At 64.2% G+C, this 55815-nt stretch carries 54 protein-coding genes and 1 pseudogene (2 of these 55 cut by a window edge); 31 read left to right on the top strand and 24 right to left on the bottom strand.

What is annotated here, in order from left to right; all coding sequences use genetic code 11:
• Positions 1–355 carry the 5' portion of an NAD(P)H-dependent flavin oxidoreductase gene (locus JQ603_RS00565; protein ID WP_212335861.1) on the bottom strand. 722 nt of this gene lie to the left of the window's left edge, so the window shows 355 of its 1077 coding nt (coding positions 1–355); its start codon is at positions 353–355; its stop codon lies off the left edge, out of view.
• 189 nt (positions 356–544) lie between these two features.
• Positions 545–1522: an NAD(P)H-dependent flavin oxidoreductase gene (locus JQ603_RS00560; protein ID WP_212335860.1), complete on the bottom strand. Its 978-nt coding sequence runs from the start codon at positions 1520–1522 to the stop codon at positions 545–547.
• 100 nt (positions 1523–1622) lie between these two features.
• On the opposite strand from JQ603_RS00560, the gene JQ603_RS00555 reads away from it, so the two are divergent.
• Entirely contained in the window at positions 1623–2513 is an 891-nt protein-coding gene (locus tag JQ603_RS00555; protein WP_212335859.1) for a LysR family transcriptional regulator, read from the top strand.
• A 194-nt stretch (positions 2514–2707) separates the two neighbouring features.
• Positions 2708–3643, top strand: coding sequence for a cyclase family protein (locus JQ603_RS00550; RefSeq protein ID WP_212335858.1), 936 nt, complete (start codon positions 2708–2710; stop codon positions 3641–3643).
• Positions 3644–3721: 78 nt separating this feature from the next.
• Here the strand turns inward: JQ603_RS00550 and JQ603_RS00545 are convergent, their stop codons facing one another.
• Positions 3722–3937, bottom strand: coding sequence for a hypothetical protein (locus tag JQ603_RS00545; protein ID WP_212335857.1), 216 nt, complete (start codon positions 3935–3937; stop codon positions 3722–3724).
• A gap of 46 nt (positions 3938–3983) precedes the next feature.
• On the opposite strand from JQ603_RS00545, the gene ruvX reads away from it, so the two are divergent.
• Positions 3984–4463: a Holliday junction resolvase RuvX gene (ruvX, locus tag JQ603_RS00540; RefSeq protein ID WP_212335856.1), complete on the top strand. Its 480-nt coding sequence runs from the start codon at positions 3984–3986 to the stop codon at positions 4461–4463.
• A 4-nt stretch (positions 4464–4467) separates the two neighbouring features.
• Positions 4468–5391, top strand: a complete 924-nt coding sequence (locus JQ603_RS00535) for an AEC family transporter (RefSeq protein WP_212335855.1) — start codon at positions 4468–4470, stop codon at positions 5389–5391.
• Here JQ603_RS00535 and JQ603_RS00530 read toward each other — a convergent pair.
• The 3 genes from JQ603_RS00530 to JQ603_RS00520 are packed head-to-tail and all read right to left on the bottom strand — an operon-like array spanning position 5388 to position 8562.
• Positions 5388–6152 carry a CPBP family intramembrane glutamic endopeptidase gene (locus JQ603_RS00530; protein WP_212338090.1) on the bottom strand — a complete coding sequence of 255 codons (765 nt, stop codon included), beginning with the start codon at positions 6150–6152 and terminating at the stop codon, positions 5388–5390. The two genes, JQ603_RS00535 and JQ603_RS00530, sit on opposite strands and share 4 nt — an antisense overlap.
• 23 nt (positions 6153–6175) lie before the next feature.
• Positions 6176–7819: an acyl-CoA dehydrogenase family protein gene (locus JQ603_RS00525; protein ID WP_212335854.1), complete on the bottom strand. Its 1644-nt coding sequence runs from the start codon at positions 7817–7819 to the stop codon at positions 6176–6178.
• A 20-nt stretch (positions 7820–7839) separates the two neighbouring features.
• The gene (locus JQ603_RS00520; protein ID WP_245003337.1) at positions 7840–8562 is read right to left on the bottom strand and encodes a M15 family metallopeptidase; all 723 of its coding nucleotides are present in this window, start codon (positions 8560–8562) and stop codon (positions 7840–7842) included.
• A 216-nt stretch (positions 8563–8778) separates the two neighbouring features.
• Here JQ603_RS00520 and JQ603_RS00515 point away from each other — a divergent pair, with 216 nt between their 5' ends.
• From JQ603_RS00515 to JQ603_RS00500, 4 genes are all read left to right on the top strand, one after another.
• Positions 8779–9726 (top strand): aspartate carbamoyltransferase catalytic subunit, encoded by a 948-nt coding sequence (locus tag JQ603_RS00515; RefSeq protein ID WP_080137055.1) that lies wholly within the window; start codon positions 8779–8781, stop codon positions 9724–9726.
• A gap of 5 nt (positions 9727–9731) precedes the next feature.
• Positions 9732–11033, top strand: a complete 1302-nt coding sequence (locus JQ603_RS00510) for a dihydroorotase (protein WP_212338088.1) — start codon at positions 9732–9734, stop codon at positions 11031–11033.
• A 62-nt stretch (positions 11034–11095) separates the two neighbouring features.
• On the top strand, positions 11096–11692 hold the full coding sequence (gene plsY, locus JQ603_RS00505; RefSeq protein ID WP_212335852.1) for a glycerol-3-phosphate 1-O-acyltransferase PlsY: 597 nt from the start codon (positions 11096–11098) through the stop codon (positions 11690–11692).
• A 211-nt stretch (positions 11693–11903) separates the two neighbouring features.
• Positions 11904–13112: a patatin-like phospholipase family protein gene (locus JQ603_RS00500; protein ID WP_212335851.1), complete on the top strand. Its 1209-nt coding sequence runs from the start codon at positions 11904–11906 to the stop codon at positions 13110–13112.
• Here the strand turns inward: JQ603_RS00500 and JQ603_RS00495 are convergent.
• Positions 13104–14348, bottom strand: a complete 1245-nt coding sequence (locus JQ603_RS00495; RefSeq protein ID WP_212335850.1) for an amidase — start codon at positions 14346–14348, stop codon at positions 13104–13106. The two genes, JQ603_RS00500 and JQ603_RS00495, sit on opposite strands and share 9 nt — an antisense overlap.
• 90 nt (positions 14349–14438) lie before the next feature.
• Here JQ603_RS00495 and dprA point away from each other — a divergent pair, with 90 nt between their 5' ends.
• Entirely contained in the window at positions 14439–15581 is a 1143-nt protein-coding gene (dprA, locus tag JQ603_RS00490) for a DNA-processing protein DprA (protein ID WP_212335849.1), read from the top strand.
• Here dprA and JQ603_RS00485 read toward each other — a convergent pair.
• Positions 15578–16012 (bottom strand): winged helix-turn-helix transcriptional regulator, encoded by a 435-nt coding sequence (locus JQ603_RS00485; protein ID WP_212335848.1) that lies wholly within the window; start codon positions 16010–16012, stop codon positions 15578–15580. The two genes, dprA and JQ603_RS00485, sit on opposite strands and share 4 nt — an antisense overlap.
• Before the next feature lie 83 nt (positions 16013–16095).
• Here JQ603_RS00485 and JQ603_RS00480 point away from each other — a divergent pair, with 83 nt between their 5' ends.
• Positions 16096–16701, top strand: a complete 606-nt coding sequence (locus tag JQ603_RS00480) for an FMN-dependent NADH-azoreductase (RefSeq protein WP_212335847.1) — start codon at positions 16096–16098, stop codon at positions 16699–16701.
• Positions 16702–16750: 49 nt separating this feature from the next.
• Here the strand turns inward: JQ603_RS00480 and JQ603_RS00475 are convergent, their stop codons facing one another.
• Both JQ603_RS00475 and JQ603_RS00470 read right to left on the bottom strand, forming a co-directional pair.
• Positions 16751–16933: a hypothetical protein gene (locus tag JQ603_RS00475; RefSeq protein ID WP_212335846.1), complete on the bottom strand. Its 183-nt coding sequence runs from the start codon at positions 16931–16933 to the stop codon at positions 16751–16753.
• Between the two features lie 177 nt (positions 16934–17110).
• Positions 17111–17884, bottom strand: a complete 774-nt coding sequence (locus JQ603_RS00470; protein ID WP_212335845.1) for an SDR family oxidoreductase — start codon at positions 17882–17884, stop codon at positions 17111–17113.
• A gap of 121 nt (positions 17885–18005) precedes the next feature.
• Here JQ603_RS00470 and JQ603_RS00465 point away from each other — a divergent pair, with 121 nt between their 5' ends.
• Positions 18006–18476: a winged helix-turn-helix transcriptional regulator gene (locus JQ603_RS00465; protein WP_212335844.1), complete on the top strand. Its 471-nt coding sequence runs from the start codon at positions 18006–18008 to the stop codon at positions 18474–18476.
• 227 nt (positions 18477–18703) lie between these two features.
• On the opposite strand, the gene JQ603_RS00460 is transcribed toward JQ603_RS00465, so the two are convergent.
• Positions 18704–18943 (bottom strand): hypothetical protein, encoded by a 240-nt coding sequence (locus JQ603_RS00460; protein WP_212335843.1) that lies wholly within the window; start codon positions 18941–18943, stop codon positions 18704–18706.
• Between the two features lie 228 nt (positions 18944–19171).
• On the opposite strand from JQ603_RS00460, the gene topA reads away from it, so the two are divergent.
• The 4 genes from topA to JQ603_RS00440 are packed head-to-tail and all read left to right on the top strand — an operon-like array spanning position 19172 to position 25490.
• On the top strand, positions 19172–21919 hold the full coding sequence (gene topA / locus JQ603_RS00455; protein WP_212335842.1) for a type I DNA topoisomerase: 2748 nt from the start codon (positions 19172–19174) through the stop codon (positions 21917–21919).
• 7 nt (positions 21920–21926) lie between these two features.
• Positions 21927–24275 (top strand): ribonuclease R, encoded by a 2349-nt coding sequence (gene rnr, locus JQ603_RS00450; protein WP_212335841.1) that lies wholly within the window; start codon positions 21927–21929, stop codon positions 24273–24275.
• Complete coding sequence (locus JQ603_RS00445) at positions 24269–24709, top strand: DUF983 domain-containing protein (RefSeq protein WP_212335840.1); 441 nt, start codon at positions 24269–24271, stop codon at positions 24707–24709. The genes rnr and JQ603_RS00445 overlap by 7 nt, the downstream gene beginning before the upstream one ends.
• A 31-nt stretch (positions 24710–24740) precedes the next feature.
• Positions 24741–25490 (top strand): NUDIX hydrolase, encoded by a 750-nt coding sequence (locus JQ603_RS00440; protein WP_212335839.1) that lies wholly within the window; start codon positions 24741–24743, stop codon positions 25488–25490.
• Positions 25491–25737: 247 nt separating this feature from the next.
• Here JQ603_RS00440 and JQ603_RS00435 read toward each other — a convergent pair whose 3' ends face one another.
• Entirely contained in the window at positions 25738–26280 is a 543-nt protein-coding gene (locus JQ603_RS00435) for a hypothetical protein (RefSeq protein WP_212335838.1), read from the bottom strand.
• Positions 26281–26347: 67 nt separating this feature from the next.
• Between JQ603_RS00435 and JQ603_RS37905 the strand changes: the two are divergent.
• The 4 genes and pseudogenes from JQ603_RS37905 to rpmG form a co-directional block, all read left to right on the top strand.
• Positions 26348–26455, top strand: a pseudogene (locus tag JQ603_RS37905) (NUDIX hydrolase); the annotation flags it as partial.
• Between the two features lie 16 nt (positions 26456–26471).
• The gene (locus tag JQ603_RS00430) at positions 26472–27809 is read left to right on the top strand and encodes an amidohydrolase (protein ID WP_212335837.1); all 1338 of its coding nucleotides are present in this window, start codon (positions 26472–26474) and stop codon (positions 27807–27809) included.
• Positions 27810–27937: 128 nt separating this feature from the next.
• Positions 27938–29263: an LLM class flavin-dependent oxidoreductase gene (locus JQ603_RS00425; RefSeq protein ID WP_212335836.1), complete on the top strand. Its 1326-nt coding sequence runs from the start codon at positions 27938–27940 to the stop codon at positions 29261–29263.
• 207 nt (positions 29264–29470) lie between these two features.
• Positions 29471–29638 carry a 50S ribosomal protein L33 gene (gene rpmG / locus JQ603_RS00420; RefSeq protein ID WP_007603295.1) on the top strand — a complete coding sequence of 56 codons (168 nt, stop codon included), beginning with the start codon at positions 29471–29473 and terminating at the stop codon, positions 29636–29638.
• Between the two features lie 169 nt (positions 29639–29807).
• On the opposite strand, the gene JQ603_RS00415 is transcribed toward rpmG, so the two are convergent.
• The gene (locus JQ603_RS00415) at positions 29808–34130 is read right to left on the bottom strand and encodes a LuxR C-terminal-related transcriptional regulator (RefSeq protein WP_212335835.1); all 4323 of its coding nucleotides are present in this window, start codon (positions 34128–34130) and stop codon (positions 29808–29810) included.
• Positions 34131–34295: 165 nt separating this feature from the next.
• On the opposite strand from JQ603_RS00415, the gene JQ603_RS00410 reads away from it, so the two are divergent.
• The gene (locus JQ603_RS00410) at positions 34296–34625 is read left to right on the top strand and encodes a nuclear transport factor 2 family protein (RefSeq protein WP_212335834.1); all 330 of its coding nucleotides are present in this window, start codon (positions 34296–34298) and stop codon (positions 34623–34625) included.
• Positions 34626–34748: 123 nt separating this feature from the next.
• On the opposite strand, the gene JQ603_RS00405 is transcribed toward JQ603_RS00410, so the two are convergent.
• A complete protein-coding gene (locus tag JQ603_RS00405) occupies positions 34749–35384 on the bottom strand; it encodes a helix-turn-helix domain-containing protein (protein ID WP_245003427.1) in 636 nt (211 codons plus the stop codon).
• A gap of 440 nt (positions 35385–35824) precedes the next feature.
• Between JQ603_RS00405 and JQ603_RS00400 the strand changes: the two genes are divergently transcribed.
• Positions 35825–36388, top strand: a complete 564-nt coding sequence (locus tag JQ603_RS00400; RefSeq protein WP_212335833.1) for a hypothetical protein — start codon at positions 35825–35827, stop codon at positions 36386–36388.
• Between the two features lie 609 nt (positions 36389–36997).
• Here the strand turns inward: JQ603_RS00400 and JQ603_RS00395 are convergent.
• Positions 36998–38005, bottom strand: a complete 1008-nt coding sequence (locus tag JQ603_RS00395; RefSeq protein WP_212335832.1) for an ABC transporter substrate-binding protein — start codon at positions 38003–38005, stop codon at positions 36998–37000.
• 914 nt (positions 38006–38919) lie between these two features.
• Between JQ603_RS00395 and JQ603_RS00390 the strand changes: the two genes are divergently transcribed.
• Both JQ603_RS00390 and JQ603_RS00385 read left to right on the top strand, forming a co-directional pair.
• Positions 38920–39105, top strand: coding sequence for a hypothetical protein (locus JQ603_RS00390; RefSeq protein ID WP_212335831.1), 186 nt, complete (start codon positions 38920–38922; stop codon positions 39103–39105).
• Positions 39106–40024: 919 nt separating this feature from the next.
• Complete coding sequence (locus JQ603_RS00385) at positions 40025–40879, top strand: arylamine N-acetyltransferase family protein (protein ID WP_212335830.1); 855 nt, start codon at positions 40025–40027, stop codon at positions 40877–40879.
• Positions 40880–41035: 156 nt separating this feature from the next.
• Here JQ603_RS00385 and JQ603_RS00380 read toward each other — a convergent pair whose 3' ends face one another.
• Together JQ603_RS00380 and JQ603_RS00375 are read right to left on the bottom strand one after the other, a co-directional pair.
• A complete protein-coding gene (locus tag JQ603_RS00380; RefSeq protein ID WP_212335829.1) occupies positions 41036–42730 on the bottom strand; it encodes a winged helix-turn-helix domain-containing tetratricopeptide repeat protein in 1695 nt (564 codons plus the stop codon).
• A gap of 604 nt (positions 42731–43334) precedes the next feature.
• Entirely contained in the window at positions 43335–44000 is a 666-nt protein-coding gene (locus JQ603_RS00375; RefSeq protein WP_212335828.1) for a pyridoxamine 5'-phosphate oxidase family protein, read from the bottom strand.
• A 529-nt stretch (positions 44001–44529) separates the two neighbouring features.
• On the opposite strand from JQ603_RS00375, the gene JQ603_RS00370 reads away from it, so the two are divergent.
• Entirely contained in the window at positions 44530–44829 is a 300-nt protein-coding gene (locus tag JQ603_RS00370) for a hypothetical protein (protein ID WP_212335827.1), read from the top strand.
• Positions 44830–45015: 186 nt separating this feature from the next.
• Here JQ603_RS00370 and JQ603_RS00365 read toward each other — a convergent pair whose 3' ends face one another.
• Positions 45016–46254 (bottom strand): MFS transporter, encoded by a 1239-nt coding sequence (locus tag JQ603_RS00365; RefSeq protein ID WP_212335826.1) that lies wholly within the window; start codon positions 46252–46254, stop codon positions 45016–45018.
• Between the two features lie 130 nt (positions 46255–46384).
• Here JQ603_RS00365 and JQ603_RS00360 point away from each other — a divergent pair, with 130 nt between their 5' ends.
• Positions 46385–46981: a TetR/AcrR family transcriptional regulator gene (locus tag JQ603_RS00360; RefSeq protein WP_212335825.1), complete on the top strand. Its 597-nt coding sequence runs from the start codon at positions 46385–46387 to the stop codon at positions 46979–46981.
• Between the two features lie 298 nt (positions 46982–47279).
• Here JQ603_RS00360 and JQ603_RS00355 read toward each other — a convergent pair whose 3' ends face one another.
• Positions 47280–48653: a PleD family two-component system response regulator gene (locus JQ603_RS00355; RefSeq protein ID WP_212335824.1), complete on the bottom strand. Its 1374-nt coding sequence runs from the start codon at positions 48651–48653 to the stop codon at positions 47280–47282.
• Between the two features lie 14 nt (positions 48654–48667).
• Positions 48668–49033, bottom strand: coding sequence for a response regulator (locus tag JQ603_RS00350; protein WP_008566616.1), 366 nt, complete (start codon positions 49031–49033; stop codon positions 48668–48670).
• Between the two features lie 238 nt (positions 49034–49271).
• On the opposite strand from JQ603_RS00350, the gene JQ603_RS00345 reads away from it, so the two are divergent.
• Both JQ603_RS00345 and JQ603_RS00340 read left to right on the top strand, forming a co-directional pair.
• Complete coding sequence (locus tag JQ603_RS00345; RefSeq protein ID WP_212335823.1) at positions 49272–49583, top strand: DUF3572 domain-containing protein; 312 nt, start codon at positions 49272–49274, stop codon at positions 49581–49583.
• Positions 49580–50869 carry a DNA polymerase IV gene (locus tag JQ603_RS00340; protein WP_212335822.1) on the top strand — a complete coding sequence of 430 codons (1290 nt, stop codon included), beginning with the start codon at positions 49580–49582 and terminating at the stop codon, positions 50867–50869. The genes JQ603_RS00345 and JQ603_RS00340 overlap by 4 nt, the downstream gene beginning before the upstream one ends.
• A gap of 16 nt (positions 50870–50885) precedes the next feature.
• On the opposite strand, the gene JQ603_RS00335 is transcribed toward JQ603_RS00340, so the two are convergent.
• A complete protein-coding gene (locus JQ603_RS00335) occupies positions 50886–51041 on the bottom strand; it encodes a hypothetical protein (protein ID WP_212335821.1) in 156 nt (51 codons plus the stop codon).
• A gap of 199 nt (positions 51042–51240) precedes the next feature.
• On the opposite strand from JQ603_RS00335, the gene JQ603_RS00330 reads away from it, so the two are divergent.
• Positions 51241–51639: an ACT domain-containing protein gene (locus JQ603_RS00330; protein WP_212335820.1), complete on the top strand. Its 399-nt coding sequence runs from the start codon at positions 51241–51243 to the stop codon at positions 51637–51639.
• Between the two features lie 91 nt (positions 51640–51730).
• On the opposite strand, the gene JQ603_RS00325 is transcribed toward JQ603_RS00330, so the two are convergent.
• The 3 genes from JQ603_RS00325 to JQ603_RS00315 form a co-directional block, all read right to left on the bottom strand.
• A complete protein-coding gene (locus JQ603_RS00325; protein WP_433996615.1) occupies positions 51731–52090 on the bottom strand; it encodes an NUDIX hydrolase in 360 nt (119 codons plus the stop codon).
• A gap of 51 nt (positions 52091–52141) precedes the next feature.
• Positions 52142–52543 (bottom strand): RidA family protein, encoded by a 402-nt coding sequence (locus JQ603_RS00320; RefSeq protein WP_028143958.1) that lies wholly within the window; start codon positions 52541–52543, stop codon positions 52142–52144.
• 218 nt (positions 52544–52761) lie between these two features.
• Positions 52762–53607 carry a cell envelope integrity EipB family protein gene (locus JQ603_RS00315; RefSeq protein ID WP_212335818.1) on the bottom strand — a complete coding sequence of 282 codons (846 nt, stop codon included), beginning with the start codon at positions 53605–53607 and terminating at the stop codon, positions 52762–52764.
• Between the two features lie 231 nt (positions 53608–53838).
• Here JQ603_RS00315 and JQ603_RS00310 point away from each other — a divergent pair, with 231 nt between their 5' ends.
• The 3 genes from JQ603_RS00310 to JQ603_RS00300 all read left to right on the top strand — a co-directional run.
• Entirely contained in the window at positions 53839–54306 is a 468-nt protein-coding gene (locus JQ603_RS00310) for a RidA family protein (RefSeq protein WP_014494672.1), read from the top strand.
• Between the two features lie 5 nt (positions 54307–54311).
• On the top strand, positions 54312–55058 hold the full coding sequence (locus tag JQ603_RS00305; RefSeq protein WP_212335817.1) for a glycerophosphodiester phosphodiesterase: 747 nt from the start codon (positions 54312–54314) through the stop codon (positions 55056–55058).
• A gap of 195 nt (positions 55059–55253) precedes the next feature.
• On the top strand, positions 55254–55815 hold the 5' end (the start) of the coding sequence (locus JQ603_RS00300; RefSeq protein ID WP_212335816.1) for a GNAT family N-acetyltransferase. 710 nt of this gene lie beyond the right edge of the window; only the first 562 of its 1272 coding nucleotides appear in the window; it begins with the start codon at positions 55254–55256; its stop codon lies beyond the right edge, outside the window.

Raw genomic sequence — 55815 nt, 5'->3', positions numbered from 1 at the left:
AGGCCGCATCGAACGGCGCGCGGTTGGCCGCAGCGATCGGCGCCGCCGGATCGAGACCATGCTCGGTGTAGTAGCCCGTCAGCCGCTGCTTCCAGCGCGCGTCGGCCTCGCTCGTGAGCTCGACCGGTGTGTGGCAGAAGAAGTTCATGTTGACCGGCGCCTTCACCCGCTGGCGGATGAGGCCGACCTGCTCGCGCGCCTTCTCCGCCGAGATCATCGCACACGGCAGCGACCCCAGCGCGCCGCCCTGCGCGGCCGCAATCACCAGCTCCGCATCTATCGCACCGGCCATCGGCGCCAGCACGATCGGGAATTCGGTCTTGAAGAGATCGATCAGTCGACGGTCAGGCCACATGGTTGTTCTCTCTCGTTGGTCCTTACCCTCCCCTGGAGGGGGAGGGTCGATCGCGCGAAGCGCGAGCGGGGTGGGGTGACAGTCTCTCCATTGAGACGCTGCCCGAATGAAGAGATCACCCCACCCCGCTTCGCATTTCGCTTCGCTACATGCGTAGCGCCCTCCCCCTCCAGGAGAGGGTGAAGAATTCTATGCCGCGATTACCGAGTTGCTCCGCCCAGTGATCAGCTGCTCCGCTTCAATCACGATGCGCTCGACGATCTCCGCCGCCGGTGGAATATCATGGATCAGCCCGACCGCCTCGCCGGCGATCACGGCCGCAACATCAAAATTGCCCGCCGCCTTTGCCGCCGCATACTCCGCCGCGACTGCGGCAACATTCTGCATCAGCTCGACCTCGCGCCCGATCCAGCGCCGGGCGTGGTCGTTGACCAGACACCGTCCCGTGAACGGCGCCGGCCAGACATTGTTGCGGGAGAGATCGAAGATGATGCCGCGCACGGTCGAGCCGCTGTTCGCTGCACAGATGCGCCGCTTGGCCTCCTCCACGCCGTCGGCCTCCCGGCTGGCATAGAAGCGCGTGCCGAGCAGGACGCCGCTTGCACCCAGCATCATCATCGCGGCGAGCCCGCGCCCGTCGGCGATGCCGCCGGCCGCAACGACAGGCACGCGGCCTGCTGCGAGATCGACAATGGCAGGCACGAGATCGACGGTGGTACGTGAAGCACCGTGACCGCCCGCCTCCGTCCCCTGCGCGATCAGGATGTCGGCGCCGGCAGCGAGCGCCTGCCGCGCCATCGCCTCGTCCTGCACCTGGCAGATCAGGCGCGCGCCGGCCGACTTGATCTTCGGTGCGAACGGCGCGGGATCGCCGAACGACAACATGATCGCAGACGGCTTTGCAGCAAGCGCGACATCGAGCAGCTCGGGCTTTCGGGCGAGGCTCCATGTGATGAAGCCGATGCCGAATGGCGCACGCAGTTCGGCGAGCTTCGCCGTCTCCTGCTCCAGCCAAGCCCGCTCGCCATAGCCGCCGCCGAGAATGCCGAACCCGCCGGCGCGGCTCACCGCCGTCACCAAGCGACTGCCGGCGATGACATCCATCGGCGCCAGCAGGATCGGATGCCTGATCTGGAGCAGTGTGGTCAGCGACGTCGCAAGCGGCATGGTCTCTCTCCGATCTGGACAGCGAGACTAGGCGCGACTAGCATTCTCGAAAAATGAATTGTTGCGAACGCTGCCATCTCAAAAGCGAAACGACCACGCCATGGAACTCAGCGACATCCAGACCTTTGCCGCGGTCGCCCGCACCGGCGGCATCACCCGCGCCGCTGAAGAGCTCAACACGGTGCAATCGAACGTCACCCAGCGCGTGAAGGCGCTCGAGGCCGAGATCGGCACGCCGCTGTTCGAGCGCCACAGTCGCGGCATGACGCTGACCGGCGCCGGCAAACGTCTCCTCCCCTACGCGCAGCGGATGGCCGCGCTGTCGCGCGAGGCGGTGCTCGCCGCACGCGACGATGGCGAGCCGAAGGGGCCGCTGGCGATCGGCTCGATGGAGACGACCGCCGCCGTTCGCTTGCCGCCGCTGCTCGCCGATTTCCACCGCCGTTTCCCGGCCGTGCGCCTCTCCTTGCGCACCGCGACCACGGCCGATCTCGTCGCCGGCGTGCTCGAAGGCGCGCTCGACGGCGCCTTCGTCGCAGGTCCCATCGCGCATGCCGACCTTACCGCGACCAGCGCCTTCCGCGAGGAGCTGGTGCTGGTCAGCGCGCGGCGCTGGACTTCGCTTGCGGAGTTGCGGGCCGGCACGCCGGAGTCCGGTCCGACCGCGCTGGTGTTCCGCACCGGCTGCACCTATCGCCAGCGGCTCGAGCAGGTGTTCGTCGAATTCGGCTGGCCGTCGGCCACACGCTTCGAGCTTGGCACGCTCGACGGCATGATCGGCTGCGTCGCCGCCGACATGGGCGTGACGCTGCTGCCGCGCGCGGTCGTCGAACGCAGCTCGATGAACGGCAGCGTGTCGATCCACACGCTGAGCACCTCGCACGCACGCGCGGAAACGCTCTTCATCCAGCGCAGCGCCGGACATCAATACAGCGCGCTTCAGGGTTTCATCTCCTGCCTGAAGAAGGATGATGACGTCATCGCGGCCTGACGCGACGCGAACGTTCCATCGCACGAAATTCACTGTCACAAATCTGTCGTACTTGAATCTGTCCTCGATGCTGCGTTCAGCCGTCGCATCGGCGCACGTCGAAAAGTTTTGAAGCCTGTGAGTTTTCTACGTTAGGATGCGCGACTAGCCAGCGCGAAACCAAAAACGAAGCCATAACATCGGGAGGACTATCGATGCGCAATACGCTCGTGTTGTGCTGTGTCGCCGCGTTGTCGGCGATCTCAGGTACTGCAATCGCACAGGACTGGACCAAATCGAAATGGGGGCCGAACGACGAGATCGGCGCCGCCAACTACATGACGCCCGAGCTCGTGGTGAAGGCGGCATCGCTGGTGAAGACCGGCAAGACCTACGCCCTCGGCATTCCCGTCACGTCGCAGACACCCGCCTATCCGCCGCGCAGCTTCAAGATCACCGTGGTGCAGCCGGGGCAGGCCGGCAGCCCGGGCCTTGGTCCCAACAAGGCAACCTATAACGACGACATCCTCGACACCTGGGTCGGCATCGGCAGCCAGCTCGACGGGCTCGGCCATCTCGGCGTCGAACACGTCTATTACAACGGCAACAAGCTCGCCGACTTCGCCGATCCCACCGGGCTGAAGAAGCTCGGCATCGAGAAGGTGCCGCCGATGGTCACCCGCGGCGTCCTGCTCGACATGGCCGCCTATTTCAAGACCGACGTGGTGAAGGAAGGCACCGCCTTCAACGTCAAGGAGATCGAGGAAGCCGCCAAGCAGCAGAGCGTCGAGATCCGCCAGGGCGACGTCGTCATCTTCCACACCGGCTGGCTCAGCCTGATCGGCAAGGATGACAAGCGTTACTCGGCGGGCGAGCCCGGTCTCGGCGTCGAAGGCGCAAAGTACCTGACCGGCAAGGGCGTCGTCGCTGTTGGCGCCGACACCTGGGCGCTCGAGGTGCTGCCGTTCGAGTCCAAGAACGTGTTTGAGGTGCACCAGATTTTGCTCGCGATGAACGGGACCTACATCCTCGAGAACATGGACACCGCCGCACTCGCCCGGGACAAGGGTTATGAATTCCTGTTCGTGCTGGGACAGCCGCGCTGGACCGGCGGCGTGCAGGCGATGATCAACCCGATCGCGATCCGCTGATCTCGATCGCGACCCGCTGATCTGAGACCGGGCGAGGAGCCGTTTGCTGTCCTGCAGGCCCCCTCGCCCGCCCCTCCGTCACTGCGGCCTCAGATGCCACCGCCGCAACGCGACCAAGGCCCAGATCGCCTCGACGAGGCCGAACGGCCAGGCGCCCTGCAGGAAGCCGTAAGCCGAGCCGAGCGCGCACGACACCGCGAACAGCAGCACGAACCAGCGGCTGCGATCTTCCAGGGCATAGCAGACCAGCATCGCCGTCACGGCAAACAAGCCGAATAGTGTCAGCGCATCCATGTTCCGGGTTCACTCCGCAGCGCGACGCATGATATGCGCTACATCCATGCCGGCTCTTATCCTGCCTCTCGTCGATGCTGCAACCCACTGGCCCGAACGCGGCGCGCTGGTCGGGCTCGACCTCGGCACAAAAACGATTGGCGTCGCCGTGTCCGACCCGGACCGGCGGCTGGCGACCGGCGTCGAGACGATCCAGCGCAAGCAGTTCAAGCAGGATGCCGCCCGGCTGCTTGCCATCGCGGCCGAACGCAAGGCGGCCGGCTTCGTGCTCGGCCTGCCCATCAACATGGACGGCAGCGAGGGCCCGCGCGCGCAATCCACCCGCGCCTTCGCCCGCAACCTCGCCGGCCTCACCGCCCTCCCCATCGGCCTCTGGGACGAGCGCCTGTCGACCGCGGCCGTCGAGCGCGAGCTGATCGGCATGGACGTCAGCCGTGCCAAGCGGGCCGAGGTGATCGACGAGCACGCCGCGATCTTCATCCTGCAAGGTGCGCTCGACCGCCTGACCAATCTGCGCACCGGCTGATCCCATGACTGTGGTGATCGCGGCGCTGCTGCCGGTCTTCATCCTCATCGTGCTCGGCGTCGTGCTCCGGCACAGCCTGATGCGGCTGGACACGCAATGGCACGGGCTGGAGCGGCTGACCTATTTCGTGCTGTTCCCGATGTTGCTGATCCAGACGCTGGTGAAGGCGGACCTGACAAAGGTGCCGGTCGCCGGGGTCGCCGGCGCACTGCTGCTGTCGGCACTGGCGATGTCGCTGCTCTGCCTCGCACTGCGCCCGGCGCTGTCGCGGCTCGACATCGACGGCCCCGCCTTCACCTCGATCTTCCAGGGCGCGACGCGCTGGCAGACCTATGTCGCGCTCTCCGTCTCCGCCAACATGTTCGGCGATGTCGGGCTGGCACTCGCTTCCGTGGCCATGGTCGCAATCATCCCGCTGGTCAACGTCTTCAGCGTCGCCGTGCTTGCGCACTATGCTTCGCCGGAGAAGCAGTCCGTGCGCGCGATCGTCATGACGGTGATCCGCAATCCCCTGATCTGGGCCTGCGCCATCGGGCTTCTCGTCAATGTCGTCCATCTGCCGCTGCCAAAGATCTGGCACGAGGTGGCGGACGCGCTCGGCCGCTCCTCGCTCGCCATCGGCCTGCTCGTGACCGGCGCCGGCCTCCAGCTCAAGGGCCTGCTCCGCCCCAGCGTGGGCGTGACGATCGGGGTGGCATTCAAGCTGGCGCTGATGCCGATACTTGCGCTGGCACTCGCCGCCTGGTTCGGGCTGTCAGGCACCAACCTTGCGATCGTCGCGATCTGCGCGGCGGTGCCGACCTCGCCAAGCGCCTATGTGCTGGCTCGCCAGATGGGCGGCGATGCGCCGCTGCTCGCGCAGATCATCACGCTGCAGACGATCTTGGCCGCGATCACCATGCCGGTCGCGATCGCGCTGGTGGCCTAGCTCCCCAACCACATCGTCAGCACCACCGCCGTCATGTTGTTGAGCGCGTGCAATATGATCGTCAGCCAGAGCGAACCCGCGCGATGGCGCATGTAGCCGAACCACAGGCCGATGGTGAAGACCTCGGCGAGAAAGTAGATGTCGTATTGCAGGTGCACGACCGTCCACACCAGCGACGACAGCAGAATCGCGCCGGGCACGCGCAGAAAGCTCGCCGACCAGCCCCGTAACAGGAATCCGCGCGCCAAAACCTCTTCCGACATCGGAGCGGCCACGCTGAAGGCGATCAGCAGCAGGAGCGCGGCGCCCTTGTCGCGGCCGGTTTTCAACAGATCGGTCATGAAGCCCGGCGTCGCCTCGCGGCCGAGCGATCGCGACGCCACCTCCCAGGCCAGGACGATGAGGACGAGACCGACGGCGCCGAACAGCAGCTGCTTCCAGGACGGCCAATAGAGCGCAAGATAGTCGACGAAGGCCGCCTTCTTGATGCGGATGGCAAGCCACACCGCCGCCAGCGTCGCCGGCAGGCCCATAATCACCGACAGCGCCAGCGCCTGGGGCTCGTGACCGATCGACTGGAACGAGGCCATGTCGATCGGGACGCCGCGAAGCACGACCAGCAGCACGATGGCACTGAGCTGCCCGACGAACATCGCGAAGAAGATGAAGAGGCCCCAGAGCGCGGTGCCCCAGAACTTCCAGACGCGCGGCGGCGCAGGCGTCATGACGAGCGGCGGATGATCGGGATTGAGGGAGTCCATCAGGAGGCTTTCGTTGGGAAGGCTCACGGCAGCGCCCGCTCCAGCAGCGCGCGAACGTCGTTGCTCTCGAGCTCCACCGCGCCATACATGCTGGCATGGGTCGTTGCGAGGCGCGTGGCGGCGAACAGCTCGGCCTGACGTGGCGAGACGCCATTGAGCGCGGCGGCCGCCGCCAGCAGCGCCAGCCTCTCGACCGCGAGGCGCGCGACGCGTTCGCCATCGGCGCGGCGAAAGGTCTTGCCGATGAACGCAGCCGCCTCGCCTGCGCCCGGCAGGCCGTTGGTCTCGGCCGCGAGCGATTGCAGCACCGCCGTCGCCGCATCCGGCTCGCGCGCGAGCGCGCGCAGCACGTCGAGGCACATCACGTTGCCCGAGCCCTCCCAGATCGCGTTGACCGGCGACTCCCGGTAGTGGCGCGCCAAAATGCCGTCCTCGACATAGCCGTTGCCGCCGAGGCACTCCATCGCCTCGTAAAGAAATGCCGGCGCACTCTTGCAGGTCCAGTATTTGATCGCGGGCGTCAGCAGCCGCATGTAGGCGGCCTCGGACGCATCGTGCGGGGTGCGGTCGAAGGCGCGGCAGAGCCGCATCACCAGCGCCGTGCTCGCTTCCACATGCAGCGCCATGTCCGACAGCACGGCCTGCATCAGGGGCTGATCGGCCAGATGCTTCTGGAACACGCTGCGGTGACGGGCGTGATGCAGCGCATGGGCGAGGCCCGAACGCATCAGGCCGACCGAGGCGATGGCGCAATCCTGCCGCGTCAGCTGCACCATCTGGATGATGGTGCGGATGCCCTTGCCCTCCTCGCCGACGGCTTCCGCATAGGCGCCGACGAACTCGACCTCGGAGGACGCATTGGAACGGTTGCCGAGCTTGTCCTTCAGCCGCTGGAACTGGATCGCATTGACCGAGCCGTCCGGCGCAAAGCGCGGCATGAAGAAACAGGTCAGACCTTGCTCGGCCTGCGCCAGCACCAGAAACGCGTCGCACATCGGCGCCGACATGAACCATTTGTGCCCGGTGATGCGATAGGCATCGCCGTCACGCACCGCGCGCGTCATGTTGGCGCGGACGTCGGTGCCGCCCTGCTTCTCGGTCATGCCCATGCCGAGCGTCATGCCGCGCTTGTCCCACCACGGCGCGAAGCCGGGATCGTAGCTCTTGGTCGACAGCACCGGCATCACGCGCGCGAGCAGATCCGGCTGCATCGCCAGCGCCGCCACGGAGGCGCGCGTCATCGTGATCGGGCAGAGATGGCCGGTCTCGACTTGCGCAGCGATGTAGAACCTTGCGGCCCGGATGACCTCGGCGGCATCGCCCGCAGGCCGACCGTCCGTCGTCCAGGTCGAATTGTGCACGCCGGCATGCGCGCTGTGCGCCATCAGCTCGTGATACGAGGGGTGAAACTCGACCTGGTCGCGGCGATTGCCTTTCGCATCGAAGGTCCGCAGCTTCGGCGTGTTCTCGTTCGCCACGCGCCCGCGATCCGCCATCGCGGCCGAGCCCCAATGCCTGCCGAACTCCGACAGCTCGCGTTCCGCCGCCGCGCCGCCATTGGCCTTGACCGCATCGACCAGCGGCCGATCCACCGCGAACAGGTCGACGTCCTCGAATGGCGGCGACTGGTTGAAGACCTCGTGGGTCGCGAAACTGGGCTGGGTCATCTTGCGTCCTCGGCGCGGAATCAGTTCCGGCGCGGCTGGATCGGGAAATCATAGGCCGCCCCGCCCGCCCCCGGCAGGGAAAAGTGCCACCACTCCTTCGAATAGTTCACAAAGCCTTGCCTGGCCATCGCAGCCACCAGCCGCCTGCGCCAGGCGCGCTGCTCCTGTGTGATCGACGGTGCCGCGGTATGGCCCCTGGCGTCGGTACAGTCGTAGCCGGTGCCCATGTCGACGCTGCCTTCCGGCGCCCGCGCCTCGACCGGTGCCGTGCAATCGGCATAGGTCCTTGTCGGGTCATATTTGCCGGAATTGTCGGCCTTGAGATCGACCAGCGTGAGGTCGAGTGCGGCACCGGTGGAATGCTGCGAGCGGCTCGCGATGTAGCCGAGGCGAAACAGCTCGGTCTTCGGGATCTTCGGATTGTAGCGCCGCTCGGCGGCGGTCTCGTGGCCATTCTGCGACCACTTGACCATGTCGAGCGAGGCCCGCGCCGGGCGGTAGCAGTCGAACATTTTCAGCGACAGATTTTGCGCCGCCAGCTCCGTTTGCACCGCCTTGAGCCGCTCCCCCACCTCCCGTTTCACCACGCACTCGCCGGCGCTGTAGCCGGCAAGCGGACGGCCGACGAAATTGTTCGACGTGGCGTAGCGGATGTCCTGGATGATGCTGGGATCGATCTCGCGCAGATAGACGAAGCCGCCGGGGAGCGACTGGGCGGCCGCGGATGAGATGGAAGCGATCATGAAAAATGAAATTGAAATAGATCTGACCAAGCTCATTCACCTTCCCCTGTCATTCCGGGGCGATGCGAAGCATCGAGCCCGGAATCCCGAGATTCCGGGTCTGGCGCTGGCGCGCCATCCCGGAATGACTGTGCGGGAGACAGATCAGGGGATAACTCCGGTCCCGCTCTTTGCCCCTTGCCCCACCCCCGGTCCGCGCCTATAGCTCTGCTTTTAATGACATCGAAATCGACCTTCGTCCTCGGCCACCGGCATTTGCTGGGCATCGAGGGCCTTTCCGCGGCCGACATCACCGGCCTCCTCGACCTGTCTGAAGAATATGTCGAGCTCAACCGCCAGGTTGACAAGAAGCGCACCGTCCTGCGTGGACGGACGCAGGTGAACCTCTTCTTCGAGGCCTCCACCCGGACCCAATCCTCGTTCGAGCTCGCGGGAAAGCGGCTCGGCGCCGACGTCATGAACATGTCGGTCGCCTCCTCGTCCATCAAGAAGGGCGAGACGCTGATCGACACCGCGATGACGCTCAACGCGATGCATCCGGACATCCTGGTGATGCGCCATCACGCCTCCGGCGCCGTGGAACTCCTGGCCCGCAAGGTTGACGGGTCCGTGATCAATGCCGGCGACGGCGCGCACGAGCATCCGACCCAGGCGCTGCTCGACGCCCTGACCATTCGCCGCAACAAGGGCCGCATCGAGGGGCTCGTGGTCGCGATCTGCGGCGACGTGCTGCATTCGCGCGTCGCCCGTTCCAACATCATCCTGCTCAACACCATGGGCGCCCGCGTCCGCGTCGTCGGCCCCTCCACGCTGCTGCCGCCCGGCATCGAGCGGATGGGCGTCGAGGTCGCGCGCGACATGCGCGAGGGCCTCAACGGCGCCGACATCGTCATGATGCTGCGGCTGCAACGCGAGCGCATGAACGGCTCCTTCGTGCCGTCGACCTCCGAGTACTTCAACTATTTCGGGCTCGACCAGAAGAAGCTCGCTTACGCCAAGCCGGACGCCCTCGTCATGCATCCCGGCCCGATGAACCGCGGCGTCGAGATCGACACGGCGGTCGCCGACGGCGCGCAGTCCCTGATCCGCGAACAGGTCGAGATGGGCGTCGCCGTCCGTATGGCGGTGCTGGAAGCACTCGCCCGTAACCTGCCGAACGCGTGATGCCCATGCTGACCGACCGCCGACCCATCCTGCTCGCCAACGCCCGCGTCGTCGATCCCTCCAGGGATTTCGACGGCGTCGGCGACGTCCTGATTGCCGACGGCACCATTCGCGAGACCCGCCGCGGCATCGGCGCGGCCGGCGTCCCTGAGGGCACCGACGTCGTCAACTGTGCCGGCAAGATCGTGGCGCCCGGCCTGATCGACATGCGCGCCTTCGTCGGCGAGCCCGGCTTCAGCCATCGCGAGACCTTTGCCACCGCGAGCCAGGCGGCTGCGACCGGCGGCATCACCACCATCATCTGCCAGCCCGACACCCTGCCCGTGGTCGACAATTCGGCGACCGTCGACTTCGTGATGCGGCGCGCCCGCGACACCGCGATCGTCAACATCCAGCCGATGGCAGCGCTCACCAAGGGCATGCACGGCCAGGAGATGACCGAGTTCGGCCTGCTGAAAGCCGCGGGCGCCGTGGCTTTCAGCGATGGCGACAAAAGCGTGACCAATGCGCAGGTAATGCGCCGCGCGCTGACCTACGCGCGCGATTTCGACGCGCTGATCGTGCACTACACGGAGGACCCCGATCTCGTCGGAGAAGGCGTGATGAACGAGGGCGAGTTCGCATCGCGACTGGGCCTGATGGGCATCCCGAGTGCCGCCGAGGCGGTGATCCTCGAGCGCGACATGCGCCTCGTTGCGCTGACCGGCGGCCGCTATCACGCGGCATCGCTGTCCTGCATCGATTCCCTCGACGTGCTGAAACGCGCCCGCGACGCCGGGCTCGCCGTCAGCGCCTCGGTCTCGATCAACCACCTCGCGCTGAACGAGAACGACATCGGCCCCTACCGGACGTTCCTGAAACTGTCGCCGCCGCTGCGCACCGAGGACGACCGCCGCGCGCTGGTCGCCGCCGTCGCCTCCGGCCTCGTCGACGTCATCATGTCCGATCACAATCCGCAGGACGTCGAGGTCAAGCGCCTGCCGTTCGCGGAAGCCGCGCCCGGCGCCATCGGCCTGGAGACCATGCTGCCCGCCGGCCTGCGGCTTGTGCACAATGGCGAGCTGGAGCTGAAGACGCTGATCCGGGCGATGTCGACCCGGCCGGCGGAGCTGCTCGGCCTGCCGGGCGGAACCCTGCGCGCGGGTGCGCCTGCGGACGTGATCGTGATCGACCCCGATGTGCCCTGGGTGGTCGATCCCGCCGACCTCAAATCGCCCTGCAAGAACACCCCGTTCGACGAGGCCCGCTTTACAGGCCGCGTGGTGCGCACCATTGTCGGCGGACGGACGGTCTACGAGCATGTCTGACGTGCGAGTTCTTGCGCGGCGTCCGGGTTCGACATGCAGATGCGGCCTTTGGAGATCCAGCCATGGGGCTTGAAGCCTTCCTGCCGGTGGCCTTCGTCATCGGCTACCTGCTCGGCTCGATTCCGTTCGGGCTGGTCCTCACCAAACTTGCCGGCACGCAGGATATCCGCTCGATCGGCTCCGGCAGCATCGGCGCCACCAATGTGCTGCGCACGGGACGCAAGAGCCTTGCCGCGGGCACCCTGCTGTTCGATGCACTGAAGGGTACCGTGGCCGTGGTGATCGCCGGCTACGTCGCCGGCCCCAATGCCGCGATGGTGGCCGGGCTCGGCGCTTTCCTCGGGCACCTCTTTCCGGTCTGGCTCAAGTTCAAGGGCGGAAAAGGTGTCGCCGTCTATATCGGCATCCTGCTCGGACTGTTCTGGCCGGCCGCGGTGGTGTTCTGCCTGCTCTGGCTGGCGACCGCCTTCACCACCCGCTACTCCTCGCTCTCGGCGCTGGTGGCGTCCTTCATCACGCCGATGTTCCTGTGGTGGTTCGGCCATCTCGCCTTGTCTGCGCTGTTCGCAGTGCTGACGCTGCTGCTGTTCTACGCGCATCGCGAGAACATCAAGCGGCTGCAATCGGGCAAGGAAAGCCGGATCGGCGAGAAGGCCTAGAGCGTTTTCGAGCGAAGTGGATACCGGTTCGCGTCAAGAAAACGCGTCAAACAAAATCCAAGGCTGAAAAAAGTACGGATACTGCCGCACCCTTTCCGCATTATATGCCAAATCCTGTTCGCAACTTCCGCACCACTCGCGGCAGGCTGTAGCGGACGGGTTCCATGCCTGTCATCCTGACGTGGAAGATGGCGTTACGCGGTTGCTCAGGATGAGCGAGAAGATTGTTGGCGCGCAGATTGACGGTGGTTCGCAAGGTGCGGCACGCACCGCGGCAAGCCGGCTGCTCTTTGCAACGGACATCTGGTCCGGTGCTCCCTCGCCACCTCCCGCTCCTGAGCCTGCCTCCGTTGCACCGCCCGCGCCGCCGCCTGTTTCGGCAGCGCAACCTCCCCGTCCTGTCCAGGCGATCACCACGACCGCCCCTGTTGCGCCGGCTCGATCAAGGCAATGGCCGCCGCAAAAACTCTCGTTGGCCCTCCAGGGCGGCGGCACCTTCGCGGCCTTCACCTGGGGCGTGCTGGAGCGGCTGCTGGAAGAGCCTGATATCGAAATCGACACCATCAGCGGCGCCAGCGCCGGTGCCGTCAATGCGCTCCTGCTCGCCTCCGGCCTCGCCGAGGGCGGCCGTGAAGCCGCCCGCAGCCGGCTGAACCGGTTCTGGGTCCGCCTGATGCATGAGGCCTCGTTCCGCTCATTGATGCTGGTCGGCGGCTTCTCGCCGGCGGGAAGCTCGGTCGCATTCGGGCCGACGCTGCGCTCCGGCCAGTTCGATCCGTTCGATCTCGATCCGCTCAGGCAGGCGCTGTCGCGCGACATCGATTTCGCGGCGCTGCGCGAAGTGAAATCGCCAAGACTCCTGATCGCGGCGACGCGGATTCGCGACGGGCAGCAACAAATCTTCCGCAACGATGCCATCACCGCCGACGTCGCGCTGGCCTCGACCTGCCCGCCGCTTGTTCACTGCGCCGTCGAGATCGACGGCGAGGCCTATTGGGACGGCGGCTTCGGCGGCAATCCGCCGCTGGTGAGACTGGTGCAGGAAACGTCGGCGACGGACGTGCTGCTGGTCCAGGTCACGCCGTCGCGCGACAGCTACGTGCCGATCACGCTCGCCGCGATCGACCGCAGGCTCGACCAGATCGCTGCGAACGCCGCGCTCAATGCCGAGATCGCCGCGATCGAATGGGCGCGGCCGCAGACGGCACCTTCGCTGCGGCTCTCGAGGATCGCGGCGGAAGACTCCGTTGACGGGCTGGCGCAGCGCTCATCGACCGATCTCGGCCGCGGCTTCATCCGCCTGTTGCACCGGAGCGGCCGCGAAGCCGCCGAGCGCTGGTTCCGTCAGGGCGCAATCGCCGGCGCAGCCCCACCTGCATCCGGCCAAAGCATCGCCGCCACCGAACCCGCGCTAGCCTGACTTCGCCAGCGCATTCTCCAGGAACCACGCCGTGGCCAGCGCATGCGCGTCATTGCCGAAGCGCGCGATCACCTGCACGCCGATCGGCAGGCCGTTGACCTTCAGCACGGGAACGTTGACGCAAGGATTGCCCATCAGTGTCCAGAGCCGGTTGTAGCGAGGATCGCCTGTCGTCGCGAGCGCCTTGGTCGGCGCGGTGCCGGGCGCGGAATAAGTGAGCAGCACGTCGACCCCTTCGAACAGCTCGCCGAGCTCGCGACGGCCGCGGCGGGCGATCCGGCGTGCATCGTCGTATTCTTTCGGCGTCAGTCCGACGGTCTCATCGAGGCTGGCGCGCAGCATCGGCGCGATCTCGTCGTGACGCGCGTCAAACTCCCAGGCGAGCGCGCGATGCGCCTCAAAGTTCTGGATGATGGGATGGATGCGCCAGGATTCCCTGACCGCCTCGGGCAGATCGATGGTCTGCACACTGGCGCCGGCCTTCTCGGCCGCCTTGATCGCCGCCTGCAAGCCCTCCTCTGCCGCCGGCTCCACGGCCTTGGCAAACTCCTGCCTGACCACGCCGATGCGCGGCGCTTTCGCCGGCGTAATACCGGAGAATTCGGTGCGGCCGGTCATCGCCAAAAGCCCGCGCGCGAGATCTTCTGCGCGTGATCCGAACAGGCCGACCGTATCGAGCGCCCACGAATAGCACTTCACGCCGACCGTCGGCAGCATGCGGAACGACGGCTTGATCGCGGCAGCGCCGCAATAGGCGGCGGGCCGGATCACCGAGCCGCCGGTCTGGGTGCCCAGCGCCAGCGGAATCATGCCAGCGCCGACGGCTGCGGCCGACCCGGCGGACGAGCCGCCCGGCGTATGGCCGAGATTGTGCGGATTGAGCGTCGGGGTCGGATCACTCGAGGCGAACGCTGTGGTCGTGGTCTTGCCGATGATGGTCGCGCCTGCCCGCTTCAGCATCATCACGACCGGCGCATCCGAGCGCGGCTGCCAGCCGCGATAGATCTCCGAGCCCATCTCGGTCGGCATGTTGGCGGTGTCGATGATGTCCTTGATGCCGACCGCGATGCCCCGCAGCGGCCCGGAGGCTTGCGCCTTCGCGGATTTGTCGTGCCGGACGAAGGCGCGGACGTCCTTCTCCTTGGCCTCGATCGCCGCGTGCGACTGGGCGATGGCGGCCTCGGGCGAAAGCTCGCCCGCTTCAATGCGGCGCTGGAGGTCGGCAAGTGAGATCATGGCAAAACCCTTCTTATTGCCATCGCTTTTAGCATCGCGAAGGGGCCACGCAAGCGCACGCCGCTGTTGCCCACGCCCTCAGGTTGTTCCATGCTGCCCCTGCAAGGAGACGCCGTGGACGCCATCAACCCAAGCGTGGAGCTGACCGAGGCTGAGCGGATCGACCGCCTGCGGCTGATCCGCTCCGACAATGTCGGCCCGCGCACCTTCCGCTCGCTGGTCGATCATTTCGGCACGGCGCGCGCGGCGCTGGAGCGGCTGCCGGATCTGGCGCGCCGCGGCGGCGCGCAGCGATCGGGGCGCATCTGCGGCGCGGATGAGGCGAAGGCCGAGCTCGCCGCGAGCCGCAAGCTCGGCATCGCCTGGCTCGCGCCCGGCGAGGACGGCTATCCGGCGCGGCTCGCGATGATCGACGATGCGCCGCCGCTGCTCGCCGTGCGCGGCGACACCAAAACCCTGATGCGACCGATGATCGCGATCGTCGGCTCGCGCAACGCCTCCGGCGCCGGACTGAAATTTGCCGGCCAGCTCGCGCGCGAGCTCGGCGAGGCCGGCTTCGTCATCATCTCGGGGCTGGCGCGCGGCGTCGACCAGGCGGCGCATCGCACCAGCGTGGAGAGCGGCACGATCGCGGTGCTCGCCGGCGGCCATGACTGCATCTATCCGCCCGAGCATGGCGACCTGCTCGCCGCGATCCTCGATCGCGCGGGCGCGGCGATCTCCGAGATGCCGCTCGGCCATGAGCCGCGCGCCCGCGACTTTCCCCGCCGCAACCGGCTGATCTCGGGCGCCTCGCTCGGTGTCATCGTGGTGGAGGCGGCACACCGCTCCGGCTCGCTGATCACCGCACGCATGGCGGCCGAACAGGGCCGCGAGGTGTTCGCCGTGCCGGGCTCGCCGCTCGATCCGCGCGCCGCCGGCACCAACGATCTGATCAAGCAGGGCGCAACGCTCGTCACCGAAGCCGCCGACATCGTCAACGCGGTGCAGCCGATCATGGAGCGGCCGCTGATGCACCCCGTTGGCGAACCCGACAGCGAGCCGTTTGAAAGCGATCCGCAAGGGCATGACCGCGACCAGATCACCGGCCTGCTCGGCCCTGCGCCAATCTCGATCGACGACCTCGTGCGGATGTCCGGCGCCTCGCCTGCGATCGTGCGCACCGTGCTGCTGGAGCTCGAGCTCGCCGGCCGGCTCGAACGCCACGGCGGCGGATTGGTGTCGCTGCTTTAGCCCTCGTTGCGCTGGTCGAACCGGGTGCGTGCGGCCTCGATCTGATCGAGATGGTCCTTCGCCCATTTGCCGAGCGCCTCGACGGGCCGCGACAGGCCGCGGCCGAGATCGGTCAGCTCATAGTCCACGCGCGGCGGAATGGTCGGGAAGATGGTGCGCGTGACGAGGCCGTCGCGCTCGAGGCCGCGCAGCGTCAGGGTCAGCATCCGCTGCGAGATGCCGTTGATCATGCGCTTCAGCTCATTGAAGCGCCGTGGCCCGTCGCTCAGCATCATGATCACGAACACGCTCCATTTGTCGCCGACGCGGGACAGCACGGAGGCGACCCCGCGGCAGTCCGCGTGGTTCGGATCTGGCCGTTGATCCAGACCCTGATCTGGCCTTGGCGAGGCAGGCAAATCGGTGTGTGCCGGTTTCAAATATGTGTCCATGGCTCAAAAAAGTGCGTTCTTGCGGGGATTTCGACAGTCACTCATGTAGTCCGGGTTACAAATCTATACCAGGGTGACCCCAAATGAAACTCCTCCATATCGACTCCAGCGTGCTCGGCCCCCACTCCGTCAGCCGGCAGGTTTCCGCCGCCATCGTCGACCGCCTCAAGCAGGCGACGCCCTCGCTTCAGGTGGCCTATCGCGACCTGAGCCAGACCCCGCTCGCCCACCTCTCCGGCTCGCATCTGGCGGCCGCGCAAGGCGCGCCCGCGCCGGCGGAACTCGCACCTGACCTTGCCGCGAGCGCGGCCGCGCTGGACGAGTTCCTGGCCGCCGACATCGTCGTGATCGGCGCCCCCATGTACAACTTCACCATTCCCAGCCAGCTCAAGGCGTGGATCGACCGCATCGTCGTCGCGGGCAAGACGTTCAGCTACGGGGCAAATGGGCCGCAGGGTCTTGCCGGCGGCAAGCGTGTGATCCTGGCGATCTCACGTGGCGGCTATTACGGCGCAGGCTCGCCGGCCGCGGCGCTCGAGCATCTCGAAACCTATCTGCGCGGCGTGTTCGGCTTCATCGGCATCAATCCCGAATTCATCAGCGCCGATGGCATCCAGGTCGGACCGGAGCACCGCGAAAAGGCGATTGCAGGCGCGCTCCAGGCCGCCACCAATTTGCGCGCTGCGTAAAGCACCGACAATACCAGCCGCTGCCGGACTCCGGCGGCGGCTGACCTCGCTAAAACCAGACGCCCTGCATGCCGAGGATGACGGCCACGAGCGAAATGAACAGGCCGATGCCGGAGAAGAGAGCCACGCCGATGAACTCGGAGGTGTCGGAGCGCTTGGCGGGAATGGCGGAACGTTCGGTGAAAATACGCGGTGCTGAAATCGACGAAAAAATGCGAGCTGCCTTCGGCATCACGGGCTCCCATGAAATCGGGTCTTGTGACCCCCTGCCCGTAAAAATGTCTTTGCAGCGCAAGTGAAGGTTCAACGCCTCACGCAAAGGTTTAGAAATCAGGTCGCACAACGCGAAGGAACCGGCCGACGCAACCAACGTCGTGGCGCCGACCGATTCAATTTTCGTTTTACTTGATCAGCCGCGATAGATCGGCGCGCCGCTCGGCGATGCCACCGCGCCACCGTCGACGAAGATCTCCTGACCCTGCACGTGCGCGGCATCGTCGGAGGCGAGGAACAGCACCGTCTTCGAGATGTGATCGGGTTCACCGAGGCGTCCGAGCGGCGTCATCAGCCCGATGCGCTTCTCGAACGCCTTCTCGGCCTCCGGCGTTGCGATCGCGGCGCCCCAGATCGGCGTACGGATCGCGCCGGGCGCGACGACGTTGACGCGGATGCCGCGCGGCGACAGCTCTGAAGCCATGATCCGCGCCATCGCGCGCACGCCGGCCTTCGCCGCGCCGTAAGCCGAATAGCCGGGAATGCCGAGCACCGAGATCACCGAGCCGTTGAGGATGATCGAGGCATTGTCGTTGAGGTAAGGCAGCGCCGACTGCACGGTGAAGAACACGCCGGTCAGATTGGTGCTGATGACCTTCTCGAAAACGTCCAGCGTCGCGGCGCCGAGCGGCGTGCTGCCGGGAATGCCGGCATTGGCGAACACGATGTCGAACTTGCCGAATTTTTCGGCGCCCTGTTTGATCGCGGCCTCGGTCGCGGCGATGTCGGTGGCATCGGCCGCGACCGCGAGCGCGTTCGGTCCGAGCTCCTTCCCCGCTGCGGCCAGCGTTTCCTTGTTGCGCCCGGTGATCACCACCCTGGCGCCCTCGGCCACGAACAGTTTTGCCGTCGCAAGCCCGATGCCGCTATTGCCGCCGGTGATCAGGGCCGTCTTGTTCTTCAGTCTCACGCTCGCCTCCAGTAGTTGCATGATGAAACTACATTGCCATCTAGGCCATTTGGTTTTATGATGCAACCACACAAGCGCGTGATCGGCGGCAGGACCGTGCGAACGCGAAAGGACCGGAACGATGGTGAAACGAACGAGCTTCGAGGGCGATTCCTGCCCGATCGCGCGCTCACTGGACGCGCTCGGCGACTGGTGGTCGCTGCTGATCATCCGCGAGGCGCTGTTCGGCCTGCGCCGCTTCGGCGAGTTTCAGGGCAAGCTCGGCATGGCCAAGAACATCTTGTCAGCGCGGCTGCGCGCGCTGGTCGACCACGGCATCCTGGAGACCGCGCCCGCCTCCGACGGCAGCGCTTATCAGGAATATGTGCTGACACCGAAGGGCCGCGGCACCTTCCCGATCCTGGTCGCACTCCGGCAATGGAGCGAGGAGTTCGACGACACGCCTGAGGAGATCGCGACGATCCTGGTCGACCGCGAAAAAGGCCGCCCGGTGAAGAAGCTCGAAATGCGCGCCGAGGACGGGCGGCTACTCAGCCCTGCCGACACCACGCTGAAGCCGAGACCGGCGCGACGACGGCGCTCGGCGGGATAGCAGCGAACTGCCACCACACCGTCACTGCGAGCGTATATCTCTCACCGTCACCCTGAGGTGGCCGCTTCTTCAGCGGCCCTCGAAGGGCGACGGCCCGGCTGCATCGGCGGGGCCGCTCATCCTTCGAGGCGCGGCTTGCGATGCGTTCGCATCCCAAGCCTCGCACCTCCAGCGACGAGCGCTATGCGCTCGCACAGGGATGACGGGGCTGACATAAGACCGCGCCGCTACGACAGCTTGCGCCTCGTCCGCAGCCGCAAATGCTCGTCGGCCTCGAGCTGCGTCATGCCCAGGAGATAATGCAGCACGTCCAGCTTGTGGCGCTCGGCGAGCTTGCGCAGGGCAGCCACCTGCTCGGCGATGAAGGCCACCGCCTCATCCGCCCCGCCTTCCCCCGGTTCCTCGTTGCGCGAGCCCCCCGGCGCGCCCGATACGGCGCGCGCCCGCTTCTTTCCCGGCCTTGTCACCCGTCCCCACCCCGAATCCATGCCCCACAGAGACACTACGCCGACATGGATCGCAACTCCAAGGTGGTACTTTGCAACTTTCTCGATATGAAACTTTTCCCATTCCGAGCGCTTTCAACACCCCTCGATTTGACAGGGGCCGCCTCACCACCCATGTTCGGGTCGAAACGGCCGACCCGAGTCCTTTCGTTTTCGGCCCGAGATTTTCCCGTAAGCCACTGGAACTAAATGAATATCGTCATTGTGGAGTCGCCGGCGAAAGCCAAGACGATCAACAAATATCTGGGCTCGTCCTACGAGGTTCTGGCCTCGTTCGGCCATGTCCGCGATCTCCCGGCGAAGAACGGTTCCGTCGATCCCGACGCCAATTTCAAGATGATCTGGGAGGTCGACCCCAAGGCGGCCGGCCGGCTCAATGATATTGCGAGGTCGCTGAAGGGCGCCGACCGCCTGATTCTGGCGACCGACCCTGATCGCGAGGGCGAGGCCATCTCCTGGCACGTGCTGGAGGTGCTGAAGGAGAAGCGCGCGCTGAAAGATCAGAAGATCGAGCGCGTGGTGTTCAACGCCATCACCAAGCAGGCCGTCTCGGAGGCGATGAAGCATCCACGAGAGATCGACGGCGCGCTGGTCGACGCCTATATGGCGCGCCGCGCGCTGGACTATCTGGTCGGCTTCACCCTCTCCCCCGTGCTGTGGCGCAAGCTGCCGGGCGCCCGCTCGGCCGGCCGCGTCCAGTCGGTCGCGCTGCGCCTCGTCTGCGACCGCGAGCTCGAGATCGAGAAGTTCGTAGCCCGCGAATATTGGTCGCTGATCGCGACCCTGCTCACCCCGCGCGGCGATGCCTTCGAGGCCCGCCTGGTCGGCGCCGACGGCAAGAAGATCCAGCGCCTCGACATCGGAACCGGCGCGGAAGCCGAAGACTTCAAGAAGGCGCTGGAAGCGGCCGCCTACGCCGTCACGGCGGTCGACGCCAAGCCGGCCCGCCGCAATCCGCAGGCGCCCTTCACCACCTCGACGCTGCAGCAGGAGGCCAGCCGCAAATACGGCTTTGCGCCGGCGCACACCATGCGCATCGCCCAGCGCCTCTATGAAGGCATCGACATCGGCGGCGAGACCACCGGACTCATTACTTATATGCGTACCGACGGCGTGCAGATCGCCCCCGAGGCGATCACCCAGGCGCGCAAGGTGATCGGCGAGGATTACGGCAACGCCTATGTGCCGGACTCCCCGCGCCAGTACCAGGCCAAGGCCAAGAACGCCCAGGAAGCGCACGAAGCGATCCGCCCGACCGACCTCTCCCGCCGTCCCGACAGCATGAGCCGCAAGCTCGATGCCGATCAGGCCCGGCTCTATGAGCTGATCTGGAAGCGCACCATCGCGAGCCAGATGGAATCGGCCGAGCTCGAGCGCACCACCGTGGACATCACCGCCAAAGCCGGCGGCCGTACGCTGGAGCTGCGCGCCACCGGCCAGGTCGTCAAGTTCGACGGCTTCCTCGCCCTTTACCAGGAAGGCCGCGACGACGAGGAGGACGAAGACTCCCGCCGCCTGCCCGCGATGAGCCCGAACGACGCGCTGAAGCGGCAGTCGCTCGCCGTCACCCAGCATTTCACCGAGCCGCCGCCGCGCTTCTCCGAAGCATCCCTCGTCAAGCGCATGGAGGAGCTCGGCATCGGCCGTCCCTCGACCTATGCCTCGATCCTCCAGGTGCTGAAGGACCGCGGCTACGTCAAGCTGGAGAAGAAGCGCCTGCATGGCGAGGACAAGGGCCGCGTCGTGATCGCGTTCCTGGAAAGCTTCTTCAGCCGCTACGTCGAATACGATTTCACTGCTGGTCTGGAAGAGCAGCTCGACCGAATCTCCAACAACGAGATCTCCTGGCAGCAGGTGCTGAAGGACTTCTGGCGCGACTTCATCGGCGCCGTCGACGACATCAAGGATCTGCGCGTCGCGCAGGTGCTCGACGTTCTCGACGAGATGCTGGGGCCGCACATCTACCCCGCCCGCGCCGATGGCGGTGACGTCCGCCAGTGCCCCAACTGCGGCACCGGCCGGCTGAATCTCAAGGCCGGCAAGTTCGGCGCCTTCGTCGGCTGCTCGAACTATCCGGAATGCCGCTACACCCGTCAGCTCGCCGCCGATGGCGAGGCGACGGCCGACCGTTCGCTCGGCCAGGATCCCGATACGGGTCGCGACGTCTGGGTCAAGGCCGGCCGCTTCGGCCCCTACATCCAGCTCGGCGAGCAGAAGGACTATGAGGAAGGCGAGAAGCCGAAGCGCGCAGGCATCCCGAAGGGCACCTCGCCCGCCGATGTCGATCTCGAGCTTGCGCTGAAGCTGCTGTCGCTGCCGCGCGAGATCGGCAAGCATCCGGAAACCGGTCAGCCCATCACGGCGGGCCTCGGCCGCTTCGGGCCGTTCGTGAAGCACGAGAAGACCTATGCCAGCCTGGAAGCCGGCGACGAGGTCTTCGACATCGGCCTCAACCGCGCCGTGACGCTGATCGCGGAGAAGGTCGCCAAGGGCCCGAGCCGCCGCTTCGGCGCCGATCCCGGCAAAGCCATCGGCGATCATCCCTCGCTCGGCACCGTCACCGTGAAGAGCGGCCGCTATGGCGCCTATGTCACTGCAGGCGGCGTCAACGCGACGATCCCCGCCGAGTTCGAGAAGGACGCCATCACGCTGCCGCAGGCGATCGCGCTGATCGACGAGCGCGCGGCCAAGGGCGGCGGCAAGACCAAGGCGAAGAAGGCGGCGAAGCCTGCCAAGGCCAAGAAGGCTGCAGAGAAGGCCGACGGCGAGGATGCCGCGCCGAAAACCAAAAAGCCGGCCGCGAAGAAAGCGGCGGCCAAATCCAAATCCGAATCGACCAGCAAGGCGCGCGCCGCCGTGTCGTCGACCGCAAAGACGTCGCCGACCAAGGCAGCCGCCACCAAGGCTCCGGCCAAGAAGAGTGCCGGCAAGAATTAGAGGTTAAGTGAAACCAAAGAAAGACCGTGGCTTTCCCGACAAGCAAGCCATCGTCGCCTTCATCAAGGCAAATCCAGGAAAGGTCGAAACCCGCGAAATTGCGCGCGAGTTCGGCCTGAAGAACGCCGATCGCGCCGAGCTCAGGCGCATGCTGCGCGAGCTCGCCGACGACGGGACCATCAAGAAGAAGCGCCACAAGGTCTCCGAACCGGACACGCTGCCGCCGACGCTGGTCGCCGACCTCACCGGCCGTGACCGCGACGGCGAATTGATCGCCACTCCCACCGAATGGGACGAGGTCGAGAGCGGCGAGCCGCCAAAGATCCTCATCGAGATGCCGCGCCGGCCCAAGCCCGGCACCGCCGCCGGCGTTCGCGACCGCGTGCTGCTACGCGTCGAGCGCTCCGAGGAGACCGAAGGACCGGCCTATCGCGGCCGCATCATCAAGGTCTTCGACAAGACCAAGACCCGCATCTTAGGCGTGTTCCGCAGCCTTCCCGAAGGCGGTGGACGGCTCGTCCCCGTGGACAAGAAGTCCGCCGATCGCGAGTTGAACATCGCCCCAGCCGATACGCACGGCGCGCAGGACGGCGACCTCGTCAGCGTCGATATCGTCCGCACGCGCAGCTTTGGGCTCGCTTCGGGACGGGTCAAGGAGAAGCTCGGCTCGGTCAAGTCGGAGAAGGCGATCAGCCTGATCGCGATCTACGCCCACGACATTCCGCTGCCATTCTCCTCCGCCGCCGAGCGCGAGGCGGAAGCCGCGGAGCCCGCCAACCTTAGGGGACGCGAGGACTGGCGCGACGTCCCGCTCGTCACCATCGATCCGCCCGACGCCAAGGATCACGACGACGCGGTGCACGCGCAAGCCGACGATGATCCCAACAACAAGGGCGGCTTCATCGTCAACGTCGCCATCGCCGATGTCAGCTTCTACGTCCGCCCGGGCACTGCGCTCGACCGCGACGCGCTCGACCGCGGCAATTCGGTCTACTTCCCCGACCGCGTCGTGCCGATGCTGCCGGAGCGCATCTCCAACAATCTCTGCTCGCTGGTGCCGGGCGAGCCGCGCGGCGCGCTCGCGGTGCGCATGGTGCTCGGCCCCGACGGCCGCAAGCGCTCGCACAGTTTTCATCGCATCCTGATGCGCTCCGCCGCAAAGCTCAGCTACGCGCAGGCGCAGGCCGCGATCGACGGACGCCCGGATGACACCACCGGCCCCTTGCTCGATCCGATCCTCAAACCCCTCTATGCCGCTTACGCCTGCGCCAAGCGCGCGCGCGACGAGCGCGATCCGCTCAATCTCGATCTGCCCGAGCGCAAGATCCTCTTGAAGAATGACGGCACAGTCGACCGCGTCGTCGTCCCTGAGCGTCTCGATGCGCACAAGCTGATCGAGGAGTTCATGATCCTCGCCAACGTCGCCGCGGCCGAGATGCTGGAGAAGAAGTCGCTGCCGCTGATCTACCGCGTCCATGACGAGCCGACGCTGGAGAAGGTCCACGCGCTCGCGGAATTCCTGGAGACGCTGGACGTCCCCTTCGCCAAATCAGGCGCGCTGCGCCCGACGACGTTCAACCGCGTGCTGGCCCAGCTCGAAGGCCATGATTACTTTCCGCTGGTGAGCGAAGTCGTGCTGCGCGCCCAGGCGCAGGCGGAATATTCCTCGGAGAATTACGGCCATTTCGGGCTGAACCTGCGCCGCTACGCGCATTTCACGTCGCCGATCCGCCGCTATGCCGACCTCGTCGTGCACCGCGCGCTGGTCCGCGCGCTCGGCCTCGGCGAAGGCGCCCTGCCCGACAGCGAGACGCCGGAATCGCTCGGCGAAGTCGCCGCGCATATTTCCCTGACCGAACGGCGCGCGATGAAGGCGGAGCGCGAGACCGTCGACCGCCTGATCGCCCATCATCTCGCCGACCGCATCGGCGCGAGCTTCCAGGGCCGCGTCTCCGGCGTCACCCGCGCCGGGCTGTTCGTCAAGCTGAGCGAGACCGGCGCCGACGGGCTGATCCCGATCCGATCCCTCGGCGCGGAATATTTCAACTATGACGAGGGCCGTCATGCCCTGGTCGGCACGCGCAGCGGCACCATGTACCAGCTCGGCGACGTCGTTGACGTCCGCCTGATCGAAGCCGCTCCCATCGCAGGCGCGCTGCGCTTCGAGCTGCTGTCGTCGGAGAGCGAGAGCGGCCCGCGCGAGCGCAGGCCGCTCCGCGCGCAGCGCAAATCGTCCAAGGCCCATCCCGGGCGCAGTCCAGAGAGAAAACGCAAGCCGGAGAAGCAAAAGTCCGGCAAGGGAAAGAAGGGCAAGAACAAGGGAAAAGCTAAGGGCAAGAAGGGCAAGGCGTGGTGACGATGAGCACGGCCCCGAAGATCTGGACGCGCGAGACCGGCCTCGTCGAGAAGCGCGACGTCTGGACAGCGATGAAGCGCGGCTTTCGCAGCCGCTGCCCGCGCTGCGGCGAGGGAAAACTGTTCCGCGCGTTCCTGAAGACCGCCGACAATTGCTCGGTCTGCGGCCTCGATTTCACGCCGCACCGCGCCGACGATTTGCCGGCCTATCTCGTGATCGTCATCGTCGGCCACATTGTGGTACCCGCGATCCTCTGGATCGAGACCAATTACACCACGCCGGTCTGGATCAGCTTCGCAGCCTATCTGCCCTTCACGTTCTTCGCCTCGCTTGCACTGCTGCAGCCGGTGAAAGGCGCCGTGGTCGGATTGCAATGGGCTCTGCGCATGCACGGCTTTGACGAGAACCCTCCGGATGGTATTCCGCCGGTCTAAGCAAAAAGCAAAAAACGGTTTGGGTGAGGACATGACGGATATTTCGCAGGCAGAAGAAAAGGCCAAGATCCACGAAGGCAAGGAAGCCGACCACCATCCCTATTTCCGCCCGAAGGATGCCGCGACGCTGATCCTGGTCGATCGCAGCGGCGCCGTTCCAAAGGTTCTGGTCGGCAAGCGCCACGACAAGGTGGTGTTCATGCCCGGAAAGTTCGTCTTCCCCGGCGGCCGCGTCGACAAGGACGATTACCGCGTGCCGGTTGCCGCGCCCATCACCACGGAGCTCGAAGCCAATCTCGCCAAGGGCAGCCCGAAGACCCCGGCCTCGCGCGCAAAATCGCTGGCGATCGCCGCGATCCGCGAGGCCTGCGAGGAGACCGGCCTTTGCCTCGGCCGCAAGGTCGAAGGCAAGGCCAGGCTCGAAGGTCCGTGGAAGCCGTTCGCCGATGCAGGCCTGCTGCCCGATCCCTCCAGCCTGTTCCTGATCGCACGCGCAATCACCCCGCCCGGCCGCGTCAAGCGGTTCGACACCCGCTTCTTCACCGCGGATGCCTCCGCGATCACCCACCGTGTCGAGGGCGTGATCCATGCCGATGCCGAGCTGGTCGAGCTGGTCTGGGTCGAGCTCGGCTCGAAGCCGCTCGCCGATCTGCATCCGATGACGCGTAACGTGCTCAACGAACTCGACACCCGCCTTGCCACCGGCCCGCTGCGCCACGATGCGCCGGTGCCGTTCTTCCATTTCTACGGCGGCAAGATGCAGAAGGATATTTTGGGCTGATCCCTTTTCCGTTCAGCGCACCGTCTTCTTCACGCAGACCGGCTCACTATTGGGGATACTCGTGCAATCCCAATCCGGGCCGAAACCTGTTGCCTGATGAACGGACGGAAACCGAGCAAGGACAAAAGCACAAACGCAAATGATGACGAGAACGACCAAGATGCCCAACGCATCAGCGCGCGTCAAATTCAGATAAGGCCATCTCATCGCATAATCCCTCGGGCGCACGCCTGACGACGGCGTCCCTCTAGTCCGCATCCGGCTCGGTGCCGACATAATCGCGCACGGGAAGTTTCAGTGCCTGCCCGAGCTCGCTTGCGAACCCGTCCGCCTCCTCACGCTTGGTAAAGCTCATCAGCGTGATCGGCTCGGTGCCCTTGCTGCCGCAGAGATTGACGTCATAGGCCGTCAACTCCGGATCATAGTCTTCCGTGATGCTGATGAAGTGGTAGTCGGCGAAATTGCGGTGCTTGCGAAAATTCAGCGGGCCGAACTGCCTGGTGATGACGATCTGGCGCAGCGCCTCGTTGAGCACGACGAACGTGCGGAAGGTCAGCAGGATCAGGCCGGGAATGCCGACCAGCAGCCCGAGCCCGGTAAACACCAGCACCGGCACGAGGTCGTCGGCGAGCCGGCCGAAGCCGGAAAAGTCCTGGCGCAGCCCGAGCGCGACGTTCCACAGGAGATATCCGCTCGCCGCCAGCAGCGGCAGCGACAATAGCCGGCCGACCCAGGGCATGGGCCGGTCAATGCGGACCATGCCGCCATCCAGTGTCATTGCGCCGGCCATGTCGGGTCTCCTTGCGAGGTCTTGGCTTGGTCGGGGCGAAGGGCGGATTGGTTCGAAGAGACGTCTCCGACGCCTTGCGACCGGCCTCCTGCGTCACGACGCGCCGGTGCCGTTCTTCCATTTCCATGGCGGCAGGATACGACGAGATGTGCTAGGTCAAGGAAAGGGCTCTTGAACGACTGGAGGATTGGATGACGCGGTTCGTTAGGCCTCTGCTCGCTTCCGTGGCGTTGTTCAGCCTGCTCTCGCCACCTGCCCATGCGGAGCTCGACGTCGCCAGATTGAAGCAAACGATCGAGACCTCCTTCGAGAGCGAATATCCGAAGCTCGACGCGCTCTACAAGGACATCCACGCCCATCCCGAGCTTGCCTACCAGGAAGTGAAGACCGCGGCGAAACTCGCCGCCGAGATGCGTGCGATCGGTTTTGAGGTCACCGAGCACGTCGGCAAGACCGGCCTTGTTGCCATCTTTGGGAACGGCGACGGTCCCACCATCATGGTTCGCACCGAGCTCGATGCGCTGCCGATGGAGGAGAAGACCGGCCTGCCCTATGCCAGCCGCGACAAACAGATCTGGCAGGGCCGCGAGACATTTGTCGCCCATAGCTGCGGCCATGACATCCACATGGCGAGCTGGGTCGGCACGGCGAAGACCCTGGTCGGCCTAAAGGACCAGTGGCACGGTACGTTGATGTTCATCGCGCAGCCCGCCGAGGAAGAGGTCACGGGCGCCAAGGCGATGATCGACGATGGCCTGTTCACCCGCTTTCCGAAACCCGATGCGGGTTTTGCCCTGCACGACGGCAGTGGAGCCTACGGCTTCGTGACCTATAGGGTCGGGGTCGGATCGTCGAATGTCGACGGTCTCTTCATCAAATTCCTTGGCCGCGGCGGCCATGGCGCAATACCGCAGGCGACCATCGATCCCGTGATGATGGCATCCCGCTTCGTCGTCGACGTGCAGAGCGTGATCAGCCGCGAGAAGGACCCGACCGAATTCGGCCTCGTCACCATCGGCGCGATCCACGCCGGCACCGCCGGCAACATCATTCCCGACGAGGCCAGGGTGATCGGCACCATCCGCAGCTTCAAGCCGCAGGTGCGCGCCAGGATGCTGGCTGGGATCGAGCGGACGGCGAAGGCGGTGGCGGCGATGGCGGATGCACCGGCGCCCGAAATCCATCTCGACGAGGGAACCAAGGCGGTGGTGAACGATGCCGCCGTCGTCGGCCAGGCCGAGCGGGTGCTGAAAGTGGCCTTCGGCGACAAGTTCAACCTCAGCCCGGCCAACACGACCAGCGAGGACTATTCGGAATATGTCAACGCCGGCGTGCCCTCGATGTTCTTCAACATCGGCGTCTATGAGCCCGAGCGCGTCGCCGCCGCGCGTAACGGCAGCGGCCCGCCGCTTCCCGGCAACCACTCGCCGCAATTCGCCCCGGTGCCGAAACCGACCATCCAGACCGGCGTCACCGCGATGACGCTCGCCGTGCTGAGCGCCTTCGATCAAAGGGCGCGGGGGCAGTAGTCCCCTTCGACGCGAACGTGCTGAGAGTTGATCGAAAAACAAAAAAATCTTCTCGACCATCCCAATGGCAGAGTTCCTCCGCGTTCCTATGTCTTTGCGAACGTCACCCAGAACGGACTTAGGACGCGATGGCACAACGGCAACTCAAGCTTGGCGCGTTCATGCGCCCGATCAGCATCCACACCGGCGCCTGGCGCTATCCCGGGGCCTGGCCCGACGCCAATTTCAACTTCGGTCACATCAAGACGCTGATCCAAAAGCTCGAGGCCGGCAAGTTCGACGCCTTCTTCATGGCCGATCACCTCGCCGTGCTGAACATGCCGATCAACGCGCTCAAGCGCAGCCACACCGTGACCTCGTTCGAGCCGTTCACGCTGCTGTCGGCGCTCTCGGCCGTCACCGAGCGGATCGGCCTGATCGCGACCGGCTCGACCACTTTTGATGAGCCCTATCACGTCGCGCGCCGCTTCGCCTCGCTCGACCATCTCAGCGGCGGGCGTGCGGGGTGGAATATCGTCACCACCTCGAACCCGGACGCGGCGCTGAATTTCGGCCTCGACGACCACATGGAGCATGCCGAGCGCTACAAGCGCGCCCGCGAGTTCTACGACGTCGTCACCGGCCTGTGGGATTCCTTCGCCGACGATGCGTTCGTGCGCGACGTCGAGAGCGGCCTGTTCTTCGATCCCGCGAAGATGCACACGCTCGACCACAACGGCAAATATCTGAAGGTGCGCGGGCCGCTCAACATCGCCCGCCCCGTGCAGGGCTGGCCGCTGATCGTGCAGGCTGGCGCCTCCGAAGACGGCAGGCAGCTCGCCGCCGAGACCGCCGAAGCGGTGTTCACCGGCGGCGGCAGCCTCGCCGACGGGCAGAAGCTCTATGCCGACATCAAGGGCCGCATGGAGAAGGTCGGCCGCGATCCTGAACATCTCAAGATCCTGCCCGGCGCCTTCGTCGTGGTCGGCGACAGCGTCGATGAGGCCAAGGAGAAGCGCGCGCTGCTCGACAGCCGCGTGCATTACGACAGCGCCATCGCCTCGCTCTCGGTCATCCTCGGCACCGACGCCTCCGGCTTCGATCCCGATGGTCCCCTCCCCGAGATCCCCGAGACCAACGCGAGCAAGAGCGGCCGCCAGCGCATGGTCGACCTCGCCGCCCGCGAAAAGCTCACCGTGCGCCAGCTCGCCCAACGCGTCGGCGGCTATGGCGGCCTCGCCTTCGTCGGCACCGCCAAAACCATCGCCGACCAGATGGAGGAATGGCTGGTCGGGCGCGGGTCGGACGGATTCAACATCATGTTCCCGTTCCTGCCCGCCGGCCTCGACGACTTCGTCGACAAGGTCGTCCCGGAGCTGCAGAAGCGCGGGATTTTCCGCAAAGAGTATGAAGGGGCCACTTTGAGGGAGAATCTGGGCCTGCCGCGGCCGAAAAACCGATTCTTCGAGGCCTAATCGGGCCGATTTGAGTGGTTTTCCGGGCTAGATCCCCTGCCGGGGCTCTAGGTTGTTGTTTTTGGCGCGTTTTCTTGACGCGAACCGGTACCCACTTCGCTGGAAAACGCTTCGAAACCTTGACATCAGGCGGTTTCTGGCTAGGTTGCCGGCCAACGCGGGCCGTTTGGCCGGCTCCAGATTCCCCAATTTTCTGAGGTTCAGAACATGGCCAAAGCGGTCACCATCAAGGTCAAGCTCGTGTCCTCGGCCGACACCGGCTTCTACTACGTCGCCAAGAAGAATTCGCGCACCATGACCGACAAGCTGGTCAAGAAGAAGTACGACCCGGTCGCGCGCAAGCACGTCGAATTCCGCGAAGCCAAGATCAAGTAAGATCGCGGGACACTTACGGACTTTTGACGGGGCCTCACGGCCCCGTTTTTATTTTGGCCGCTCTCCACCGCAGCACGAGCACCTCACGGGGGTGACGGCGAGACCCAGCGCTGCGTCCTGGCCACGAGAGCCGAGTTGCCCATGCCGCCGTCAATGACGATGCGACACTTCAAATCAGCAAGTCATGAGCCGCATGTCCATGCGAACCGCTATTGCCGTGGCTGGCCGCGTGGTCGTCCGGCGCATTAGGGATCATTTGGACGATGATCTCGAGGGCCTTTTGCTGACCGGGCGGTACATGCGCATCGAGCAGAGTGTCGAGCACTTGAGCCACAACGACCGCGACGGGAGTGGAAGGAGTTGCCGCGCTATCGAAGCGGAACACCAGGTCTTGATCCGCGCTGCCGGTCTCGGGCACGGCCTGAGCAGGCTGTGCGGCTTCTGATGCGATCGGAGCTAACTGCGCCACCTGCTGCGCGTTTCCGTGTCCAGCGCTATCGCCGTTTGCGACGCTCGGTTCGGCAGTCTCGGCTGTATCAGGTGCGTTCGCAGAGGTTGACTGTGAATCGTGCCCCGAATTGCCGTGTTCCACGACGGTCGCGTCTGCTGTCTTCTTGTCATTGCCGACGCCGTTGCCCGGTGTGGAGTCAGCTTCAGTCAATTCCGTGGCTGCCGCCTTTGCAGGCCCTGGCTCCGCAGCGTGCTCCGAGTTACCGCGGCCCGCGCTATCGCCGCTTGCGACGCTTGGTTCGATAGCCTCGGCTGTATCAGGCGCGTTTGCAGAGGTTGAGGGTGAATCGTGCCCCGAATTGCCGTGTTCCACGACCGCCGATTCGGCCGTCTGCTCTGCCGCCGACGCGCCCGCACCGTCCGCGGCCAGAGCATGATGCTCGGCGCCATTGCCGACGCCGTTACCCGGGGTGGAGTCAGCTTCGGCCAATTCCGTGGCTGCTGCCTTTGCGGGCCCTGGATCCGGAGCGTGCTCCGAGTTACCGCGGTCCGCGCTGTCGGCCGTTGCGACGCTCAGTACGACGGTCTCGGCTGCATCCGGTGCGTTTGCAGAGGTTGGCTGTGAATCGTGCCCGGAGTTGCCGTGGTCCACGTCGGCCGCTTCGGCTGTCTTCTTGTCATTGCCGACGCCGTTGCCCGGCTTGGAGTCAGAGTCAGTCGACTCCGCGGCTTCCTTCTTTGCAGACCCCGGCTCCGCAACGTGATCCGAGTTACCGCGGCTCGCACTGTCGACCGCTGCGATGTCCGGATCGACGACGTCGGCTGCTTTCGGCCCGTTTGCAGAGGTAGGCTGTGAAGCGTGCCCCGAATTGCCGTGCTCCTCGTCGGCCGCCTCGGCCGTCTCCTTGTCATTGCCGACGCCGTTGCCCGGCTTGGAGTCAGCTTCAGTGGTCTCCGTGGCATCCGCCTTGGCAGAGTTCGAGTGCTCGGAGTTGCCGTGGTCGTCGTCGGCCGCCTCGGCCGTCTTCTTGTCATTGCCGACGCCGTTGCCCGGCTTGGAGTCAGCTTCAGTCGTCTCTGTGGCAGCCGCCTGTGCAGGGTTTGAGTGCCCGGAGTTGCCGTGCTCCTCGTCAGCCGCCTCGGCCGTCTTCTTGTCGTTGCCGACACCGTTGCCCGGCTTGGAGTCAGCTTCAGTGGTCTCCGTGTCGGCCGCCTTGGCAGAGTTCGAGTGCTCGGATTTGCCGTGCTCCTCGTCAGCCGCCTCGGCCGTCTTCTTGTCATTGCCGACGTCGTTGCCCAGTTTGGAATCAGCTTCAGTCGTCTCCGTGTCGGCCGCCTTGGCAGAGTTCGAGTGCTCGGATTTGCCGTGGACCTCGTCGGCCGTCTTCTTGTCGTTGCCGACGCCGTTGCCCGGTTTGGAGTCAGCTTCAGTCGACTCCGTGTCGGCCGCCTTGGCAGAGTTCGAGTGCTCGGATTTGCCGTGGACCTCGTCGGCCGTCTCGGCCGTCTTCTTGTCGTTGCCGACACCGTTGCCCGGTTTGGAGTCAGCTTCAGTCGACTCCGTGTCGGCCACCTTGGCAGAGTTCGAGTGCGCCGAGTTGCCGTGGCCCTCGTCGGCTGTCTCTGCCGTCTTCTTGTCGTTGCCGACACCGTTGCCCGGCTTGGAGTCAGTCGTCTCCGTGGCAGCCGCCTTCGCAGAGTTCGAGTGCGCAGAGTTGCCGTGGTCCTCGTCGGTCGCCTCCGCCGCCTTTTCAGACCCTTGCTCCGAAGCGTGCTCAGAGTTACCGCGGCCCGTGCTGTCGGCCGTTACGACGCTCGGTTGGACGATCTCGTTCAGCCCGGTCGACGAAACGCCGGTGCCCGCATTGATCGGCTCACTCTTCAATGTGAGACTTTCAGCTGCCGTCACCGTCACACTGTGAACAAGCCCGGTTGATGACGCGTGAGCCGTCACGACAGACGTGCCATCGCTCCCGTCCGTTGCTTCCGTCGAATCGTTGGTGAAGGTTTTGAACTTCGACGCACCCAGGCCGGCCCGCGTCTGCCCGAACTGGAACCTCGAGCCGTCGTCGGCCAGAATGCGCCAAATTCCAGCCGTCTCGACCGTGCCCTCGCCCGCCCCGCTAATGGCATGGACATTGTCGGCACTCAGCACAGTCTCATCGATTGCGTCCGCCGCTGTCAGCGCTGCCTCGAGCTGCTCCAGGGTGATCGAGACAACCGCGCCTTCCGGTTGGCCGACGAGATCCAACTCCGCAACGGATACAATCCCCTGCAGATGGATTTCCACCAGGCCGCGATCGCCGATATCGAGGCTACGATCGGTCGGATTGACATAGACGATCGTTTCATTGCTTGCGGCGTTGTAGATCCAGGCAAGGGTATGTGGCGGGATGGACTTGCTTGCCTCAGTCATATGCAGCCAGGCAAGCGCTCCGAAAGCCGCAAGATTGATCCTGCTCGACCCGGATCCGAAATCAAAGGCAGCGTCGGAAGAGGTCGAATGGGAATCGATCGGGGAACGAGAAGCAACGTTTCCAACGTTGCCGCCCATTTGCTGATCGCGGCCATCTCCGCCAAGACCGGCATCCTGACCAAGATTCAACAAGCCAAGCAGTTCTTGGAGGGTGGCGCCCGCGGCGTCCCCCGCAGCGCCATGACTGATCTGGCCCCCACCGCCTTCTCCAGCGACGCTTTCGTTCCCAGTGCTCACGAACGCGGAAGGCAGGTGAGACTCGTGTGAAGCCAAGGCCGAGGCTGAGTTGTCGACATGATGAGCGCCGGCATCGGTGGTCGTGGCCAGTTTTGTGGTCGCACTCTCTCCGGTGAAGGTCACGAATCCGTCGAGCGACGCTTTGGCCGGGTCATGCGTCTGTGCGAGATGGGGGTCGTGCAGTGCGTAGATCAACGCACCGGCGAGAGAGGCGAAGGTGCCATACCCTCCCTGAAGCGACATCGGATTGGACGCAAGCCGCGGGACGAGATGGTCCGGGGCCGGGTCACCTCCAATCTGTGTGTCGTTCGTTCCTCGCGGCAAAAGCGCAGGAGGATTGGGCGTGCTCGACCCGACAGGACCGTGGTCTTTCCACAGTTTGGAGCTCACGGACTGCTCGGCCCCGCGCAGCGCTTCCATTGCCGCCGCCGGGTTCGTGACCTCGCCCACCTTGGCAAGAAAGTCTCTCTGCGTGACCGGGGACGTCTCGACGGATTCCCAGGCGATGCGGTGCCGGAGGATGGCCTTCTTCCAGGGCTCATATTCGGCGTGCTCGCCCGCATGGCGGATGCCGTCGTCATCCGGAAGCACGTCGTTCGCTTCCGACGCCTTGAGTTCGTCCGCAATGGCGATCACCAGAAGGGCCAGCGAGAGCGCGCCGAAGCCAGAGGCACGTTGCAACAATGCGATGGTCGCGAGCACCGTTCTGTTGGTGATCTCGAGCTTCTGGAAAATATTGTACAGGTGGACTTTGACTGTCCCGTGGGACAGGTCGAGCTGGCGCGCGATCTCCTTGTTCGACATTCCCTCCGACACCAGTCGAACAATCTGACGTTCCCGGTGCGTCAGCAGCTCCAGCATCTTTTCAATTTTGCCGCCGTCAAGTTCCTTGCCGGTTGGCGCGAGGTCGGACTGCTCCAGCGACACGCCGCTCTTGGTCATCAGCCGCAGTGATCGCAGCATCGTGGCGGGAGAGGCATACTTCGAAATTGCACTGCAGGCGCCGACAGCAATGGCCGCGGCCAGATCCTCGTCGGTGTCGTACTCGGTAAAGAACACCAGGCGCGTGGAAAGCTTCTCGGCTTTCGCGATCGCGAGGATCTTGGCGACCGTCAGATCCGGCAAGGTGTCGGCAACCAGCGCGACGTCGGGTGTCAATTTCCTGATGGCTTCGAGGCAGCTTGTCGCGTCGCTGAACGATGCGACGATGTCGAAGTCCTGCTGTGCCGCGAATACCGACTTCAGTCCCTGCAGAACGATCGGCTGTCGATCTGCGATCACAAGCCGGATGCGCTGAAATACCCCGTGCTTCGCAATGACGTCCAACATGAAATATGCCTCGTCCCGGTTCTATGTCCTTCGGCATATGGCCGGGGCCGGGTACGGGGTATTAAAATACAATTAATCGTTTCGAGAAAGAGGCTTAGCGGGGTTAACCCGATCTAAAATTGCGAGTTTTGACGGTATGGTTATGACGGTATTCAGGTGAGAATTATGTCCTTTGACCCGATGGGCGTTGCGGTTGACTGGCTCGATGCCTACCGCGCTGGCGATATCGAAGCGATCTTGGATATGTATGCCGACGATGCCGTGGTTCACTGCGGCTGCGGCTGCGTCAAAACCATCACCGGCCGCGAGGCACTTCGTGCCTATTGGGTCGATCGCCTCCGGGAATATCCGGCAGGCACCTTGGACGATCTCAATCCCTGGCACGACGGGACCATCCTCTCGTACGTCACGAGTGCTGGCGTCATGAGCGCGCTTTTTGCGTTTGACGCCGCCGGGAGGATCAAGGAGTTGGACTGCAGTCCTCCCCACCACTAGAGACCCGCGGCGTCATCCGGGCCCTATGGGTCACTGGCGGTCATTCAGGCTAATGCAATGCGACATCGTCGGCCGCTCGAGCGCCGGCGTCAGGGAAGCTTGCCAGGCTGGCGGATGCGACCGTCAGGCGTCGATCTTCGCGAGAGCGTCACGGTCGACCAGTTCAAGCCGCCGCTGAGTATTTCCGTCAAAGCGCAGAAGTCCTTCGTCTCGCAGGATCGAAAGAGCCCGGGAGACGGTTTCCAGGGTCAGTCCGAGATAATCGGCGATATCGCGGCGACTCATCGGCAAGATCATCACGTCCGGGTGGTGCAGCCGTTCATCCATCTCGAGAAGGAATGCCGTCACACGCTCGAGCGATGTCTTTCGGCCGAGGAGAAGCATATGGCTCTCGGCGTGCGCAAGATTTTGGGTGACGAATTTGATGAGGTCCTTGGTACCTGCGCCTCCATTTCGCACGGCCTCCAGAATGCTGCTGCGCCGCATGAGGTGGGCATGGGTTTCGACGATCGCTTCAGCCGTGAAACGGTGAATTGCCTCATTTTCGAATCCGAACATGTCGCCGGCCAGGTGGAACGCGTTGATCTGGCGGCGACCATCCGGGAGAAGCTTGTAGGTGCGCACCGCACCCGAGACGATCTGGTAGACGTACTCGGGCTCTTCGCCCTCGCCAAAAATCTCGAGGCCCCTGCGGTACCTGAATTCGCTGTAGCACATCCCCTCACCGGCCAGAGCGGCAAGATGCCCGTCAATTGACATGCGGGGGGCGGTATTGATCCTCACCAGCATCATTCGTCCTCCCTGAGGGCTGAACCCATGCTAGGCCGATGCAAGCAGCCGGGATTGATCCGGCTCAAGCTCGGGAAAATCCGGCAATCACCCTACCGCGTTTCCAGGACCCCTGTAAGGCGAACAAAAGGAAGCCGCCAGCCCTTGGGGAAGCCGACGGCTTTGGGTGGGTCGCGTAGTGGGGCTACGCAACGCCGTTTTAGGTTCAGCGGAAAAGCGCCCTATTGATCGAGATCAAGCAACGTGGCGTTCGTCGTGAGGCGAGCCGAGCGTACCCTTGAGCACCATGCCGATGGCGCGATTATCTCTGCAGACGCGCTCTCAACCTTTGATTGCTCAACCACGAATGTCTGTTACCGTCCACTTACCGGGTCGGCATTTCCGTCTCCGGATTTGGGAAGGACATGGTCATGAGATTGTCATCAACCTTTGTCGTGCCTTCAACCGTCGCTCTCTTGTCAACCCTCCTGGTATGCGGCCCGGCCGCGTCGCAAACTCCGACAGGCTCCGCCGCCACGATTCCCCCCGTCTCGGTCGATGCACCGAAGCAGCAGGCAAGGCCGCAAAAGCCGACTCAGGCAACAAATGCCGGAACATCATCACGCCGGACATCGTCAGCCGCTCAAACGTCGTCTTCAGGCACACGGACGCCTTCCTATGCGCCGGGTTCTGTGATGGGAAGGATTGCCAGCCTGGAAAGAGTCGCCAGCAGTTGCAACGGTGGCTGCGCATCAAGCTTCCCGCAGGGCAAGGAGCCCTGGATTGGCTGCAGCGAGTCGGGCGGCAATATAGATTATGGACCCTTCTCGCCAACGTGCCGAGACACCATCACCCATACATCCTACGAGAATTGCGTCGAGACGAAGGTGTTCCTGGGCGAGAATCGAAACAAAGCCCACTGGATTTGCAGCAGCCTGGCGGCCGGCAACCGGTTTAAAGTCGCCGATCTCAAGCGGTCAGGACGCACGCATTAGTTCTTCCTCTCCGCAGGACTTCTGCTGCGGTTGAGCTCCAGCTCTCTCGTATCCCGGACACGGTGCAGCGCGGAGCGCTGCGTCCGGGGCATGAGAGCTGGACTACGCAACCCAGCCAAAGATCTGTGCATTCAGGCCGCAACGAACCAAGTGTGCCCCATCTCGCAGAGCGCGATGGCCGGCTTCACCATCTCCAGCGATGGCACGTCCTGCAACCTCTGGACAGAACCAGAAATCAGGACTTGTCGTGCGCATACTTCTCCAACAGCAGCCGATTGTATTCATTCCTCACGGCTTTGCGCGAAACATGCCCCTTTCGGTCTTTGGCAATCTTCAGAAGATCAGGATCAGTCGGTGCCCGCGACTTCCGCCCAAACCGCGCAAGGAGTCGGGTCGTAGGCGCCGACGTCCTTCTAAACAGCCGGTCAAACCATCCCATTGTGTCCTCCCGGACAGACTGCAGTTACGACAATATCACCATGGATTTAAGGGTCAAACGGACATAATCCCGCACGCGCCGATTGCTGCGATGCCCATGGCGTGACACGAGTCTTGTTACCCCGTGCACGGCAATGATTTCGACCATTGCACCACAGCGGATGGCTTCCCTCATTCGATGACCTCGTCGGCACGGGCGAGCAGCATCGCAGGCATTTCGAGGCGCAGCGCGCTCGCGGCCTTCAGATTGATGACCAGTTGGAATTTGTTGGGCCGGTAGATCGGGATGTCGCCCGGCCTGGTCCCGTTGAGGATCTGGTGCACATCAACGGCAAGTCGCTCGGCAAGCTCACCGAGATCCGGCGCATAGCTGACCAGCCCACCTGCATCCGCATAGTCGCGAAAGGGATAGATCATCGGAAGATGAAGTTTCCCGGCGAGCTCGGTGATCAAGGCGCGTCGTGCCAGGAAGCTGCCGCTCGCATCAACCATGGCAGCGTCGTACTGCTGTGACGTCAACTCGGCAAAGGTGCGATGGAGCTGCGCATCATCCACCTCTGGAAAGAACTTCCAGCTCAGCACGATGCCGAGGGCCTGCCCTGCCTTCTGAAGCGACAATCCCAGGGGGGTATCCATCAAGGCACGCGACGATGTCAGGTAAGCGACCTTGGCGGCCGAGGGCATCGCCTCCTTGAGGATTTGCAGGCGCTTCGCGACGATTTCGTAGCCTGCATCGATGCTGACGCCCGTCAGGTTGCCTCCGGGATGCGCGAGGTTTGCAACCAATCCCGTCGCGATCGGGTCTCCCATGATCGCGACAATCGGTATCGTTGTCGTGGCTGCGGCGAACGCCTTGATCAGTTCGTTAAGATTTACAACGATCACCTGCGGATTGCCGCCAACGACGGCAGCGGCGAGAGATGTAAAGTGCTGCGAGCGCCCCTCGGCTGAATAACGCTCGACGACAATATTGCCTCCCTCGGCATACCCGAGCCCACGCAGCGTTTGATAAAACCGCCGGACCCAGAAGGGGCCGGCAGTTTCGGTCAGTTGACCGGCGGGGATACCCGAATGAACCAACGCGATGCGGTGTTGCCGCCGCGCCTGCTGCGCCCGCCCCGCGAGCGGCCAGGCCGTTGCCGCACCGCTCACAAGCGTGATGAACTGCCGTCGCCGCATCGCCAAGCCCCGATGCTTCCATCCCGAGCGTAAGCAATTTTTGGCGCGGGTCCAAGCGGCGGATGTCCGCGAGGGGTCACCCGGTCGGGGCAAGCGTGCCCCCAGTTTCCGGCTCATGGCCGGCGTCACAAGTCTTGTCCGGCCAGGCGCCGGGCAAACGAAAGCGACCACCCGCCCTCGCCCCAGGCCGTCCGCAACGCCGGCGCCGGCGGCTGCGACGGCCGGATCAGCGCACCTCGAAGAGATTGTACCAGGAGACAATTGCTAGCCGCACGGACATCGACCTTACTGGCATTGCGCGGACGGTTTCGCGCCCCGCGCCTCGATGACGGTCCCGGCCCCCAATCTCAGCCCCCAAGTCCGGGGCCGTCGTTTTGGATCGTGGAATTGGTGAAGTGGATTGATAGTGGATCGATAGCGGATTGATAATCGCGTGCTCAGCTCTCTGCTCGCCATCTTTGAGTGCAGACGCGCTGCACTGGCCTGCCCGCACTGCACACGCGAGGCCTCTCGCGAGAACACCAGGCGTGGACGATCTCTAGGATGCTCTCATCTGACATGTGAGCAGTGCGGGAGGAGCACTGACATCGCAGGATGGCGGCTGCAGGGACTGTCCGGGCGAGGCGCGGGACCGCTCATCCCGTGAATATCCTACAGGCTGAGGACCAGCAGAGATAAGAGAACCGTAGAAAATAGGCCGAGCCCTACGATGCTGGCCTTGAAGACGAAGTCCACCATCACGCCCCTCATGCCCAGGCTGATCTGGCAATTCCAGACGTTGGGACGGTACTAAATTATGGTTCCGGTGTAATGTGCAGTTTGTGCCAGTACGCATTGAGTGGCGATCGGTCGCGGGCTGCCAATGAGGCGGCTACCAAGACACATCGCTTTCTGGAGACCCGCTGGAGGCCAGCATGCCTGACGATGCCACTGATGCACTAGAGGCCGGTATTCGGTCCGCGTTTACGTCATATTCCAGAGACGACGATCCTGATTGGAGGAGCGCGTGCTGGATCAAGCCCGATGAATGCTCGCACTTGGTGAAGAATATCCTGAAAGAACTGACCGCAAGAGGTTTCGAGATCGTCAAGAAGGCGTGACGCGCCCTTTGAGGTGTCGCGACGTTGTCCTCTGCAGGTGGTCCAGGGCGCGAGGCGCTCGGCGGTCTCGGCAATCTCAGACGGCGCACTGATCCCGGGCTTTTGGAGCAAGCGTTGTGGCTTCTCGCGTGGGCTCAGAAGTCGTTCGCTCATGGACGGCGTGGATCAAGCGGACCGAGATTGCGTTCGCCTTCGGGTCGATCGCATCGGGCTTAGTCCTCCCGCAATGACTTCCGGTCAGCCTCGGTGGGCGGGCGCAGTTCGCCGTTGAACCATCCTCTCACGAGGGGTGATTTGAGCGGGTCAAACGCAGATTCGTTTGACGCGGAAACGCTCACAGTCGTCTCGTGCGAAAGGCGCAATTCAATAGGGTTGGGCGTGCGCTCGTTCGGGCGCTGTTTCGATCGCTGCGACCATGTTCGGGTACGCATGGGGGTCGGCTCGTGCTGCTGTGAAATGCCCCTGCTCGCTCGCGGAAGATCGTCACCACTGGCGAAGTGAACCTAGTTTCAATCCGAATACGCCGCTCGCACCATTGTCCCAAAGGGAAGACGTGTCGCCCGCAAAATTGCGATAGATCAAGAACGGCATGCCGGCACCCAGCAAGCTCATCACCCCTGCAACAACAATGCAGAGTTCACATGAAATGGGTACGAATTTCTGCCATTGCAGCAGCCACAATCGCGTGCACGGCGCTTGTCTCGCCTCATTGGTCTGAGCAGGGCCTCTCGCTATCCGCGAGCGCAGAGGCGCGCGTCGGAAGGCGGCGGCGTCCTAACCAGGTCTCTCGATGTCGATGATGGGCCAATGGCTGCCGTTCTCTCGAACTCCAATCGAGCCAAGCCGTCGAACGGATATGTCTGGGACGCCGGGCCGAAGAATGCCAATATGGGCGTACCAGACCCCCGGAGTGCGTGCGATGTTCGACACTCAACTCGATCAGAAGGCCTGGCTTGCGCGCATCGGCTATAATGGGCCGCTCGCGCCAACGCTCGAGACTCTAAATCAGCTCATTCTCGCACACTCGCATTCAATTCCATACGAAACGCTCGATATCATGCTCGGGCGTCCGCCCAAGCTCGATGTGCCTACGCTCCAGCAGAAGATGATTGCCGGCGGACGAGGCGGATACTGCTTTGAACAGAACATGCTGTTCCGAGCCGGGCTTCGGTCGCTCGGCTACAGGATCACAAGCCTGCAAGGGCGCGTCGTGCGCGGGTTGGAGATCGATGCACCGCGCCCGGCCATCCACATGTTGCTGAAAGTGGACCTGCCGGAGGGCACCTATCTCGCAGATGTCGGGTTCGGCAACCTCGCGCCGACCTGCGCGCTGATGCTTGTGCCGCAGATCGAACAAGAGACACCCCACGAGGTCATGCGCTTCATCGATGTTGGCGGCGAGCTGACGCTCCAGGCGCGGCTCAAGCATGGCTGGCAGCACATTTACCGGGTCATTCCCTACCCTCGCTACGATGGCGAATACGAGATCACCAACTGGTACACGGCGACTTATCCGGACACGCCGTACCAAGGCAACATCATCGTGGCAAAGCCGGGACCGAACAGGAGCCGGATCACCATGTACAACGCGCGTGTCACCGTCCGGGACGCAGACGGGCACGCGGAGAAACGCCGGCTGATGACCGAGAGAGAGTTCAGGGACGTGCTGTGCGGCGAATTCGGACTGAACATGTCCGATCAGCAGATCGATCAGTGCATCGCCGTCATGAAGGCGAAAGGAACGGGAGACGCTCCCCACCCGTTCTTTGCTTAGGCTCTCTTCGAGTCGATTTCCGGAATGGATTACAAGCGGCTTGTCTCGACCAGGCAGCGCGGCATCCGCGGTCAGCCTCCAAGCTGACGAAGGCAGACCACACGCCCCGCCTACGGCGCACCTTGACCAGTGCTCTGCCAGGCGTCCGCCGTCTACTTACCTGATGCCGGCAACAGCCAGTCCTTCAGCGAAACGATCGACGAAGCCTTGATCGTTGCAAAAGAACAGCTCCTGCCGCGCCGTGTCTATCCTGTAGTCCGGCTTGCGTTGCAGCAGCTCAGCGGTGGCCACGCGTGCCTGCGCCCTTTCATCCAGGCGGCCAAGGGACGCCGCCAGTGTCGCATAAGCGCGATACGTGGCGTTCGGTTGCCGCGTCGCCCTGCGCGCAAACTCCACCGCAATGTCGTATTCCTCGAGCGAGAAATGCGTCCAGGAACGAACGTGGTGAAAGCTCCAGAGATGGCTGTCGCGGGGACTGAGCATTGTCGCGCGATCAAGCAGCGCTTCGGCTTCGAGCTCCCGCCCGCACCACAGCAGATTGAACCCTTGTGCAAAATATCCCTGCGCGAAGCTTGGATTGAGCTCCAGCGACGTGTCGATGGCCGCCAGCGCCTCGTCGTTCTGACGCATCAGGCATAGCGCCCGTCCCAGGGCGCAATGACAAAAGCAATCGAGCTCATCGAGCGTCACCGCGAGACGCGACTGGCGCAACGCCGTTTCTAGTCGCGCGGGCCGAATCTTCGGATCATCATAGAGCGCGCGCTGGATGTTGACGTAGGCAAGCGCCCCATGTCCACGCGCAAAGCCGGGATCTGCCGCGATGGCACGCTGGAAATAGTCCTCAGCCTGGTCGAATCCCGGCGTGGTAAATCGCCAGAGATTCCATAGCCCGCGCTGGTAACAGTCCCACGCGTCGAGGCTTTCGGGCGCCTTTCGTGCGGCGAGCTGCTGCTCCACTTTCGACAATTCGGGTTCGATGGTGGCGGCGATCTGCTTGGCCATCTCTTCCTGGATATCGAAAATGTTCTCGAGTTGAAGCTCGTATTTGTCGGACCAAAGTTGCATCCCGTCCGCGGCCCGGGTCAGCTCCGCCGTAATCCTGATCACATCGCGGCTCTTGCGAACGCTGCCGGACATGACGTAACTCACGCCGAGCTGCGCACCGACGTCGCGCGCGTCAACGACCCGCCCCTGAAACCCGATCGTCGAGTGGCGCGAGATCACGGAAAGCCAGCGGTTGCGGGCGAGAAGCCGGATGATGTCTTCCGTCAATCCGTAGCTGAAATAATCGTTCTCCGGATCACTCGACATGTTCGTGAACGGCAGCACGGCGATGAACAAACGTGAATTTGCCTCGGCCTTGACCGCTTCCGAAACGACGTCGCCGAGATGAGACACGTCGGCAAAGAGCGATGCCTGCTTCGGAACGTCGATCGTTGCGCGGTGGTCCGGCGCAAGCCGGATTGCATCGGCGTCAGAGCCGCCGATCGCCTGGACCGGAGCCACGAACCGGAAGCCGCGCCGATGCAGCGTCCTGATGAAGAGCTGATCAGTTCCGTTGTCTCCAAGCACGCGCCGGGCGCCGTTGATGCGGCTGGAAAAAGCCGCCTCGGAGATGATGCGGCCGTTCCACACGATGTCGATGAGTTCGTCCTTGCTCACCACCCTCTCGTGGTTGCGCACCAGATGAACGATGAGATCGAAAACCTGAGGTTCAATATGGACAGGCGTCCCCTCACGTCGAAGCTCTTGCTGGCTTAGATCGACCTCGAAATCCGAAAAACGGTATTTAACTACCACTATCATTTCCTTGCCGAGGCTGGCCGCATATCGCCGCTGTCGTCGAAACAATCTCCAACTCAGGAAAAAACCAACGTGTCCTGAAGTACTCCGTCAAGCGTGAGGGATCGGTCGAGTTTAAAGACCGGTCAATCGTCGTTCAACCGGAGAAGATGCCACATGATCCGCGCATCTGATCGTTTGCACCGCTATCGTGCCGGATGGCTTGCCATCATGGCACATCGCGGCTCCTTGCAGGCGCTCGCATCCCTCCCGTGCGCGACGACGCCGACCCCGAGGAAGAAGGTTCTGCTGCTGGCGGCCCGTCTGAGGCGTTTGTTCAATGTGTGGGCCGCAGCGTCGCTCGCTCACCAGGCCGCTTCAGCTGCCGGGCAACCACGCAACCATCCGCCAGCGCGCGACAGGTCCTCCAACGCGGCGCGGGCGGCCCGCGATGCCTGAGCGAGCCGCTCGACGCTTCGTCTACGCCGTCCGCAACACCGGCGGCTACGGTCGCTGCGGGCGTCCGCTCTTCGCACCGAAGACGACCTTTATGCCCGGTCGTTCGATGTCAACGTTGGGCCATTCTCGGACTCATGCAGTGCAGCAAAATGCCTTTACTCGATCATCTCATCGGCGGTCGTGCCCAACGTTCTTGTATCGTCAGTCACGCGGCTTAAGTCTCGCGGCTCCCAACGTCACTGAGGTACTTTTCATACTCTGCTCGCGAGAGCAGATTGCCTTCTCGCTCGACGCGAGCGCGGTCCTTCGCGGGTAAAGAGGCCTGTATATCATCGACACGCTTCCAGGGGGCCAAAGGCGTTTCGCATGTCGAGCGAGGCACAAATTCTGACGGTTGTATCTTTTTGTATCGGTGTACATAGCGTGGGCAGTTACGAAAAATTTCAGTCACGCTCACCCGGACGACCAGTTGCGCCTCAGCGTACTCCGACAGCAGAGGATCGTTATCATCAATACTGGCGATGCCTTGCAGGCGCAGACGATGCGGCTTCTCAAAGTTGATAAAGAGCATGCCGACCTGCGGATTTCCAAGCAAATTACCTGTAGAATAGAACATGCCGTTACCATCGTAACAAGGAAAGACGACGGTCTTACTATTGATAACACGAACAAACCCGGGATCGCCGCCCTTATAGGACACGGTTGGTCGGCCCTGATGATCAATGGTAGACAGGAAGAACATGTCGCGGCTTTCAATGAACGCCTTATGCTCGGGCGAGACTTCGGTGAGCACCACGCGCGCTTCGACATTGTCGGCAAGCCGCCGTGTGTCGAAACGGTCCTGCAATGAACGGTGGACAGGTCCATACAATCGGCTCATCTGATGTCCTCGCTACTGAGCGATGCCCTCGGGCGAATGACTACAACTTACCACACCTTCGAACTAGGATTGCGCCCCACAGCAAAAACTGACCACGGATGTCAGGTGCGGGTCAAAGCGCCAGTTTAAGCTTAACCGACGACTTCCGGTTTGGCCCTAACTTCGGATTTTCCTTGCGCACCGCAAACGGGGCGCAATGGGTCAAAATGCGAAGAACTCGGCGTGAGCAAGTCTAGCTATGTCCTACTGAGCGGACAGCCGAATGGGACGGAATTCGATGTCATCGGCAAGTCCTCGCGTGATGTGAGCTGCTCTACACGCCCGAACAGCTCAGGTCTTGATATCGGCCCACCGGTTTTAGCCAGTAACGATGTGAGCCGAGATACGGCAGCGTTACTGTCTCTTGCGAACCCTGAACCAAAATTAATCGATGAAGACAAACCTTCATCGAGATTGCATTGGGGTTCGCTCCCAAAGGTCACTCGATACATGCCTCTTGGACATTTTACATCGCTAAGGAGGTAGTCCCATGCCGATCGTTCAATTCACTCGCTTCAAAACCGACAAGCCCGAGGAAATGACCAAGGTTGTCGGGCGGGCGAAGAAAATCTTCGAAAAACACGGCGCCGAATTTCTTCGGCTGTCCCGTTTCCACACTGGCCATTGGGCAGGAGAGTTGCTGGTTACGACGCGCTACACCAATTGGGAGGTCTACGGCAAAGTGCAGGAGGCCGTGGCAAAGGACCCGGAGTTCGCGCAGGTGATGGCTGACGGGTTGAAGATTGCCGAACTACAGGGCCGTAACATCGCTGTTAGCATCGATCTCTAGTCCGGGCGCCACCCGGCGGCAAACCACGTTAAGCGCGGAGGCCGCTGGACATATTGCCAGCGGCCCTTTTTCAATTTTGGGCGCCCTCGCCGACCAATGTCGGCTTCGGGTTACAAGCGGCCTATCACGATCGAACAGCGCGACGTCCGCTGTAACTCTCAAGGCTGACTAGCCAGCCCGCCCCTTCTACGCCGCCTTCAACACCGGTGCCGGCGGCTGCGACGGCCGGGTCAGCGCGAACGCCACCTGTACGATGCCGCCGGCAAGGCCAAGCGCGACGCCGATACGCCAGGCCATGGTGTAGGAGCCGAGCGCGTCGTAGAGCACCCCGCCTCCATAGGCGCCGAGGAAGCTGCCGATCTGGTGGCTCATGAAGGCGAGGCCCTGGATCATCGCCTGCCAGCGCAGGCCGAACATCTCGGCGACGGCGCCGGCGACCAGCGGGCCGACGCCCATCCAGAGGAAGCCCATGATCGCGCCGAACAGCAGCGTCGAGAACGGCGTTGCCGGGAGCATGAAGTACCAGGCGAGCGCCAGCGAGCGCAGGATGTAGATGCCGCCCAGGAGCGCGAGCTTGTTCCAGCGCTGGCCGGCCCAGCCGAAGAACAGCGAGCCGAGCACGTTGAAGCCGCCGATCATGCCGAGCGTCTGCGCGCTCAGCATCGGATCGAGGCCGCAGATCGCAAGGTAGGACGGCAGGTGCGTGGTCAGAAACACGAGCTGCATGCCGCAGACGAGATAGGCGCAGGTCATCACCACGAAGGAGGCGTTGCCGAACGCGGTTTTCGCCGCAGTCGCGGCCGAGGCGTCGCCGATGTCATCAGCGGCCGGCTTCGGCAGCGGGATCCTGTCGATGCGCCCGGCGTACCAGGCCGCGGGGATCATCAGCACCGACATGACGACGAAGCCGGCTAGCCCGATGCGCCAGCCGAAACCTTCGTTGAGCATCTGCCCGATCGGCGCCGACAAGAGCGCGCCGAGCGAGCCCGCGCCGGAGACGATGCCGAGCACGGTCGAGCGCACCGTTTCGGGCACCGCGCGCGCGGCCACCGACATCGCGATCGCGGCTGCGGTACAGGCGAGCGAGGTGCCGATCAGAATGCCGCCGCCGATCATGATGCTGACGAGCCCGTTCGCGGTCGCCATCAGCGCGAGCCCCGCAATGTACATCAGCGCGCCCACGATCATGATCGGGCGAAAGCCGTAGCGCACCGTGAGCGCGCCGGCGGGCGGCTGCAGGAAGCCCCAGGCGAGGTTCTGCACGGCCAGCGCCAGCGTGAAGTCCGAGATCGAAATGTGGATGTCATGCGTCAGCGGCTGCATGAAGATGCCGAGGCTCTGCCGCAGCCCCATGCTCAGCGTCAGCATGATCGAGGCGCCGATCAGGATCGGCAAGGTCGGACGCAGGACCTGCAACAGGGGCATTTTTCTTCTCCCTTTTGGGCGCGGCACGCGTGCCGTCGTCTGTTTTTGCCGATGATTTTGGTTACACAGACCTGTGTACTTAGGCTATAGATGGCCGCAGCTGTCAAGCGAACAGGACGCTTAGCTCCGCATGGCTCCCCCGCCCGCCCCACAGACGATGAAAGAGCGGATCCTTCAGACCGCCGACAAGCTGTTCTATCTGCAAGGTATTCGTGCCATCGGTGTCGACACCATCGCGGCCGAGATCGGCATCTCCAAGCGCACGCTCTACAACCACTTCCCCTCCAAGGACGCGCTGATCGCGGCCTACCTCGAGCGCCGCTTCGTGCACGCCCGCCCCTCAGACAAGCCGCCGGCCGAGCAGATTCTTGCAACGTTCGATTCGCTGGAGCGGCGCTTTGCGGCGAAGGATTTTCGCGGCTGCCCATTCGTGAATGCGGTCGCCGAGCTCGGGCCCTCCGACCGCGCCGTGAAGAAGATCGCGATCGCCTTCAAGGAAAGCCGCCGCCTCTGGTTTCGCGAGCGGTTGAACGAGCTCGGCGTTGCCAATGCGGAGGCGCTGGCGACGCAGCTGGTGCTGCTGGTCGACGGCTCGATCGCCCAGGACCTCGTGCGCGACGATCCGGCGATGGCGCGGGCGGCGAAGGAAGCGGCGACGGTGTTGCTGCGGAATGCCGGGGTGGATGTGGGTGGTGATGCGGAGAAGGGACGCAAGCCCGCGAAATAGTCGCTGTCCCCGTATCGTCAGGTGTCATCACCCGCGAAGGCGGGTGATCCAGTATTCCAGAGGCGGTTGTGATTGAACCGAGAGGCCGCGGCGTACTGGATTCCCCGCCTTCGCGGGGAATGACAGCGGAGTTTGTAGGACTGCCGTGATCGTATCAATATGCTCCTGTTTTGCCCGACGGGTCAAACAGCGCTACCGCCAGCGCAAGCCCTGTTTGCCACCCACGCAAGCCATTGATCCGACTAGCGCCGCCTACTGTGCATGGGGTTGTTTCGCAACTTTTATGTCGCAGCAGCTCTCACGCCGCCTGCGACACCACGCGATTGCGGCCGTCGTGCTTGGCCCGGTAGAGCGCGGTGTCGGCGCGCTTGAGGACGTCGGCGACCGCCTCGCCCTTCTGCTCCAGCGTGGTGAGCCCGATCGAGATCGTGACCTCGATGCGCTTGCTGCCCTTGTGGATCGCGAACGGCTCGCCCGCGATCGAGCGGCGCAGGCGCTCGGCGACCATGCCGGCGACGTGGAGATCGGTCTCCGGCATCACGATGACGAACTCCTCGCCGCCGTAGCGGCAGGCGAGATCAATGCCGCGGATCGACTTGCGCACGCGCACTGCGAACTCGCGCAGCACGTCGTCGCCGGCGTCGTGGCCGTAATTGTCGTTGATCGACTTGAAGTAGTCGATGTCGAGGATCATCAGCGCCAGCGGCTTGCCGCGGGTCGCGGCCTGCTCGGCGAGCGTCGCCAGATGGCTCTCCATATAGCGGCGATTGTGCAGGCCCGTGAGCGCGTCGGTGATCGCCATCTCGATCGAGTTCTGCACGTTGTCGCGCAAATGATCGGTGTAGCGGCGCCGGCGGATCTGGGTGCGGGCGCGCGCCAGCAGCTCGGTCTTGTCGATGGGGCGCAGCAGATAGTCGTTGACGCCGATCTCGAGGCCGCGGAGCAGCCGCGTCGAGTTCTCGGGGTCGGCGATGGCGAGGATCGGCACATGGCGCGTGCGCTCCAGCGAGCGCGCCTGGCTGCACAGGCGCAGGCCGTCGAAATTGTTGAGGTCGAGCGAGACGATCAGGAGGTCGTAATTGCCCTCGGCGGCGTGGAACAGCGCCTCCGTCGGGTTCGGCTCGACGTCGATGGTGTGCTCGGCGGCGAGGATCGTCGCCAGCCGCTGATAGGAGGACTCGCGGTCGTCGACCAGGAGGATACGGCCGCCCTTGCCGGTGTCGGCGACGGCGCTGCGTTCGGGCGCCTGCATGCCGATCTCGAGCGAGGTGATGGCGCGCATGCGCAGCTCATCGGTCATCATCTTCAGCCGCGTCAGCGAGCGCACGCGCGCGATCAGCACGACGTCGGAGACGGGCTTGGTGAGGAAATCGTCGGCGCCGGCCTCGAGCCCGCGGTTGCGGTCGGCGGGGCTGTCGAGCGCGGTGACCATCACGACGGGAATGTGGTGCGTGGCCGGATCGGACTTCAGGCGGCGGCAGACTTCAAAGCCGTCCATGTCAGGCATCATCACGTCGAGCAGGATGATGTCGCATTCGGCCCGCCTACTGATCGCCAGCGCCTCGGTGCCGTTCGAAGCGGTCATCACGTCGAAATATTCGGCGGACAGACGGGCCTCTAGCAGCTTGACGTTGGCAGGAACGTCATCGACGACGAGGATACGCGCGGACACTGTGCACTCACTTCCTATCCGATAAAACGCCGGACCGTCTCTATGAATTTGCCGACCGAGATCGGCTTGGACAAATAGGCCTCGCAGCCGCCCTCGCGGATGCGTTCTTCGTCGCCCTTCATCGCGAACGCCGTGACCGCGACGACGGGAATGGCGCGCAGCTCCGGATCGTCCTTGATCCAGCGCGTCACCTCGAGGCCGGAGACCTGCGGCAACTGGATATCCATCAGCACGAGGTCGGGCCGCATCTTGCGAACCAGATCGAGCGCCTCGTAACCGTTGCTGGTGCCCGAAGTCTGGTAGCCATGTGCTTCCAACAGGTCGCGGAAGAGCTTCATGTTGAGCTCGTTGTCTTCCACGATCAGGACGGTCTTAGCCATCCCGCCCTCCTGATTGGCACGAAGCCGGATACATGTGACGCCTCAGGCGCCGCTCGCCGGCGCTTCGAAAACTGGATTCAAACTAGCCTCAGATTCGCTCTAGTTTCGTTAAACCCGAGGGGCCACTTTCTGCGATGTGGTTTCCAGTTGCTTGCCCCGGGATCGCAAGACTCAAGGCGGAGACTCGGGCATGATGCAAAGTAGACACCGAAAGTTAACGGAAAGGCAAACCGGGCCCGTGAAAAAGCCTGTTCACAACCCTCGCGAAGTCGCTGAAATCGTTGCGATTCAGGCGCTGTCCTTTGTTGCGGGCGCCCCCGAGCGGCTGGGCCTGTTCCTGGCCGAGACAGGTGTCGGCCCGGAGACGCTCCGGAACGCCGCCGCGGACCCGAATTTCCTCCTCAGCGTGCTCGATTTCGTGCTGCGCGATGACGCCACCGTGAAGGCCTTTGCGACGGCCTCGGAGCTGCATCCGACCAACGTTGCCGCAGCGCGGCAGGTCCTTGGCGATGCGCTCGGCGACCCCAATTGGGAGCGCGACGTGCCGTGAGCACCCCCGTCCCGGCCGGGCCCCGCTGCTTCTGCCGGGATTGTCTGGCCGATCTGGACATGAGCGTCCGCCGCTGCTCGGCCTGCGGTTCCCCTCGCCTCGTCCGCCACCGGGCGCTCGCCTCGCTGACCATCGCCCATATCGACTGCGACGCCTTCTATGCGACGGTCGAGAAGCGCGACAATCCTGACATCGCCGACAAGCCCGTCATCATCGGCGGCGGAAAACGCGGCGTGGTGTCGGCCGCCTGCTACATCGCACGCACCTATGGCGTGCGCTCGGCGATGCCGATGTTCAAGGCGCTCGAGGCCTGCCCGCATGCGACCGTGATCCGGCCGGACATGGCCAAATACGTCCGCGTCGGCCGCGAGGTGCGCCAGGCCATGCAGGCCCTGACGCCGCTGGTCGAGCCGCTCTCGATCGATGAAGCCTTCCTCGATCTCTCCGGCACCGAGCGGGTGCATGGCATGATCCCCGCCAAGGTGCTGGCGCGCTTTGCCCGCGAGGTCGAACGCGACATCGGCATCACCGTCTCGGTCGGCCTGTCCTGCAACAAGTTCCTGGCCAAGATCGCCTCCGACCTCGACAAGCCGCGCGGCTTTGCCGCGCTCGACCAGGAGGAGGCGCGCGCGATGCTGGCGGAAAAGCCGGTCGGCTTCATCTTCGGCGTGGGACCGGCGACCCAGGAGCGCCTGGTGCAGCGCGGCTTCCGGATCATCGCCGACCTGCAAAAGGCCGACGAGATCGAGATGATGCGGCAGTTTCCGAGCGACGGCCGCAGGCTGTGGCGGCTCGCCCGCGGCATCGACGACCGCCGCGTCGAGGCCGATCGCGGCGCCAAGACCATTTCCAGCGAGACCACCTTCGAGACCGACATCCGCGATTTCGCGACGCTGGAGAAGATCCTGTGGCGGCTCTGCGAGAAGACGTCGTCGCGCCTGAAGAGCAGCGAGCTCGCCGGCTCGACCGTGACGCTGAAGCTGAAGACCGCCGATTTCCGCCAGCGCACCCGCTCGCAGTCGATCGCCGCGCCGACGCAACTTGCTGCAAAGATTTTTTCGATCTGCCGCGAAATGCTGGCGAAAGAGATCGACGGCACCGCCTTTCGCCTGATGGGCGCCGGCGTCAGCGCGCTACGCGAGGGCTCGGCGATCGACGACACCGACATGCTCGACCGCCGAGCAGCCCATGCCGAACGTGCCGTGGACAGCCTGCGGAAGAAGTTCGGCAGCGCCGCGGTGATCCGCGGCATTGCCTATGACGGGCCGGAGAAGACGCAGGAGTGATCTGATCCTGCTCGACTCAGTCGCGTTCGAAGATCCGTGCACCCGGATAGACGCGCCTGGCATACTGAACGACCAACTGCCGATCCTGATTCTCCAGGAACGGAGTTCGGATCTGACAAGACCCGATGATGAGGTGCCACAAGCCGTTGAGCTTTCGAATGACGACATTCATTTGAGCTTCCTCGCAGTGACCCGAGTGGACTCAAATTGTAAGAATCTCCCGCCGTCGCTCAATTGTACCAGCGTAAGATCGGAGTATTCGAAGGATTTGTGGAGATATACAAAGGTATGTTGGTTGGGGCTTCATCAGCCGCTGACGCCAATGGCTTCGCAGCGGCTCAAACGATCCTACCGGTTCGGGGGCTGGCACCGTGACAGGCGAACGCCATCTCGACGCACTGCTGCGTGACATGAAGCCGGAGATCCTGGACGGCATCTTCGTGTTTTGCACGCTTGCACCGAGCGCGAGCATTCCAGCCACCATCAGCCCGATGCTGACGTTCCACGAACGCGAAGGAACAACGCTGGTGATCCTGCGCGAGGAGGCCGAACGTACCGGACTACGCTACGCATTCCCCTCGCGCCTGATCACCCTGACGGTTCACTCCGCGCTCGACGCGGTGGGCTTTCTTGCAGCAATCACGGCGCGTCTGGCCGAAGCGGGCATCAGCGTGAACGCCGTGTCGGCCTTTCACCACGACCATCTCTTCGTCCCGGTTGATCGGGCCGATGAAGCGATGGCCGTTCTGAAGGAGACGCCCGGCTCGTAGCCCGGATGGAGCGCAGCGCAATCCGGGACAGTCTATCCTCAGCGACAGGTTTCCCGGATTACGCTTCGCTCCATCCGGGCTACGGCAGGGGCTATGAACACAGCGGAAGCAGCTTGTCGCGCGTCAGAGGCGCGAGCTTGACTGCTCCAGGCGAGGACGGATCGAGCCAGAGAATCTCCTCGATCTCCGCGCCCGGCTCGACTGGATGTGCGATGACGATGCGGAACACTTCCGCATCGACCTGCCGCCCCGGCTCATTCGCGGCAGGCGCAATGTATCGTCCAAGGTAGGCCATCTCGTTCGGATCGACGTCAATCCCGAGCTCCTCGGACAATTCCCGCCTGAGCGCGACCTGCGGATGCTCGCCGGCCTCGATCTTTCCGCCAGGCTGCATGAAGCTTTCGGTGGCCTTCTTCCTGACCAGGAGGACACGCCCATCGCTCCTGCTCATCAACGCAGCCGCGATCCGAATGGCACTTTGCGACGTCATTCCTTCACCACCTCAATCCGCGACCGCGATTGCCTCGATCTCGATCAGCCATTCCGGCGCGGCGAGTGCGGAGACGCCGACGAGGGTCGAGGCCGGCGGCTCCATGCCTTCGAAGAAGGCCGAGCGCGCCTTGCCGATGATCGGGCGCAGCTCCGGCTTGTAGTTCACGACGAAGGTGGTGATCTTCACGATGTTGGAATAGCTGGCGCCGGCCGCCTTCAGCGCGTGCCCGAGATTCTGCATCACCTGCGTCGTCTGCGCGGCGATATCGCCCTCGCCGACGATGCGTCCTTCCTCGTCGGTCGAGACCTGGCCGGAAATGTAGATCGTCCGCGCGCCGGTGGCCGTGACGACGTGGGAATAAGCGGGATTGTGATGCAGGCCGCTGGGGCGGAGATGGTCGAGCTTGGGCATGGAGGGGCTCCCGGAGTTTGTGGTTGGGAGAGAGCGTAGCTGGAGAGTGTGACGAGAGCTAGTCTGTCACTACGAGGAGCAAAGCGGCGAAGAGAGATCTCGTAGGGTGGGCAAAGGCGCACAGCGCCGTGCCCACGATCCTGCAGCTCACCTGGGAAGTGGTGGGCACGCTACGCTTTGCCCACCCTACGGCAGTGCTCGCGCAGAGGGATCCGCCCTCAATTGCAGGGCTTGCTGTCCTTCGCGTCGAACTTGCCCATCGCGCCGGAGATGACGAAATCGTTGTAGTCGAGCACGAGCTGGCGCGAGACGCCGTTCTCGTAGAGCTCGAACGCCATCGCATAGATCGGCGTCTGCTCGCCTTCCTTCTGCTGGGCCACGCGGTCGAAATAGCTGACGGTGACAGGCCAGCGCTTCAGCGACTTCATGTGCTCGTCGGACGTCGACGGATCGGATGAGGTGGCGCGGTCGGCGGCGATCGGCTGGCCGATCACGGTCAGCGTGTTGTAGACCTTCTGGCCGTCATCGGAGCCGTCATAGACGGAAAGCTCGAGCAGCGACTTGCCGTCCTTGGCTGCGGCGATGATGCGCTGGATCTGCTCGGTCGGGAACACGATCTTGCCGTCGAGCGTGAAGCTCTTCGGCGCCGGCAGCTTCAGCTTGACGTTGATGTGGTCGCCGTCGCGTTCCGCCGAGCCGTCGACGCGGCCGGCATCGGCCTCGTTCATCCGCGTCTCGATCTTGAAGCGGTAGCTTTTGCCCGTGGCGTCCTCCCAGGAATTGGAGCGGAGGTCGCTGAGCGTGACCTTGCCCTCGCCGCTGTCGAGCTCGGAGACCTGACGGAATTCGGAGGTGTAGCCCTCGCAGGAGCTGCCGGTGAAATTGTAGAGGATGCGGCCGCGCGCGCTGTTGACCGAATTGGAGCGCGATTTGACGAGGCGCAGATCATAGAGCGCCTGGTGCGCGAGGAACGGACCGTTGGCGGCGATCGCCCCGCCTCCAGGGCCGAAAGCGGCCGCCGCAAGCGCCATCACACCGAGCGAAGTCCGGAAAAGGTGCACCATGTCTGTTCCCTGAGGAAAGCGCAGATTCGACATTTTAATGACCGTTCCATTGCGTCGCAACTGAGGCCGTTTCACGTAAAGTTGCGGCCCCCGCGCTGAACCTGCTGCCCTGCCTTAACAAAATGCAGCCCCGCCGGTTGCTTGCATGTGGCGGCTCGATGGGCGAAACAGGGCGCGCCCGGCGGTCAAGAACGCGCCCGGGCGATGAATTCTTGGACAACGAGGTCGGACATGGCGGGCACGGTCGAGCAGAAACTGGCGGAACAGGGCATCAAGCTGCACGAGGCCCCCACCCCCGTTGCCAATTACGTCCCGTTCGTGCGGACCGGCAATCTGCTGTTCGTCTCGGGCCAGGTCTGCTTCGACCCCGCCGGCAAGCTGATCGCCAAGGGCAAGCTGGGCGCCGGCGTCTCGATCGAGGACGGCGCGGCGGCGGCGCGCGGCTGCGCGGTCAACCTGCTGGCCCAGGTCAAGGCGGCGCTCGGCGATCTCGACAAGGTCGTGCGCGTGGTGCGCCTCGGCGGCTTCATCAACTCGGCGCCCGACTTCCTGGACGGGCCGAAGGTGCTCAACGGCGCCTCGGATCTCATGGTTGCCGCCTTCGGCGACAAGGGCCGCCATGCCCGCACCACCGTCGGTGTCGCCTCGCTGCCCGCGGATGCGGCGGTCGAGGTCGAAGGCGTGTTCGAGGTCGCCTGACGCGCATGCGCGCTCCGGATTGGCTGACAGCCCGGCCGGTCGCCCATCGCGGCCTGCACGACATCTCCCGCGGCATCGTCGAGAACATGCCGGGCGCGGTGCAGGCTGCGATCGCCGGCAATTTCTCGATCGAGGTCGACATCCAGCTCTCGTCCGACGGCGAGGCCATGGTGCACCACGACCATGCGCTCGGCCGCCTCACCGAGGCCACCGGCGAGGTGATCGAGAAGACTGCGGCCGAGCTGAAAGCCGTCAGGTTCAAGGACACCGACGAGCGGATGATGTCGCTCTCCGACCTCTGCGCCATGGTCGCCGGCCGCGTGCCCCTGGTGATCGAGGTGAAGAGCCGTTTTGGCGGCGACCGCAAGCTGGTCAAGCGGATGGCTGAGGTGCTGGCATCCTATGACGGCCCTGCCGTCGGCATGTCCTTCGACCCCGACCAGGTGCTGGCGCTGCGCGAGCTGTTGCCCGCTCGCCCGCGCGGCATCGTCGCGCAGCGGAGCTATGAGGACGAGTACTGGGCCTACCTGACGAAGGAGCAGCGCGACAGCATGCTGTACCTGCGCCATGGCTTGCAGACCCAGCCGCACTTCGTCGCCTTCAAGGTCGACCACCTGCCGGCCCCCGCCCCCTGGATCGCCCGCAACATCTTCGGCTGCGCCCTGCTCGGCTGGACCGTGCGCACGGGCGAGCAGCGGACGCGGGTCAAGCAATATGCGGATCAGATGATCTTCGAGGGGTTTGTGCCATAGGCGCTCCCGTGTCCCGGACGCGCTGCGACGCGTAGCGTTGCTGCGCAGAGCGGGACCCAGCAGGCAGCACGCTACTCGGAGAGATGGGCCCCGGCTCAGCAGCGCACCACTACGTGCTGCGCCGCGTCCGGGGCACGAGAGCTGTGTTCCCCCGCCCCCTTGAAGTCGCTGCTGCAATGCACGATCTTGGGCGCAATGGCATCATCCGACATTACGCTCGAGGCCGTACCGTCCATTGGCGAAGTCTCGCCCGCGGATTGGGACGCTTGCGCCAATCCCAGCAAGGCTCTTAACGAAAAGGCTCTTAACGAAAGGGCTTGCAACGGGCATGGCGCGGGAACCTCATCCGCCCTTCCAGGCGATTCCCTCGGCCTCTCAAGACCCGCCTATAACCCGTTCGTCTCGCACGCCTTTCTCTCCGCGGTCGAGAAATCGGGTTCGGCCACGATCCGCACCGGCTGGGGGCCGCGGCACCTCGTCGCCAAGCTCGATGGCCGCGTCGCCGGCGTCGTGCCCTGCTATCTGAAATCGCACAGCCAGGGCGAGTACGTCTTCGACCGGGGCTGGGCGGATGCCTATGAGCGCGCCGGCGGACGCTACTATCCGAAGCTTCAGGTTTCGGTTCCCTTCACCCCCGCAACGGGACCGCGCCTGCTGGTCCGCGACGGCGTCGACCGCGACCAGATCAGGGAGGCGCTGGCGAGCGGGCTGATGGCGCTCTGCGGCGTCAGCAAAGCCTCGTCCGTGCACGTCACCT

The organism is Bradyrhizobium liaoningense (genome assembly GCF_018130825.1).
GTDB classification, from domain to species: Bacteria; Pseudomonadota; Alphaproteobacteria; order Rhizobiales; family Xanthobacteraceae; genus Bradyrhizobium; species Bradyrhizobium liaoningense_B.
This window is presented reverse-complemented; position numbering and strand designations above follow the sequence as displayed.

Bases quoted from the DNA above. Each gene is read 5' to 3' on its own strand.
- JQ603_RS00550 (WP_212335858.1), top strand. From the start codon at position 2,708: ATGCGCAATACGCTCGTGTTGTGCTGTGTCGCCGCGTTGTCGGCGATC.
- JQ603_RS00350 (WP_008566616.1), bottom strand. From the start codon at position 49,033: ATGGCTAAGACCGTCCTGATCGTGGAAGACAACGAGCTCAACATGAAG.
- JQ603_RS00425 (WP_212335836.1), top strand. From the start codon at position 27,938: ATGGCACAACGGCAACTCAAGCTTGGCGCGTTCATGCGCCCGATCAGC.
- JQ603_RS00410 (WP_212335834.1), top strand. From the start codon at position 34,296: ATGTCCTTTGACCCGATGGGCGTTGCGGTTGACTGGCTCGATGCCTAC.
- topA (WP_212335842.1), top strand. From the start codon at position 19,172: ATGAATATCGTCATTGTGGAGTCGCCGGCGAAAGCCAAGACGATCAAC.
- JQ603_RS00555 (WP_212335859.1), top strand. From the start codon at position 1,623: ATGGAACTCAGCGACATCCAGACCTTTGCCGCGGTCGCCCGCACCGGC.
- JQ603_RS00390 (WP_212335831.1), top strand. From the start codon at position 38,920: ATGCCTGACGATGCCACTGATGCACTAGAGGCCGGTATTCGGTCCGCG.
- JQ603_RS00530 (WP_212338090.1), bottom strand. From the start codon at position 6,152: ATGGACTCCCTCAATCCCGATCATCCGCCGCTCGTCATGACGCCTGCG.
- JQ603_RS00325 (WP_433996615.1), bottom strand. From the start codon at position 52,090: ATGAGCAGGAGCGATGGGCGTGTCCTCCTGGTCAGGAAGAAGGCCACC.
- JQ603_RS00395 (WP_212335832.1), bottom strand. From the start codon at position 38,005: ATGCGGCGACGGCAGTTCATCACGCTTGTGAGCGGTGCGGCAACGGCC.
- JQ603_RS00375 (WP_212335828.1), bottom strand. From the start codon at position 44,000: ATGAGCCGATTGTATGGACCTGTCCACCGTTCATTGCAGGACCGTTTC.
- JQ603_RS00560 (WP_212335860.1), bottom strand. From the start codon at position 1,522: ATGCCGCTTGCGACGTCGCTGACCACACTGCTCCAGATCAGGCATCCG.
- JQ603_RS00365 (WP_212335826.1), bottom strand. From the start codon at position 46,254: ATGCCCCTGTTGCAGGTCCTGCGTCCGACCTTGCCGATCCTGATCGGC.
- JQ603_RS00465 (WP_212335844.1), top strand. From the start codon at position 18,006: ATGGTGAAACGAACGAGCTTCGAGGGCGATTCCTGCCCGATCGCGCGC.
- JQ603_RS00435 (WP_212335838.1), bottom strand. From the start codon at position 26,280: ATGGCCGGCGCAATGACACTGGATGGCGGCATGGTCCGCATTGACCGG.
- plsY (WP_212335852.1), top strand. From the start codon at position 11,096: ATGGGGCTTGAAGCCTTCCTGCCGGTGGCCTTCGTCATCGGCTACCTG.
- JQ603_RS00480 (WP_212335847.1), top strand. From the start codon at position 16,096: ATGAAACTCCTCCATATCGACTCCAGCGTGCTCGGCCCCCACTCCGTC.
- JQ603_RS00525 (WP_212335854.1), bottom strand. From the start codon at position 7,819: ATGACCCAGCCCAGTTTCGCGACCCACGAGGTCTTCAACCAGTCGCCG.
- JQ603_RS00475 (WP_212335846.1), bottom strand. From the start codon at position 16,933: ATGCCGAAGGCAGCTCGCATTTTTTCGTCGATTTCAGCACCGCGTATT.
- JQ603_RS00520 (WP_245003337.1), bottom strand. From the start codon at position 8,562: ATGATCGCTTCCATCTCATCCGCGGCCGCCCAGTCGCTCCCCGGCGGC.
- JQ603_RS00535 (WP_212335855.1), top strand. From the start codon at position 4,468: ATGACTGTGGTGATCGCGGCGCTGCTGCCGGTCTTCATCCTCATCGTG.
- JQ603_RS00440 (WP_212335839.1), top strand. From the start codon at position 24,741: ATGACGGATATTTCGCAGGCAGAAGAAAAGGCCAAGATCCACGAAGGC.
- JQ603_RS00360 (WP_212335825.1), top strand. From the start codon at position 46,385: ATGGCTCCCCCGCCCGCCCCACAGACGATGAAAGAGCGGATCCTTCAG.
- JQ603_RS00320 (WP_028143958.1), bottom strand. From the start codon at position 52,543: ATGCCCAAGCTCGACCATCTCCGCCCCAGCGGCCTGCATCACAATCCC.
- JQ603_RS00495 (WP_212335850.1), bottom strand. From the start codon at position 14,348: ATGATCTCACTTGCCGACCTCCAGCGCCGCATTGAAGCGGGCGAGCTT.
- JQ603_RS00385 (WP_212335830.1), top strand. From the start codon at position 40,025: ATGTTCGACACTCAACTCGATCAGAAGGCCTGGCTTGCGCGCATCGGC.
- JQ603_RS00485 (WP_212335848.1), bottom strand. From the start codon at position 16,012: ATGGACACATATTTGAAACCGGCACACACCGATTTGCCTGCCTCGCCA.
- JQ603_RS00515 (WP_080137055.1), top strand. From the start codon at position 8,779: ATGACATCGAAATCGACCTTCGTCCTCGGCCACCGGCATTTGCTGGGC.
- JQ603_RS00415 (WP_212335835.1), bottom strand. From the start codon at position 34,130: ATGTTGGACGTCATTGCGAAGCACGGGGTATTTCAGCGCATCCGGCTT.
- JQ603_RS00430 (WP_212335837.1), top strand. From the start codon at position 26,472: ATGACGCGGTTCGTTAGGCCTCTGCTCGCTTCCGTGGCGTTGTTCAGC.
- ruvX (WP_212335856.1), top strand. From the start codon at position 3,984: ATGCCGGCTCTTATCCTGCCTCTCGTCGATGCTGCAACCCACTGGCCC.
- JQ603_RS00545 (WP_212335857.1), bottom strand. From the start codon at position 3,937: ATGGATGCGCTGACACTATTCGGCTTGTTTGCCGTGACGGCGATGCTG.
- JQ603_RS00315 (WP_212335818.1), bottom strand. From the start codon at position 53,607: ATGGTGCACCTTTTCCGGACTTCGCTCGGTGTGATGGCGCTTGCGGCG.
- JQ603_RS00500 (WP_212335851.1), top strand. From the start codon at position 11,904: ATGAGCGAGAAGATTGTTGGCGCGCAGATTGACGGTGGTTCGCAAGGT.
- JQ603_RS00335 (WP_212335821.1), bottom strand. From the start codon at position 51,041: ATGAATGTCGTCATTCGAAAGCTCAACGGCTTGTGGCACCTCATCATC.
- JQ603_RS00405 (WP_245003427.1), bottom strand. From the start codon at position 35,384: ATGTCAATTGACGGGCATCTTGCCGCTCTGGCCGGTGAGGGGATGTGC.
- dprA (WP_212335849.1), top strand. From the start codon at position 14,439: ATGCTGCCCCTGCAAGGAGACGCCGTGGACGCCATCAACCCAAGCGTG.
- JQ603_RS00305 (WP_212335817.1), top strand. From the start codon at position 54,312: ATGCGCGCTCCGGATTGGCTGACAGCCCGGCCGGTCGCCCATCGCGGC.
- JQ603_RS00510 (WP_212338088.1), top strand. From the start codon at position 9,732: ATGCTGACCGACCGCCGACCCATCCTGCTCGCCAACGCCCGCGTCGTC.
- JQ603_RS00400 (WP_212335833.1), top strand. From the start codon at position 35,825: ATGAGATTGTCATCAACCTTTGTCGTGCCTTCAACCGTCGCTCTCTTG.
- JQ603_RS00370 (WP_212335827.1), top strand. From the start codon at position 44,530: ATGCCGATCGTTCAATTCACTCGCTTCAAAACCGACAAGCCCGAGGAA.
- rpmG (WP_007603295.1), top strand. From the start codon at position 29,471: ATGGCCAAAGCGGTCACCATCAAGGTCAAGCTCGTGTCCTCGGCCGAC.
- JQ603_RS00310 (WP_014494672.1), top strand. From the start codon at position 53,839: ATGGCGGGCACGGTCGAGCAGAAACTGGCGGAACAGGGCATCAAGCTG.